This is a genomic window from Ensifer aridi, from assembly GCF_002078505.1.
In the GTDB taxonomy this organism is placed as follows: Bacteria; Pseudomonadota; Alphaproteobacteria; order Rhizobiales; family Rhizobiaceae; genus Sinorhizobium; species Sinorhizobium aridi.
This window is the reverse complement of sequence record NZ_LUAV01000002.1, coordinates 619098-676516: the sequence shown is the minus strand read 5'-3', so window position 1 is coordinate 676516 and position 57419 is coordinate 619098. Positions and strand designations below refer to the sequence as shown.

Sequence of the window (57419 nt, the reverse complement as noted above, 5' to 3'; positions counted from 1 at the left end):
GCCTCGGCGATCGTACTGATGCCGATCCTTGCCATCGCCTGGCTTGCCGTTTCCGGCGGGAGCGCGGACTGGCCGCACCTCGTAGAAAACGTCATCCCCCGTGCTACCGGCCGAACCCTGCTGCTCGTGACGCTGACGGGCGCGGCCACCGCCGTTATCGGCGTTCTCACCGCATGGCTGGTGGCAACCTGCGAATTTCCACTGCGCCGTTTTCTCTCCGCGGCGCTGGTGTTGCCGCTCGCCATACCCGCCTATCTGTCGGCCTACGCCTTCGGCGAACTTCTTACCTTCACCGGCCCGGTGCAGGGCCTCGTCCGGGCACTGTTCGGATTTCAGACGAGCCGGGATTACTGGTTTCCCGATATACGATCGCTCGGCGGCGCGGTGCTGGTGCTGAGTTCGGTGCTCTACCCCTATATCTACCTTGCCTGCCGATCGATGTTCCTGATGCAGGGCCGGGCGGCAGCAGATGTGGCACGGACGCTCGGCGCGGGGCCGCTGAAGGTGTTTTTCCGCATTCAGCTTCCGATGGCGCGGCCGGCGATCATGATCGGACTCACCCTCGTTGCGATGGAGACGCTGAACGATATCGGCGCGGTCGAGTTTCTGGGTGTTCAGACCCTGACCTTCTCGATTTTCGACACCTGGCTCAACCGCGGCAGCCTCGGCGGCGCGGCGCAGATCGCCTGCATCATGCTGGTCTTCGTCATCGCTCTGATGATGGTCGAGCGCGCCGCCCGCCGCCGCCAGCGTTTCTCCAGTCAGAAGACCACCGCCGCCGTCCACGACATCGCCAGGCTGCCGCTTTCCGGTTGGAAGAAATGGGCAGCGACGGCCGCCTGCATGCTGCCGACCCTGTCGGGCTTTGCGGTTCCCTTCTTCATCCTCGGAAACTATGCGATGAAGCGCCTCGATCTGTTCGTCGAACCGCGCCTCTTGAGCGCGCTCCTGCACAGCATCATCGTCTCGAGCCTCACGGCACTTGCCAGCGTGCTGCTCGGCTTCGTGCTCGCCTATGCCGCCCGCACTGGCCGTTCGCGGGTAACCGATGTCGCCGGCCGGCTCGCCTCCTTCGGTTACGGCGTACCCGGCACGGTGCTCGCGATCGGCGTGCTCTTTCCGCTCGCAGCGCTCGACAATGCCGTCGATGCCGAGCTGCGGAGCCTGTTCGGCATATCAACAGGTCTTCTCATGAGTGGCACCGGCTTTGCGATCGTCTACGCTTGCACCGTCCGCTTCCTGACGATGGCGGAAGGCACGCTCGAGGCCGGATTCCAGAAATTGTCGCCACATCTCGACATGGCCGCGCGCGCGCTCGGACGCACCAGCGGCCAGACGCTGCGCTCGGTGCTCCTGCCGATGATGCGGCCGGCAGTGCTGACGGCTGCCCTGCTCGTTTTCATCGAGACGATGAAGGAGCTCTCTGCCACTATCATGCTGCGCCCCTTCAACTTCAACACGCTCGCGACATTGGTCTACGAGGACGCCTCCCGCGCCAAGGTGGAGGATGCGTCCGTCGCCGCGATGATCATCGTCATCGCCGGGATGATCCCGGTCGTGCTGGTGTCGCGGTCGCTCGAGCGCCGCCCCTGACGGCCTTGGCCGGAGGCGGGCGGGGGCGGCAGGGCGCAAAAAAGAGGCGGCTCAAAGGCCGCCTTACAAGTCGATGCTAACCAACAAATACGGGAGAACTGGCGACGTCATGTCCGGCACCGGTATCGCTCCTGCGCACCGCCCCTTGACCGGCGTCAAGTTGGCTTGACCATGCCCGCCCAAACGTAAACAAGACCTTACCTCGCACTCCAATAATCTTAGCGAACGCCCCACAACTCGGCGGTCGTGGTTAATTTCGCAAGCGCGAAGAGGTTAACCGCCTCCTCCCGCGCCGCAATCAAGTCTTCAGCGCATCGAGCTCCGCAAAGAGGTCGAGCGCCTCGGGATTCGCGAGCGCCTCCTTGTTCTTGACCGGGCGGCCGTGCACGACGTCGCGGACTGCGAGCTCGACGATCTTGCCGGATTTGGTGCGCGGAATGTCGGCAACGGCGATGACCTTCGCCGGCACATGCCGCGGCGATGCGCCGATGCGGATGCGGTTCTTGATCGCCTTCGTCAGTTCCTCCGTCAGCTCGACGCCCGGCGCCAGCCGCACGAAGAGGATGACGCGCACGTCATCTTCCCAATCCTGGCCGATACAGAGCGCTTCGAGGACCTCCGGCATCTGCTCGACCTGGTTATAGATCTCGGCGGTGCCGATGCGCACACCGCCGGGGTTCAGCGTCGCGTCGGAGCGGCCGTGAATGATGATGCCGCCATGCGCCGTCCACTCGGCGAAATCGCCATGGCACCAGACATTGTCGAAACGCTCGAAATAGGCGGCGCGATATTTGGCGCCGTGGGGATCGTTCCAGAACATCACCGGCATCGACGGAAACGCCTTCGTGCAGACGAGTTCGCCCTTCTCGCCGCGCACCGGTTGGCCCTCATCGTTCCAGACATCGACCGCAAGACCGAGACCCGGCCCCTGGATTTCACCGCGCCAGACGGGCTTCAGCGGATTGCCGAGCACGAAGCAGGAGACGATATCGGTGCCGCCGGAGATGGAGGCGAGCTGGACGTCCGATTTGATGCCTTCATAAACGAAGGAGAAGCCCTCCGGCGACAGAGGCGAGCCGGTAGAGGTGATGAGCCTGAGGGACGCGAGGTCATGGGTCTTCGCCGGCGTGAGGCCACTCTTGCGCACCGCATCGATATATTTCGCCGAGGTGCCGAAGACGGCGAAGCGCTCAGCGGCGGCATAGTCGAAGAGGACGTTGCCGTCGGGAGCGAAGGGCGAGCCGTCATAGAGGCAGAGCGTTGCGCCGGCCGCCAAGCCGGAAGCCAGCCAGTTCCACATCATCCAGCCGCAGGTGGTGAAGTAGAACAGCCGCTCGCCTTCCTTCAGACCGCAATGGAAACGGTGTTCCTTGAGGTGCTGCAAGAGCGTTCCGCCGGCCGAATGGACGATGCATTTCGGCACGCCCGTCGTGCCTGACGAGAAGAGAATATAAAGCGGCTGGCCGAACGGCAGCCGTTCGAAGGCAAGCGGCTTCGCATCGAAGCCGGCAATGAAATCGGGAAGTGTCACGCCGCCCTCGATGGCCGCCGCGAGCGCCGCGCTGTCGCCGGCATAGGGCACGATGACAGTCGGCACGCCGAGGGTCCTGGCCACCGCGCGCACCTTCGCATCCACGTCTTGCCGCTTGCCGTTGTACCAGTAGCCGTCGCAGGCGATGAACAGTTTGGGACCGATCTGGCCGAAGCGGTCGAGCACGCCCTGCTCGCCGAAATCCGGCGAACAGGACGACCAGATGGCGCCGAGTGATGCCGTCGCCAGCATCAGCGCGATTGTCTCGGGCATGTTCGGCATCATCGCGGCGACGCGGTCGCCGACGCCGACGCCTTGCGCTTTCAATGCCTGCTGCAGGCGCGATACGAGCGCGCGGAGCTCGTCCCAGGAAAGCCGATAGCTCACCTTGTCCTCGCCGCGGAAGATCAGCGCATCGCCACCACCACTCTTGCGCAGCAGGTTTTCGGCGAAATTGAGCTTTGCATCCGGGAAGAACCGCGCGTCCAGCATCCGTTCGCCGTTGATCAGCGCCCTCTCCCCGCGCTCGCCGATAACGCCGCAATGCTCCCATAAGCCGGTCCAGAAATCGCCGCGATCGGCCACCGACCAATCGTGAAAGGCGTCATAGTCGGCGAATGTCCGTCCGAAGCGCTGCCCGCACCGCGCCATGAACTGCGCCATCGGGCTTCGCTCGAGAATAGCACTGTCCGGAACCCACAAAGGTCGATCTGCTTGCATGCTGTCCTCCACTCCTCTGCCCTCTCTATATCATGCTGCAACGCAAGATAAACAGCATGCGCACCAATCCACGGCATCGTAGCGGCGACATTTCCATGTCAGCCGCATTTGCGTTATGCAAGCTGAAGCCCTATCCAGACGGCTTCACCGAGGCGATGGCAATCCGATCGAAATGAAGAGAGAGTTCCTGCAGATATTGCGCGGTTCGCGCCTATGGTCGCGGCTCGGCCGTCGCCATTTTGTCTGGTCGGCCGTCACCGGCATCGGCCTTGCCGTCGCCTATAATGCGGTGCTGCCGCTGCTTGTCCCGACGACCGACGCTCGCGTGACGATGGAACAGATGCTCGATGCCTGGTCGGGAGGCAAAAGCAGGATCAGGGGAGAGCCGGAAATCCGATTCTGGCCCGATCCGGAACTGACGCTCCCGGCAGCCACGATCGTGTCGACCGGCCCCGATCCGCGTCCGCTTGCGGAGATCGGCCGCATCACTGCTTCGTTCAGCTTGCTCTCTGCCCTTCGCGGCGAACAGGCGTTTGACGAGATCACGCTCGTCGATCCGGTGATCACGATCGAACGCAGGGCGGATGGTGCCGTCAACTGGCAAAAGCCGCGCTGGCTCGTGGCGCCCGAAACGGCAAGGCCGAACCAGGAGCGCCCGTTCGGCGACATTACGATCGAGAACGGACGGCTTCGCGTGCTCGACAGCATGGCGAGCGACGGCGGCGGCATCGACATCGCCGGAATCTCCGGTACCGTCAAATGGCCTTCCTTCGAAGAGCGATTGAGCGCGCAGTTCTCGACGACCGTCAGCGGTGAGGAAGTGGCCTGGGCGTTCGTCTGCGAGAATCCGCTCGCCCTCTTTGCCAGGCGCGACGCCGGCCTCAAGACGTCGCTGACGTCGGCTCCCCTCACCTTCTCCTTCGAGGGCGTCGGCAACCTTTCGATGCAGCCGTTCGCCTCCGGTCATCTGCAGATGTCCGCTTCCTCGCTTGCCAGCCTCGTTGCATGGTATCGAGGGGCATCGGACGCGACGCTCCCGGCCGGCGGCTTCAGCATCGATACCAGAGTGACGACCGGCGAAAAGGCGCTGAAGCTGGAGGAGCTGCAGCTTACGCTCGGCGGTGCGACCGCGACCGGCCTCCTGGACATCGCGCTGCCGGCCGGCGGAACGCCGCAGATCGAGGGAACGCTCGCCTTCGATCGCATCGACCTCAACGGCCTGCCGCCTGCAGCACTGATGCCCGTTGAAGGCGACGACCGGCTGTTGCGAACGGCGCGAGCCCTTGTCGGCGCCTGGCGCACGGATCTCCGGCTTTCATCCGAGGAGGTCCTTGTGGGCCCCTTGCATCTGACCGACGTCGCCGCGGGCGTCATGATCGACGGCAACCGCGCCTCGCTCGACATAGGCGACAGCACCTATGCGAACGGTACCTTGAGCGGTCGCGCGGTGTTGTCGGAGAAGGGGTTGGAGCAAGGTGGCAAGCTGCAGATCAGCCTGAAGAATGCCGATTTCGCGGCCGTGCTAGACAGCTTCGGGCTCCGGGGCCCGGTCCCGACGGGCAGAGGCATGCTCAACATCGATATTGCCACCGGCCGCGCCTTCTGGGAGGCCGGCATTGCCGATGTCTTCGGCCATATCACCTATTCGCTCACGAATGGCAGCCTCGGCGGCTTCGACGTCCACGCCTTCACGGACCTTATCCGCAAGGGCGAATTCTTCTCGCTTTCGGAAGCAAGCGAGGGCACCTTCGAATTCCAGTCGGCCGATATCGAGGCAAGCTTCGGCAGCGGCACAGCCCGGCTCGACCGGGCGGACTTCGTCGGCCCTTCCGGTATCATGTCTGTCACCGGCGTCATCCCTTATCGCAACGGCAGCCTGGCGCTCGCCGGAACGCTTGGAAGCTCCGATGCGGCGAGCCCGCCGCTGCAGTTCTTCGTCGGCGGCTCCTGGCCGAATGCGGTGATCTCTCCGCTTTCCGTTCTCGTCAGCCCGAAGTGAAGGCGCAACAGCGCCATCACCCAATCGCGGCAAAGGCCGCGCGCTCATCCCTCTCGCGCTGGACTTCCCGCCGCTTGGTAACGATCGACGCGATGACCACGCCGAGCGCGACGATGCCGATCAGGATCGTGCAGATCGCATTGATTTCCGGCGTCACACCCAATCGAACCTGGCTGTAGATCTTCATCGGCAGCGTGGTGGCCCCCGGCCCGGTCGTGAAGCTCGAGATGACGAGGTCGTCGAGCGACAGCGTGAAGGCAAGCACCCAGCCGGAAAAGACCGCGGGCGCGATCACCGGCAGGGTGATTGCGAAGAAGGTCCTGACGGGCGTCGCGCCGAGGTCGAGCGCCGCCTCCTCGATCGATTGGTCGAAGCTCAAGAGCCGCGACTGCACGACGACCGCGACGAAACACATGGTGAAGGTGATGTGAGCGAGCGTGATCGTCCAGAAGCCGCGGTCAAACCCGATCGCCACGAAGAGCAGGAGCAGCGACAGACCGGTGATCACCTCCGGCATCACCAGCGGCGCATAGACCATGCCGGAAAAGAGGACGCGGCCGCGAAAGCGCGTGTAGCGCACCAGCGCGAGCGCCGCCAAAGTGCCGAGAACCGTCGCGCAGGTCGCCGAAATCAGCGCCACCCGAATGGTCACCCAGGCCGCGTCAAGGAGGCTCTGGTTATGCCAGAGCTGAGCGTACCACTTGGTGGAAAAGCCGGCCCAGACCGTCACCAGTTTCGACTCGTTGAACGAGAAGATCACCAGGAGCACGATCGGCAGATAGAGAAAGCCGAAGCCGAGGACGACGGAAGCGATATTGAATCGAGACCACCTTTCCATATCTCACCTCCCCTCGCTATCGGCCTTGGCCTGGACGTTCTGGAAATAGACGATCGGGATAACCAGGATGAGCAAGAGGATGATCGCCACCGCCGACGATACCGGCCAGTCGCGGTTGGAGTTGAATTCGTTCCACAACGTCTTGCCGATCATCAGCGTTTCCGAGCCTCCAAGGAGATCGGGGATGACGAATTCGCCGACGGCCGGGATGAAGACGAGCAGACAGCCCGCGACGACGCCGGGAAGCGACAACGGGAAAGTCACGCGCCAGAAGGCCGCAATGGGCGTACAGCCGAGGTCCTGAGCCGCCTCGATCAGCGAATGATCCATCTTCTCGAGCGCCGAGTAGATCGGCAGCACCATGAAGGGCAGATAGGAATAAACGATGCCGATATAGATCGCCGTGTTCGTGTTGAGAATGATGAGCGGCTGATCGATGATGCCGGCGGATATAAGGAACTGATTCAGCAGTCCCTCGGGCTTGAGGATGGCGATCCAGGCATAGACGCGGATGAGAAAGCTCGTCCAAAAGGGCAGTATCACCATCATCAGGAGCATCGGCCGGAGCGAGCGCGGCGCCTTCGCCATGCCATAGGCGATCGGATAGCCGATGAGGAGCGTCAGGAAGGTCGAGACGGCGGCGATGACGACACTCGAAACATAGGCGTTGAAATAGAGAACGTCCTCCGTCAGCCAAACGTAATTGTCCATGGAGAACTCGCGCACCTTCTCCAGTATACCGGCAAAGCCGCCCGCCAGATCGAATACTGGCGTATAGGGCGGCATGGCCACGGTCGTTTGCGACAGCGAGATGCGGAAGACGATGAAGAAGGGGATCAAAAAGAAGAACAAAAGCCAGGCATAGGGAATGATGATGACGAGCCGACTGACAAAGGCTGAGGCAAGTTTCGCCATGGCTTCAATCCTTCAGCACGACGCCGGCGTCCTCGCCGAACGAGATCCACACCTGCTGGTCATAACCGAGCGGATCTTCGACCGCTCGCACGGCGTTGAGCGATGATGCCTTGATGACTTTGCCGTCCTTCAGCCGAATGTGGAAAACGGTCATATCGCCGAGATAGCCGATATCCCAAATTTCCCCCTCTGCCGCATTGGTGGGTGCGTGCGCCGGCGCCTGGCGGCTGATCCGGATCTTTTCCGGACGGATGGCGACTGCCGCCTTGGCGCCGTTTGCGAATTTCTCCGGCGACGCCAAGCGGACCGAAATGCCGCCCGTCGTTTCGATCTGAACACGGCCCTCCTCGGTCGAGGTCACGGCGCCGTCGAAGATGTTCACGTCGCCGATGAAGTCGGCGACGAAGCGCGAGTTCGGCGCCTCATAGATTTCGGCCGGCGTCGCCACCTGGACGACCTGGCCGTGGCTCATGACGGCGATGCGGTCGGCCATGGTCATTGCCTCTTCCTGGTCATGCGTGACGACGACGAAGGTGAGGCCGAGTTGCTGCTGCAGGTCCATCAGTTCGAACTGGGTTTCCTCACGCAACTTCTTGTCCAGCGCTCCGAGCGGCTCGTCGAGCAGCAGCACCTTCGGCCGCTTAGCGAGCGAACGGGCGAGGGCGACACGCTGCCGCTGGCCGCCGGAAAGCTGGTGCGGCTTGCGCTTGGCGAACTTCTCGAGCTTGACGAGCTTCAGCATCTGCGCGACCCGCCCGGCGATATCTGCCTTCGCCATGCCGTCCTGCTTGAGCCCGAAGGCGACGTTGTTCTCGACCGTCATGTGCGGGAACAGCGCGTAGGACTGGAACATCATGTTGACGGGGCGCCGGTAGGGCGGAATTCCCGCCAAATTCTGGCCGTCGAGAATGATTTCGCCGGAGGTCGGCTGCTCGAAACCCGCAAGCATGCGCAAGAGGGTGGACTTGCCGCAGCCCGAGGCCCCGAGTAGCGCGAAGAATTCGCGCGTGTAAATGTTCAGCGACAGGTCGTCAACGGCCGTGAAGTCCCCGAATTTCTTGGTTACGTTCTTGACGGAAATGAAAGGTTTGGAGGCCGGGTCCGCCCATGGGGCGAAGGAACGCCGGATACTGCCGAGAGACTTCATCATCTATCCCCGAATGACACAGCCGAAAGGGGCCCGTCCGGCGCCTCTCGTCAGGAATTAGAGCAGGACGGCGAAGGCTTCACATTTTTGCTCGTCCCACTCAAAAAATTGCCCGGACTTGAGATCCGGGCAATTCGTCTGGCTCACTGGCCGGTGACGATCTTTGTCCACAGCCGAGTCAACACCCTCTGCTCTTTGGCCGCGAACGGCGTGACCGTGAAGAGTTTCTGCATCACCTCGTCAGTCGGGTAGATCGCGGTGTCTTCGAGCACTTCCTTGTCCAGGAACTGCTGGGAAGCTTTATTGCCGTTGGCGTAGAAGACATAGTTCGAGGCCTTGGCAATGACCTCGGGCTTCATCATGTAGTTGATAAACTCGTGCGCCTCGGCAACATGCGGCGCATCGGCCGGAATCGCCAGCATGTCGAACCACATCTGCGCTCCTTGCGCGGGGATCGAATAGTCGACCGTCACGCCGGCCTTCGCCTCCGCCGCCCGGTCGCGCGCCTGGAAGATATCGCCGGAGAATCCAACCGCCAGGCAGATGTCGCCGTTGGCCAGCGCATTGATATATTCGGACGAGTGGAACTTGCGGATATTGGGCCTGACCTTCATCAGCAGGTCGGCGGCCTTTTCGAGATCGGCCTGCTCGTGGCTGTCGGGATTGAGCCCTAGATAGGCGAGCGCCGAGGGCATGATGTCCGTCGGCGAGTCGAGGAGATGAATGCCGCAATCCTTGAATTTCGCAGCGATCTCGGGATTGAAGACGACGTCCCAGTTCGGCTTCTCGTCCGTGCCGAGAATTTCCTTCATCTTTTCGACATTGTAGCCGATGCCAGTGGTGCCCCACATATAGTCGACGGCATATTCGTTGCCCGGGTCATACTGGGCCGTGCGGTCCATGATCACGTCCCACATGTTCTTCAGGTTCGGCAACTTCGATTTGTCGAGTTTCTGGAACACGCCCGCCGCGATCTGACGCTGCAAGAAGTATGCGGTCGGAACCACGACATCGTAACCGGAGCCGCCGGCAAGCAGCTTGGTTTCGAGAATCTCGTTCGAATCGAAGACGTCATAGACAACCTTGATGCCGGTCTCCTTGGTGAAGTCCTCGAGGATGCTGTCGTCGATATAGTCGGACCAGTTGTAGACGTTGACGACCCGCTCCTGGGCGGAAGCGAGCGTGGCCGCTCCCGCCAGCAGTGCGGCTGCCAAGGTTGCGACGATGAGTTTGGACATACAACTCCCCTCTTTTTATCGGTTCGAGACGGGCCGCTGTTCCCGCAGTGGCGCCCTGTCTGTTGATCGTTGCCAAGCCGAAGTTAGGCATGTTTCTCGCTAACCTCAAGCGCTTTCGCGCTCGGAGCAAAGCACCGTCCCGGATCGGATGTGTTTTACCAAGCGCAAGTAAAAACGGACACTTATCGGACCGGGCTCCCGCCCGGCCGTACTCGCGCACGAGCGGTCAGCCGGCTACTGGAAGTCGAATACACTCAAACCCGTCGCCATCTCATCGAGGCCGAGGGGACGGGTGACGGGCGGCTCGGCGCGCGCCAGACAGCCCTGGCGCTCGCAGAGGCGGCAAGCGGGACCGACGGCAATCGCCGGCATCCGCGCGGCTCCATAGATCGTATCGTCCGCGAAACCGGCATCACAGCCGATCATCAGCGCGGTTCGCCTGACCCGCTCCTCGAAACCCGCCTGTGGGCCATCGACCGTCCGGGCGACGACGAGGAAGGCGCCGCCATCCGGCGTTTCGACGCGGTCGACGAGAACCTGGCCGGGGACCGCGAAGGCGGCATGGACGTTGAGCTTCGGACAGGCGCCGCCGAAGCGGGCATGAGGAAAGCCCTGCGCCCCGGCCCGACGCAGCCGGTTGCCGGCACTGTCGATCTCCATCAGGAAGAACGGAATCCCGACGGCACCGGGACGCTGCAACATCGTCAGGCGAATGGCGGCCTGTTCGAACGACACCTGGAAGCGCGCCCTCAGGAGATCGACATCGTATCTCGCGCGCTGCGCGGCCGCGAGAAACGCCGCATAGGGCATCATCAGCGCATGGGCGGCATAGCGCGCAAGCTCGAAACGGGCGATGCGTCGCGCTTCGGCGGTGGAAAAACGCAACTGCTCGAGCTCGGCCGTAATCGCCTCGTTGCAGGCGATCGAAGCCACTTCCATGGCGATCTCGCGCATCTGGTCGAAAGGCGACAGGCGCTCCGAGATGAAGAGGCGCATCGAATGTCGGTCGAAGCGACGGCGCAAGTTCGGCATCACGTGCACCGGCAGCGTCCGGACGACAAGGCCGTGCTCCTTCTTGAGCCAGACTTTCAGCGCCCCCGCAAGGTCATCGCCGGGCGCCAGACTGGCGTGGAATGCCTCCATCGCCTCCTCGATCCGGGCGAAGTGATTGGGCCGCGCCTCGAAGGCCTCACGCACTTCGTCGATCGGCAATCGCGTATCGGAAAGCGCCGCCATGTGCCCCTCGCCCGCCAGCAGATCCGCAAGATCCTTCAGGCGCGACGCCTGCTCGCGATAGGCGCGATAGAGCTTGACGATGCCCCCCGCGACATTGGGCGCCGCTTCGGCGACCTCGATCAGCTCCTGATCCCCCGGCAGCTCTCCGGCAAGCAGCGGATCGGCGAAGACCTCGCGTAGCCGCGCGAGACCGCCGCCCGCCTCGCCCTGCAGTTCGTCGAGGTCGACCTTGTAGACGGAAGCGAGTTTCAGGAGCAGCTGCACCGTCAATGGCCGCTGGTTGCGCTCGATCAGGTTGAGATAGGAGGGCGAGATGCCGAGCGCCTCGGCCATCGCCGTCTGCGTCAGTTGCAGGCCGTTGCGGATTCGCCTGACGCGCGGCCCGGCAAAGATCTTGTTCTCGGCCATTTTTGTAAGTCCCTTTACAAACTTGTCGCGCGAGCGTCTTTGACATCTTTTACATCTTTACTTCTCCGCGCTGTCAAACACAAGACAAGATAACCCTTTTGATTTGGCGGAAACAGCGATTTTCTGTGGTGCTGTTCTGCGCTGCAATGTAAAAAATGTCACATGAACTTGCGGCCGAAGCACGCCGTAAGACGAAGGTCGAAGAACCAGTCGCGTTTCACGAGGAGGCAAGAATGACTGATTTTTACAAGCTCGTTCCGAGCGCACCGGAAGGCCGTTTCGACGGCGTCGAGCGGCCCTATTCCGCCGAGGACGTGAAGCGGCTCAGGGGCTCGGTCGAGATCCGTTATTCCCTTGCCGAAATGGGCGCGAACCGCCTCTGGAAGCTCATTCACGAGGAAGATTTCGTCAACGCGCTTGGGGCGCTTTCGGGCAATCAGGCGATGCAGATGGTCCGCGCCGGCCTGAAGGCGATCTATCTCTCCGGCTGGCAGGTCGCGGCCGATGCGAACACGGCCTCCGCCATGTATCCGGATCAGTCGCTCTATCCGGCCAACGCGGCACCGGAACTCGCAAAGCGGATCAACCGAACCTTGCAGCGCGCCGATCAGATCGAGACCGCGGAAGGCAAGGGCCTCTCCGTCGAGACGTGGTTTGCACCGATCGTCGCCGACGCCGAAGCGGGCTTCGGCGGTCCGCTCAATGCCTTCGAAATCATGAAGGCCTTCATCGAGGCGGGTGCCGCGGGCGTCCACTACGAAGACCAGCTCGCTTCTGAAAAGAAGTGCGGCCATCTCGGCGGCAAGGTGCTGATCCCGACCGCGGCGCATATCCGCAACCTGAATGCCGCGCGGCTTGCCGCCGATGTCATGGGTGTACCGACACTGGTGATTGCCCGCACCGATGCGGAAGCCGCGAAGCTCTTGACCTCGGATATCGACGAGCGCGACCGGCCTTTCGTGGACCACGATGCCGGCCGCACGGTGGAGGGCTTCTACCAGGTGAAGAACGGGCTCGAACCCTGCATCGCCCGCGCCATCGCCTATGCGCCCCATTGCGACCTTATCTGGTGCGAGACCTCGAAGCCGGATCTGGAGCAGGCGCGTAAATTCGCCGAGGGCGTGCACAAGGCGCATCCGGGCAAGCTGCTCGCCTATAATTGCTCGCCTTCATTCAACTGGAAGAAGAACCTCGACGACGCGACGATCGCCAAGTTCCAACGTGAGCTCGGCGCCATGGGCTACAAGTTCCAGTTCATCACGCTCGCAGGCTTCCATCAGTTGAACTACGGCATGTTCGAGCTGGCACGCGGCTACAAGGCGCGGCAGATGGCTGCCTATTCGGAGCTGCAGGAAGCGGAATTCGCGGCCGAGGTCAACGGCTACACCGCGACCAAGCACCAGCGCGAAGTGGGCACCGGCTATTTCGACGCGGTGTCGATGGCGATCACCGGCGGCCAGTCGTCGACCACCGCCATGAAGGAGTCGACCGAGCACGATCAGTTCAAGCCGGCGGCAGAATGAAAGAACCGGGGCGCGGCATCCCTGCCCCGCCGTGCGCCCCGGTAGCAACGAACAAAGCGGGAGAAGAATTGGTTCGTCCCGCCTCCGATTCTAACACTTGGAAGGAGCTTTCCGATGACAGTACAGACACGCGTCAAGGAACGGGCCGAAGAACAATCGTCGGCCATGACACCGGAACAGCAGGCGGCGATCCGCATGGTCGCCAACGACCTGCATCGCCTCAACCAGGCGGTCATGAAGGCCGTCGATGCCGGCGTTTCCGTCGAACTGGTGCGCTCGGCGCGCCACCACGGCGGCGACGGCAACTGGGGCGATCTGCTGATCCCGGTCATCGTCACCCAGGGGCGGAAGTGATGGTCCCTTTGGCCTGGACAACGGCTATGCTCACGCTCTTCGTCGCGAGCTGGTACGAATTCCGCCAGCGAAGGCCGATCCGCGCGGTCCGGGCCAGCAGCCCGCGCCAGCGACGCTGAGAACATGTAAGATGAGATGAGATGAGATGAGATGAGATCGGCCGGCGTCAGCGTCGGCCATCTGCGTTCAGAGCCTACGCAGAATTCCGCCGCGGGCGCTTGCCGGCAAAGAGATCCGCATGGCTGCGCAAGAGACGCGTCATCCGGTCGACAACGGTGCGGATATCGCGCCGGTGACGGTCCTCGTTATTCATGACGATCCATTGGCGGTGGCCGAGCGGCTCGATTTCGTCGCTTACGCGCTCGAGCATCGGATCGAGATCGCCGACGAAACACGGCAGGACCGCCGAACCTGCGCCCGCCCGCGCAAGATCGAGCAGCGATCGGGGGCGTGTGACGGTCGCGACGATCCGCCCCGACGCGTGCTCGTGCGGCCAGCGCAGATAGGCGGATATCGCCTGATCCTCGGAGACCGCGACCCAGCGTTCCGATCCGCCGCTCGCGTTCTTTTGGCGGTAGGCGGCATAGGCGAGCTCGCCGACGGGCCGCGAGGCGAGATATGTCTCTTCCGGTTCGAAGGCGCGAATGCCGATGTCGCTCTCGCGATAGGCAAGGTTCGCCCGCACTTCGCCGATCGACAGCGAGATGCCGAATGCATCCCGCTCCGTGCAGATCGCGGGGAAGTTCTCGGCGATCAGCCAGGAAATCCAGGTACCGGCGGCGATGCGCACGATCGTGGTCCCCTCGCCTTCCTGCTGCCAGCTCTCGACCTTGCGGGCCGAGGCCTCCATCTCCTGCAATTGCTCGAACAGGAAGCGGCCATCGCCAGTCAGCGTATAACCGGTCTGGCTGCGGACGAACAGTACGCGGCCGGTGCGCTCTTCCAGTTCCAGCATGCGGCGGCCGATCGTGGCCGGGCTAAGCCCCGTCGCCTGCGCCGCTCCGGTGAGCCCGCCGGTGCGCGCAACGGTTATGAAACAGCGGTAGATATCCCAGTCCACATTTTTCATGAGTGAAAAACATAAGGGGAAACCGGCTGTATGTAAAACAATTCCGAATGCATAAAAGAGGAGATGCCCGAAAACAAAAGGAGCATCACCATGGATATGATGGCAATGGCATTGCTGTTCGATATGGCCTCGAGAAATCGCCGCTGGGACGAGCAGTTCGAGCCGCGCCGGCCGGGCCGCACGAGGACCTTCGCGAAAAGGCTGCTTGCCGCGCTTTTCAGCAAACGGCGAACGGAGGAAACCCCCGGGGATCGCACCGGAGCCTGGAGCGTTTCCTGCGTGGGCAGCGGCAAATGACTAAGCCGCGCACACCTCGATGCGCGGCTTAGTGCATGATTCCTTAAATCGGAATCGATTTAAGGACAAAATCATGCAGCAACTCAAAGTGCTACAGCGACCTTTGCGCGTCCGATTGGACGCGCGGCGCTGTAGAAGGGTTGAGGCGACAGTCGGGCCGCTACGCCGCCTGGTAAACCTGGCCGGCCCCGGTGTCCGGCTCCAGCCGGAACTGCTCAACGAGCATCATCAGCGTGTCTGCCTGGTTGGCGAGCGCGCGGCTGGTGGCAGTCGCCTCCTCCACCATGGACGCATTTTGCTGGGTCATCTGGTCCATCTGATTGACGGAACCGTTGACTTCGTGGAGCGCGGTCGCCTGGTCCCGGCTTGCGGTCGCAATCATCTCGACATGCTGGCTGACGGTGACGATCTCGGCGCTGATCGAGGCGAGCACCGCGCCGGTTTCCTTGACGAGATGCGAGCCGGAGCTGACCTCTTCCGTCGACTTGTTGATGAGGACCTTGATCTCGCGTGCCGCTTCGGCCGAGCGTTGCGCCAGTTCGCGCACCTCCTGCGCGACGACCGCGAAGCCCTTGCCCGCCTCGCCCGCGCGCGCCGCCTCGATGCCGGCATTGAGCGCGAGCAGGTTGGTCTGGAAGGCGATGTCGTCGATCACCTCGATGATCTGCTCGATCTGGCGCGAGGCCTCCTCGATGCGTCCCATTGCGGCGATCGCGTTGGTGACCACGGTCGCCGAACTGTCGGCGCTCCTCTTGGTCTGCGACACGGCCTGGTTCGCCTCATGCGCCCGCTCGGCCGAGGAGCGCACGGTTACGGTGATCTCATCGACGGCGGCCGCCGTCTGCTCGAGCGAAGCAGCCTGCGCCTCGGTGCGCTTCGACAGGGCGTCGGCGGAATGATGCATGTTGGCGCCGCTCTGCTGGATCGACTGGGCGTTCGCGCGGATCTGCGCCAGCGTATCCTGCAGGCGGATGAGCGACCCGTTGAAATCCATCCGCAACTGTTCGAGCCGGCCGTGGAACGGAACCTCGATCTGCCGCGACAGGTCGCCTTGTGCCAGCCGCCCGAGACCGGCGGCGAGTTCGCTCACGGCCAGGTCGATCTGTCTGTCGAGTTCACGCTTCTCCGCATCGTTGCGGCTACGATCCGCCTCGGCACGGGCGCGCTCCTCCGCGCTTTCCGCCTCTATGCGCACCTTGGAAAGCGCATTTTCCTTGAACACGCCGAGGGCGCGCGCCATGTCGCCGATCTCGTCGCGGCGTGTGCCGCCGTCGATCGAGGTATCGAGCACGCCGTCGGCGAGCCGCCGCATGGCCGAGGTGATCTGACCGATCGGCTTTTTGAGCGTGATCGTCAGCGCGATGCCGGCAAGAAGCGCGATCACGACGCCGGCGATGGTCGCGGCCACGGAAATCTGGTTGGCTTCCTCGCGCTCCGTACCGGCGGCGACCTTCTGCTGCTCCGCAAAGCCGGTCAGATCGCTCCATATCTCGTTGATCGAGGCGCCTGCCGCTTCGAATTCGGCGGTCCGCTTGACGGTGATCTCGACGAGCGCGACCCCATCCTTCTTCATCGCATTGATAATCGGCAGAACCGCGTCCGCTGTGGCATCAAAGAAGCTCATGTCCTTCGCGATGCCGCGTAGAGTGGTCATATTGGCCTGAACGGCGAGGAACTTGTCGAGAAGCTTCTGGCGATTTTCCTCGGTCGTTGTTCCGAGAAATGCGGCGGCGGCGATCTGGATATCGGTGATCGACACCGAGAGCCTGCGCGTTGCGGTCAGCACCGATTCGGTGCCGGCTATCTTGCCGTCGAGCTCGCTGAAGATCTGCGTCGCCTCGCGCATCTTGCTGACGGAGGCGGCCTCCAGCCGGAAGCTCGCGGTGCGGAAACGATCGACATATTTCGAAAGGCCGACGAGCGTTTCGGGGCCGGCGGGTGCCCTGATAAGTGCACCGATCGCACCAGCGGCGGAATTGACCGTCTCGGCGAGAGACTTTTCGCCCTTCGGCAGCAGAACGAAGATGTCGCGCTGCGTGCGGCCGATCAGCGGAAAGCGGTCCTGCGCGACCTTCAGCTTCTCCTCGACCGTTGCGACCTTGCTCACCTCGGTCGCGAATTCCGTATAGAAGCGGCTGGCGCGCATCAGCTTTTCGGCGTTGCGCAGCATCGTCTTGGCCGCGTTCTCGTCCTTGCGTACGGCATATTGCAGCCGGTTCGCCTCGTCATTGATCTTGATCTGTTCGGCCGCAAGGCGCTCCAGATTCGTCTTGGTTTCCGCCCGGAGCTTCTGCTCGCCCTCGTGCAGCGTCCAGAGACCGTCTATGCGTGCCTCGATGTCGTTCGTCGCGGCGATAGCGGCGGTGAGCTCGTCTTCCCCGCTGCGGCCCGCAACCTGCGCCGCCGTCTCGGCCAGCACGTCCTTTTGCGCGGCGATCGTAGTCAGGACCGCGTTACGGCTTTCTTCGGTGGTCTTGTGCAGGAAATTGTTCATCCCGGCATAGACGTCCTTGAAGCCGCTCAGCGTCTGCAGGACGCTATTCGAGATTTCCATGCGACCCTGAAGCAGACCGGAGGCATAGAGACCGGTAATGCCGACCGCCGAAATGCTGACGACGAACGGCAGGATGAAGAAGAGAACCTTCGTCTGAATCTTGAAGCGGGCAAGAATCCTGTCAATGAACATGGAAAACACCTTGGCTCACAGCGCGCGTTTCGCCTCCCCCGGTGGCTCGAAGCGTCCGCTTCACCTCAGGACAATGCCCCCGAGGCCGGACGCTCGGGTACACCCGATGCGCAAACAGGCTGATGTCTTTTCGAAAGGTCATGCGGCGCACACCGCCAGTCCCCCGGCAATCATTGCGGGACCACGCCGCGGTTTAGGGCGGCGAGGCCCTGACGGGACTCAACTTGATGATATTCATTTCAAAGATTTAAGAATTCCATAAGCGGACTTTTGCGCCAAAGGACGACTTCAGTCGTGGAGCTGTGCATGGCGGTGCCATGCCGCTCAAGCGCCGCCGCGCCTCTCAGAGAGAGGGGAAGAGGGCGAAGGCCGTGACGGCGAAGAGGACGAGGGTCGCACCATACGCAAGCAGTTCGTATTGCGAGCGGCCCTTGTCGGAGCGGGCGATGGCGATGGCGCGGGGACGGCGACGTTGCTTGTTCATGGCTCCTGTCCTTGTCCACTACAGCGCCGCGCGTCTCATCAAACGCGCCAAGGTCGCTGCAGCACTTTGAGTTGCTGCATGTTTTTTTCCTTAAATCGGCTACGACTTAAGGAAGCATGCAGTAGCCGGCAAAGACCCTCCGCCTTTGCCCATGCGCTTCATGGTGCATCCATCCTGCGGCTGAAGAAAGTCCATGAAATGGAGACGATCTGGTTTCCATTCGTTGACGTTTCGTCAGTCCTCGCCGTTCACGCTGCCATAAAGAGCAGGTTCAATTATTTCCCTTAACAAGGGCTGAAGATGCAAATCACCATTTTTGCCGGATGGTTACACGTCTTGACCGGCGGCGAAACCGGACGCCCAGGCCCATTGGAAATTATAGCCGCCGAGCCAGCCGGTGACGTCGAGGCATTCACCGATGAAATAGAGGCCGGGAATATTCCTGGCCCGCATCGTCCGAGAGTCGATCGCGCACGTATCGACGCCGCCGAGCGTCACCTCGGCTGTCCGGTATCCCTCGGATCCCGCCGGTTTCAGCGTCCAGGCCTGGATGGAGCTCGACAAGGTGTCGATGACCTTGTCGGAAAGGTCGGCGAGCATCCGTCCCGTCAGCTTCGCCTCCTCGACGAAGAAGTGCGCAAGCCGTCGCGGCAGGATGTCGGCGAGCGCCGTCTGCACCGCCTGGCGGCCGTTCGTCCGGCGCATTCCCTTGAGAAGGGCGGCGATGTCGATGTCCGGCATCAATCGTAGCAGGATCTCCGCCCCCTCGCGCCAATAGGAGGAAATCTGCAGGATCGCCGGCCCGCTCAAGCCCCGGTGCGTGATGAGTACCGCTTCGCGGAACGCAGCCTTGCCGAAGCGGACTTCGGCGTCGGCGGCGACGCCGGCCAGCACTGCGAGTTTCGCAAGCTGCGCCTGATCGAGCGTCAGCGGCACCAGTGCCGGCCGCGTTTCCACGACCGGTAATCCGACCTCTTCCGCGATCCGGTAGGCAAGGCCGGTCGCCCCCATTTTCGGGATCGACTTGCCGCCGCTCGCCACTACGAGGGATGCGGCATCGATCGTCCCGGCGCTCGTCGCGACGCGGAAGCCCGATGCGGTCCTCTCGACGCCCGAGATCACCGTCTCGAGCCTCAGTTCCGCCCCCGCCTCCTCCATTTCGGCGACGAGCATGCGGATGATGTCCTTGGCGGAGTGATCGCAGAAAAGCTGACCGAGCGTCTTCTCATGCCAGGCGATACCGTGGCGCTCGACAAGCGCCACGAAATCCTGAGGGCGATAGCGCGCGAGCGCCGATTTGCAGAAATGCGGATTGTCGGACAGGAAATTCTTCGGCCCCGCATGGACATTGGTGAAATTGCAGCGACCGCCGCCCGAAATGCGGATCTTCTCGCCGGGCGCCTTGGCGTGGTCGAGGAGGACGACGCGGCGCCCGCGCTTGCCAGCCTCGATGGCGCACATCATGCCGGCGGCGCCCGCGCCGATAATCACCACGTCCTGTTTTTCCGCCACGGAAATCCCTCTTGCCGAACGCGCCTTCCTTTCCGGCAAGCGCTCAAAAGTCAATTGCGAAGAAGCCTAGCCAATTGTCAAACTGCGGTTATGATGCGCTATCCGAAGCCAAACCCGGTGATTTATGTCTTCCAAGAGAAGTGTTGCCCAGCAGACAGCAAAGGTCAGCAAGAGTTCGAAAATACCCATCGGCTTGCATTCCGCCCGCGGCGTCAAGACCTGGAACGAGGCGGTCGACTGGCTCAAGATCCGCGGCATCGAGGACATCGAGTGCATCACTCCGGACCTTGCCGGCGTGCCGCGCGGCAAGATGATGCCAACCTCGAAATTCACCTCCAACACTTCGCTCGCCTTGCCTTCGGCGATCTACCGCCACACGATTTCCGGGGAATACCCCGAGGAGACCGGCCAGTTCCGCTACGATTCCCGCGACAGCGACATCAAGCTGGTGCCGGACCTTTCAACTCTTTCCATCGTCCCGTGGGAAACCGATCCGACGGCGCAGGTGATTTGCGACATCGTCGGCTCCCAGGGCGAAAAGATCAGCTATACCCCGCGCAACGTGTTGAAGCGCGTCGTCGAGCTTTACCGCCAGAAGGGCTGGAAGCCCGTCGTCGCCCCCGAGATCGAATTCTATCTGGTCGCCCAGAATGACGATCCTGACTATCCGCTGCGCCCGCCGAAGGGCCGCTCCGGTCGCTCGATCCTCGGCGGCCAAGGCTATTCCATCGCCGGCATCAACGAGTTCGACGAGCTGATCGACGACATCTATCATTTCTCGGAAAAACAGGGCCTCGAAATCGATACGCTGATCCACGAAGAGGGGCCGGCACAGCTTGAAATCAACTTGCGGCATGGCGATCCGATCGAGCTTGCCGACCAGGTGTTCCTGTTCAAGCGCACGATCCGCGAGGCGGCGCTGAAGCACGGCATCTATGCAACCTTCATGGCCAAGCCGATGCAGGGTCAGCCGGGGTCCGCCATGCATATTCACCAGTCGGTTGTCGACATCAACACCGGCCGCAACATCTTCTCCAATCCGGACGGATCGCCATCCAAGGAGTTTTTCTCCTTCGTTGGCGGCATGCAGCATTACGTGCCGAAGACCTTGTCGATGATGGCGCCCTACGTGAATTCCTACCGCCGCCTGACCCCGGACATGTCGGCACCGGTCAACACCGCCTGGGGCTACGACAACCGGACGACGGCATTCCGCATCCCGGTCTCCGATCCGGGCGCCCGGCGCATCGAGAACCGTCTGCCGAGCTCCGACGCCAATCCGTATCTCGCGCTCGCCGCCTCGCTGGGCTGCGGCTATCTCGGGATCGTCGAGGGCCTGCACGCAAGTCCGCCGACCGAGCACACGGCCAACGAGGGTGAGATTGAACTGCCGCGTGGCCTGCTCGAGGCCGTTTCCCTGCTCGAATCGGCGCCCTCCCTCGCCGACGTCTTCAGCGCCGAATTCATCGCCATCTATGCCGGCGTGAAGCGCGGCGAGTTCGAGACCTTCATGCAGGTCATCAGCCCGTGGGAACGCGAATTCCTGCTTCTGAATGTCTGAGACGAGACGCGTTCCGATGGCCTGGCAAAGCCCGATCTCGCCCGGAATCTCCTGGTATGAGGCAACCGTGCCCGACCGGCCGGCTTATCCGGCCCTGCCCGGCTCGCGCAAGGCCGACGTCGCCATTGTCGGTGGCGGCTATACCGGGCTTCAGGCCGCCTACAATCTCGCGAAGAACGGCACCGACGTCACCCTGATCGATGCCTGCCGCTTCGGCGACGGCGCCTCGGGGCGCAATGGCGGGCAATTCGGCACCGGCCAGCGCGCCTGGGCAGAGGACATGGAGGAGTTGCTCGGCCACGAGCGGGCGCGACCGCTCTTCGACATGGCGGAAAACGCCAAGCGCTACGTGCTAGACTTCGCCCGGGAGCACGCGATCGATATCGAATTCATGCCCGGCCAGCTCTCGGTCAGCCACAAGAAGAGCCTCGAAAGGGATTACCGCAACCACGTGGAGGCGATGACGGAGCGCTTCGGCTATCCGCATCTTTCCTTCATGGATCGCGAGGAGACGGTGAGCCGGCTCGGCTCGAGCCACTACCACTTCGGCATCCGTGACACCGGAACGGGCCATATCCACCCGTTGAAGCTGCTCGTCGGGCTCGCCAATCAGGCGGCCCTCGCCGGCGCCAATCTCTACGAGCAGACGAAGGCCCTCAAGATCGAAAAGAAAGGGGGCGCCGTCGTCATCGAGACGAACCGCGGGGTCGTCACGGCCGATCGTGCGCTGATCGCCTGCAACGCCTATATCGGCAACTTGGAACCGATGACGGCGAGCCACGTCATGCCGATCCGCTCCTTCATCGGCGCGACAACGATGCTGCGCGACCATCCGGAAGTCTTGCCCGGCGGTGAATCGGTCGATGATTCGCGCTTCGTCGTCCGGTATTTCCGCAAATCGAGGGACGGACGGCTGCTTTTCGGCGGCCGCGAAGCCTATACGGCCGATAATCCGCGCGACATTTCCGCCCACATCCGTCGGCAGATCAGCGAAATCTATCCGGCGCTCGCCAATATCGAAATCACCCATGCCTGGGGCGGATCGGTCGGCATCACTCTGCCGCGTCAGCCGTTCTACCGCGAAGTCATGCCGGGCGTCACCACGATCGGCGGCTATTCCGGCCACGGCGTCATGCTGTCCAATTATTGCGGCAAGCTCTATGCCGACGTCGCGCTTGGCAAAACGACCGAGCTCGACCTTCTCAAGGACCTGAACATACCAGCCTTTCCAGGGGGAACGCGGTTTCGCTCGGCACTTCTGTTCCTCGCGCTGAGCTGGTATGCACTACGCGACCGGTTCTAGCGCGGCGGGAAAGCGCTCGCCCGGCTTTCCCTCCGGCAACCCTTTGGAAGGGGCCTTTTTTGATTTTGGGTGAATTCACCCCCAAAATCTCACGATCGAGAAAATGCTGCGTGGCGCTATTTTGTTGCGTCGCACCCTAGCGTTTTTAAATCGATTAGATTATACCTGCCCAGACCTCAACGAGATCGAGACATCCCATGAGCAGCCAGATCATTCCCGTCGAACCGTTTGACTACGTCGTGTTCGGGGGCACCGGCGATCTTGCGGAGCGCAAGCTGCTGCCGGCGCTTTACCACCGGCAGATGGAAGGTCAGTTCTCGGAACCGACGCGGATTATCGGCGCCTCGCGCGCGAGCCTCACACATGACGACTATCGCAAGTTCGCGACCGATGCCCTAAGGGAGCATCTGAAGCCGGGCGAGTTCAACGAGATGGAAGTCGAGAAGTTCACTTCGAGGCTTTACTATGTCTCTGTCGACGCCAAATCCGAGCAGGGCTGGGATGATCTGAAGAAGATTCTGGAGGAAGGCAAGGATCGCATCCGCGCCTTCTATCTCGCCGTCGGACCAGCGATCTTCGGCGACATTTCGGAAAAAATCCGCGACCACAAGCTGATCACCAAGAATACCCGCATCGTCGTCGAGAAGCCGATCGGCCGTGACCTCGCCTCGGCGACAGAACTCAACGACACGATCGGCAAGGTGTTCCGCGAAGAGCAGATCTTCCGCATCGATCATTATCTCGGCAAAGAGACGGTGCAGAACCTGATGGCGCTGCGCTTCGCCAATGCGCTCTATGAGCCGCTCTGGAATTCCGCCCATATCGATCACGTGCAGATCACCGTTTCGGAGGCCGTCGGGCTGGAGAACCGCGCCGGCTATTACGACAAGGCCGGTGCGCTGCGCGACATGGTGCAGAACCACATCCTCCAGCTCGTCTGCTTCGTCGCCATGGAGGCGCCGACATCGATGGACGCGGAAGCGGTGCGCGACGAGAAGCTCAAGGTCCTTCGTGCGCTGAAGCCGATCACCGCCGCCAATGTCGAGCAGGTGACGGTCCGTGGCCAGTATCGCGCCGGTGCGTCCGCCGGCGGGCCGGTCAAGGGCTACCTGGAGGAACTCGAGGGTGGCGTTTCCAACACGGAAACCTTCGTCGCACTCAAAGCGGAAATCAGCAACTGGCGTTGGGCGGGCGTGCCGTTTTATCTGCGCACCGGCAAGCGCATGGCGGGCCGCATGTCGGAGATCGTCATCACCTTCAAGCAGATCCCGCACTCGATCTTCGACCAGAGCGCCGGCCGTATTTCAGCCAACCAGCTGATGATCCGCCTGCAGCCGAACGAGGGCGTCAAGCAGTCGCTGATGATCAAGGACCCCGGACCGGGCGGCATGCGTCTCAGGAACGTGCCCCTGGACATGAGCTTCGCCGAAGCCTTTGGCGTACGCAATGCCGACGCCTATGAACGGCTGCTGCTCGACGTCATCCGCAACAACCAGACGCTGTTCGTGCGCCGCGACGAAGTGGAGGCCGCCTGGCAATGGATCGACCCGATCCTCAAGGCCTGGGAAACGGCAGGACAGCAGGTGCAGGGCTACACCGCCGGCACCTGGGGGCCGAGCCAAGCGATCGCGCTCATCGAACGCGACGGCCGCACCTGGAACGATGCGATCTAAGGCCGATCCATGAGCGCAACCATGCACATATTCGAGAACGGCGCCGCACTGGCGGAGGCCCTTGCAGATGCCGTTGGCGCAAGACTCGCCGCCGCGATCGCGGCGAGAGGCATGGCGAGCCTCGCGGTATCGGGGGGCTCCACCCCGAAGGCCTTTTTCCAGTCTCTCTCGCGACGCGAGCTCGATTGGGCGAAGGTGACCGTCACCCTCGTCGACGAACGTTTCGTACCGCCGGAAAGCGAGCGCTCCAACCATGGACTCGTCGCGGCTAATCTCCTGCAGAACAAGGCGGCGGCGGCCGGTTTCGTGCCGCTCTACCATGCCGCGGAGACGGCTGAGGCGGCGGCCGTGATTGCGAGCGAGGCGACGGCAGACTTCAGCGCACCCTTCGATGTCGTGGTGCTCGGGATGGGAACGGACGGGCACACCGCCTCGTTCTTTCCCGGAGGGACACGCCTCGAGGAGGCGCTCGATCCCGCGACGCCGCGCGGCGTGATCACCATGGAAGCGGAGGGTGCGGGCGAAACTCGCCTCACCTTTACCTTCTCGAGCCTGCAGGATGCAGGGTACCTGGTGCTGCATATCGAAGGGAACGGCAAGAGGGAGGTGCTCGCTCGGGCGGAGGCGCCCGGCAACGAGCTCGAGATGCCGATCCGCGCCATGCTCCGGCGCGCGGCCTCGCCGCTGCAGATATACTGGGCGCCTTGAGGCGCCTCGACGGGTGCCGCCGCTTCGAGGCAGGTCGCCGGAAGCGGAGCGCGCTCCCTAGCAGAGGAGTGATCCGCGCGAAGGCGCGGCGCTCGGTAGCACAATGGCTTAATTCGAGTTCGAATTCGGCGTAAAATTGTGCAGCAATTCAAGGCGTTACAGCGTCACTTGCACGCCATGCCGCTGTAACCCAATGACAGGTTGAAAAAGGAGTCCGGAGACTCCGGAAGAGGATGTGCCATGTCCGCCGATTCCCGTATTGCCGCCGTTACCGCCCGGATAGTCGAGCGCTCGAAGCCCTACCGCGAACGCTATCTCGATCGCATCCGCGGCGCCGCGGCGAACGGACCGCACCGGACCGTGCTCGGCTGCGGCAATCTCGCCCATGGATTTGCGGCCTGTTCCCCCGCCGAGAAGGAGGCGCTCGCCGGCGACCGCATCGCCAACCTCGGCATCATCACCTCCTATAACGACATGCTCTCGGCGCATCAGCCCTACGAGACCTACCCAGCGCTGATCCGGGAAGCCGCGCGTGAGGCGGGCGGCGTGGCGCAGGTCGCCGGCGGCGTGCCGGCCATGTGCGACGGCGTGACTCAGGGGCAGCCCGGCATGGAACTGTCGCTGTTCTCGCGCGATATCATCGCCATGGCGGCCGGTATCGGGCTCTCGCACAACATGTTCGATGCGGCGGTCTATCTCGGCATCTGCGACAAGATCGTTCCCGGCCTCGCCATCGCGGCACTGACCTTCGGTCACTTGCCCGCGGTCTTCATCCCGGCGGGGCCGATGACCACGGGCCTGCCGAACGACGAAAAGGCCCATGTCCGGCAGCTCTTCGCCGAAGGCAAGGTCGGCCGTGACGAATTGCTCGAAGCCGAGTCCAAATCCTATCACGGCCCCGGCACCTGCACGTTCTACGGCACCGCCAACTCCAACCAGATGCTGATGGAAATCATGGGCTTCCACCTGCCCGGCGCCTCCTTCATCAATCCGGGCACGCCGCTCCGCGACGCGCTGACCAAGGAGGCGGCGAAACGGGCGCTGGCGATCACCGCGCTCGGCAACGAATTCACGCCCGCCGGCGAGATGATCGACGAGCGCTCGATCGTCAACGGCGTCGTCGGCCTGCATGCGACCGGCGGCTCGACCAATCACACCATGCACCTCGTCGCCATGGCGCGGGCGGCCGGCATCGTGCTCACCTGGCAGGATATCTCGGAGCTCTCCGACATTGTGCCGCTGCTCGCGCGTGTCTACCCGAACGGGCTTGCAGACGTGAACCACTTCCACGCCGCCGGCGGCATGGGCTTCCTGATCAGCCAGCTCTTGAAGAAAGGCCTGCTGCACGACGATGTTCGCACCGTCTTCGGCCAGGGGCTCGCGGCCTATGCGATCGACGTGAAGCTCGGCGAGAACGGCAGCGTCAAGCGCGAACCGGCGCCGGAGGCCAGCGGTGATCCGAAGGTGCTCGCGACCGTCGATCAGCCGTTCCAGCATACCGGCGGCCTCAAGATGCTGACCGGCAATCTCGGCAAGGCGGTCATCAAGATTTCGGCCGTCAAGCCCGAACGCCATGTCATCGAGGCCCCGGCCAAGATCTTCAACGATCAGGCCGAGCTCAACGCCGCCTTCAAGGCGGGCAAGCTCGAGGGCGATTTCGTCGCAGTCGTACGCTTCCAGGGCCCGAAGGCCAACGGCATGCCGGAACTGCACAAACTGACGACGGTTCTCGGCATTCTGCAGGACCGCGGACAGAAGGTGGCGATCGTCACCGACGGCCGCATGTCCGGCGCTTCCGGTAAGGTGCCCGCGGCGATCCATGTGACGCCGGAAGCAAAGGACGGCGGCCCCATCGCCCGCGTTCAGGAGGGTGACATCATCCGCATCGACGCAGTCAAGGGCACGATCGAGGTGCTCGTCGAAGACATCGCTCTGAAGACGCGCGTACCGGCGCATATCGATCTGTCGGACAATGATTTCGGCATGGGTCGCGAACTCTTCGCTCCGTTCCGCCAGATCGCCGGTCCGGCCGACAGCGGCGCGAGCGTGCTGTTCCACTGAACGGAAGGCGAGATCGCCCGTCAGCGGCGGCCTTCAACCACCCGGTTCAGCGATAGATGTCGAGCGTGCGGTTGCGGTGGTTCGGATGGGTGCTGTAGACGAAGATGCGATTCAAGTCGCGGTCGCTCAGGAGCCGCAGGAACCGCGCCTCGATGACGTTGTTGGCGTGCACGCGCTTCAGGAGGCAGCCGATCAAGGGAATTCGGGCGCTCGGGATATCGAGATAGAAGGTTTGCGGCAAGTGAAACTTCGTCAGGATGCCGATCACGGCGCTGCTTTTCGAGAGCTTGATGATCTCGCAGCGGCGCGACGCCAGGTGCTGGATCCCCTTCTCGGTGAATTCGATCCTTGCGTCGTTCCGGGTGTCCTCCATCGGGAAATTCGTTTCCCGATCGTACATGAAGGACTCTTCCTTGTTGAGAAAATGCCGGAACATGACGGGGGCTGCACTGCGCATGAATTCGCCTTTCGCATTTCATTCTGCGATCACGCTAACCCATGATATTTAACAGAGAGTTTGGTTCGACGCGGGGGTGAGTAGGCATCCACGCGAAAACGCTGGTCTCTCTCATCCGCCTGCCGCCTTCTCCCCGCAAGCGGCGAGAAGGCTGGTCCTCGGGTTAAACCCGAGGAGAGGAGTAAATCGCTGTTGTCGCAGGCCTAAGCCCGATAGCTGCGCCCTTCGGCATCGAAAAGGTGAAGCTTCGCCTTGTCGGCGGTGAAGCGCACCTTGTCGCCGCGGCCGACCCGCGGGATTCCCGGCATCTTTGCAATGATCGGCTCGCCCTCCACGAGTCCCTCTATATAGAGCAGCGTGACCTCACCGAGCGCTTCGACGATCGAAACCGTTCCCTCGAACAGGAAATCCTCGGACTCGGTCACCTCAAGGTCTTCCGGCCGAACCCCGAAACTTGCCTTCCTGCCGTTTTCGGAAGCCTCGGTCGGAATGTCGAGCGTCACGGACTTTCCACGCACGAGCGTCACGGTCGTCTGCGCGCCGGCGGCCGTGATCGTTGCGGGAATGACGTTCATCGCCGGAGAGCCGATGAAGCGGGCGACGAAGAGGTTTGCTGGTCGCTCGTAGAGTTCCAGCGGGGCACCGACCTGCTCGATATGGCCGGCGGAAAGGACGACGATCCGGTCGGCGAGCGTCATCGCCTCCACCTGGTCATGGGTGACATAGATCATCGTCGTATCGGACATCCGCTCGCTGAGCTTGGCGATCTCGATGCGGGTTGCGACGCGCAGCGCGGCGTCGAGATTGGAGAGAGGCTCGTCGAAGAGGAAGACCTTGGGATTACGGCAGATCGCCCGCCCGATCGCCACACGCTGGCGCTGGCCACCCGAGAGCGCCTTCGGCAGACGATCCAGATATTGGGTGAGTTGGAGCATTTCCGCCGCCGCACGGACGCGACGGTCGATCTCCTCCTTCGATTCCCTCGCGATCCGCATGCCGAAGGCCATGTTGTCATAGACCGTCATGTGCGGATAAAGCGCGTAGGACTGGAACACCATGGCAATGCCGCGCTTCGACGGCGGTACGTCGTTGACCCGCTCGCCGTCGATGAACATGTCACCGCCGGTAATTTCCTCCAGACCCGCGATCATCCGCAGCAAGGTCGATTTGCCACAGCCGGACGGGCCGACGAAGACGACGAATTCGCCCTGCTTGATATCGAGATTGATACCGTGAATGACATCGACCGCCCCGTAGGACTTGCGGATATCTTTTAGCAGCAGGCCCGTCATTGCACCCTCCCCTCGCTTCTCAGACCAGGCGCGCGAAAAACGCGCCCCAGGCCGGTAGATTGACCTCGTTGTCCATAATCTCAAAGACGAAGCCGTGGCCTTCGAGCACTTCCAGCCGCGCGCGCGGCAATTCCTTCGTGACCGGTTCACCGCTCATGTTGAAGAGGCAGAAGAGTTTCTCGTTGCCAAAGCTGCGCAGGAAGGCGAGCACGGATCCCTTGGTCTCGACGAACTCGATCTCGCCTTTGGCAAAAGCCGGATACGCCTTCCTGAACTGCAGGAAGCGGCGGTAGTGCTGCAGGACCGACTTCGGATCGCCCTCCTGCACGGCGACGGCCTGCGACAGGTGGCTCTCCGAAATCGGCAGCCAGGGCTTCGCGTCGCTGAAGCCTCCATCCGGCAGGCTCTCCCATACCATCGGCGTGCGGCAGCCGTCCCGCCCCTTGAAGTCGGGCCAGAACTGAATGCCGTAAGGGTCGCGAAGATCCTCGTAGGCGAGTTCCGCTTCGGTCAGCGCCAGTTCCTCGCCCTGATAGATGCAGACGGAACCACGCAAGGACATCAAGAGGCTTGCGAGCAGCTTGGCATGCGCATCGTGATCGGCGATGCGGTGACCCCAGCGGCTGACGTGGCGGACGACGTCGTGGTTCGAAAAAGCCCAGCAGGCCCAGCCCTCCGGCGCCGCCTTCTGAAAGTCCAGCAGCACCTCGGCGACGCCATGGGGCGTCAGCGTATCCGGCGCCAGGAACTCGAAGGCGTAGCACATATGCACCTTGTCGCCGCCGGACGTGTATTCGCCGGCGATCTCAAGACCGCGTTGGCTATCGCCGACCTCGCCGACCGCGGCGATCGCGGGAAATTCGTCCATTACCGCCCGGAAGCGCTTCAGGAATTCCAGATTCTCCGGCCGGTTCTTGTCGTAGATATGTTCTTGGTAGTTGTATGGGTTGACCGCCGGCGCCGTCGAGGCATTGCGCCGCTCCGGCGCCAACGCCGGATTGTCGCGCAATTGCTTGTCGTGAAAATAGAAGTTGATGGTGTCGAGGCGGAAACCGTCGACGCCCCGTTCCAGCCAGAATCGTTCGACGGCAAGGAGTGCTTCCTGAACCTCGGGGTTGTGCAGGTTCAGGTCCGGCTGCGAGGTCAGGAAATTGTGCAGGTAATATTGCAGTCGGGTCGGGTCCCAGGCCCAGGCAGAGCCGCCGAAGATCGACAGCCAGTTGTTGGGCGGCGTGCCGTCGGGCTTCGAATCCGCCCAGACATACCAGTCCGCCTTGGCGTTGCTGCGGCTCGAGCGGCTTTCGACGAACCAGGGATGCTGGTCCGACGTGTGCGACAGGACGAGGTCGATCATCACGCGGAGGCCGAGCCGGTGCGCCTCGGCGATCAGCGCGTCGAAATCCTCAAGCGTGCCGAAGATCGGATCGACATCCTTGTAGTTCGAGACGTCGTAACCGAAGTCCCTCATCGGCGAGGTGAAAAAGGGCGAGATCCAGATCGCGTCTGCGCCGAGCGACGCGACATGCGGCAGGCGGGCGGTGATGCCCTTCAGATCGCCGATCCCGTCGCCATTCGTGTCCTGAAAGGAACGCGGATAGATCTGGTAGATCACCGCTCCGCGCCACCAATCCTTGTCGGGCCGCAGAAGAGAGCTCGTCGTTTCTGTCGTGTTCATATGTTCTGGTGGTCCTTGTCGTGAATGGGATCAGCCGCCCTTGACCGATCCCGCCAGCAGGCCGCGAACGAGATAGCGCTGCAGGGCGAAGAAGACGATCAACGGAACGATGATGGTAATGAAGGCGGAGGCGGTGAGGATTTCCCAATTGCCGCCGCGCGAGCCGAGAAGGTTGACGAGCCGCCCGGTCAGCACCAACTCGTCGTCGCCCGCGCCGAGGAAGACCAGAGCGACGAGAAGATCGTTCCAGGTCCACAGGAACTGGAAAATGGCAAAGGAGGCGAGCGCCGGGAAAGACAGAGGCAGGACGATCTTGACGAAGATCTCGAAATCGCTGGCACCATCCACCCGCGCGGATTCCATGATCTCGCGCGGCAGCCCGGCCATGTAGTTGCGCAGCAGATAGATCGCCAGCGGCAGACCGAAGCCGGTATGGGCAAGCCAGATGCCCATATAGGTCTTGGCCGGGACGCCGAAGAAAGCGCCGACCCCGTTGTAAAGCTGCAGCAGCGGAATAAGCGACATTTGCAGAGGCACTACGAGCAGGCCGACGACGACGGCGAGCAGCAGTGCGCGCCCCGGAAAGGGCATCCAGGCAAGCGCATAGGCGGCGAAGGCGGCGATCAGGATAGGGATAACCGTGGACGGGACGGCAACGGTCAACGAATTGAGGAAGGACCTGCCGATGCCTGCCGCGCTCAGAACCTCGGCGTAGTTGTCGAGCGTGAAGCGCGGCGGCGTCGAGGCCGTGAAGAAGATTCGCTGGCCGCGCGATCCCTCCATCCGCTGATCCGAGACGATCTCGAAGCTGCCGTCAGCCTGTACCGTCAGCCTTTCGCCGTCATTGAGCTCGGCCGTCTCGCCAGGTTTGAATTTGGCGGGCTCGCGGCTGGAAAAGCCGAAGGCGGAAATCTGGCCGCCCTGGCCTTCGAGCACGTTGCCGGAAATCACGAACTTGCCGTCGCGCTCGACCTGGCTTTCGGGCGACGGTGCGCGTGCGACCGCATTGCGTGAGGAGGTGGCAAGCGCCGTCCACCAGCCGGACACGGCGAGCTGATCCTTGTCGCGCAGGGATGAAATCAAAAGGCCCGCCGTCGGCATGGTCCAGAGCAGGACCAGAAGCAGGACGGACAGATGAACCGCGCACATGAGCGGCGAACGGGTGGACGGATTCATTTCAGCGGCCCCCCGCTTCCTTGGCAGCATTGCGGATATTCCAGATCATGATCGGGATGACGAGGACCATGATGACCACGGCGATCGATGCGCCGCGACCGAAATCGCCGCCGCCGCGGAACATCCAATCGAACATCAGGTTGGCGAGCACCTGGCTCTGCCACTGACCGTTCGTCATCGCCAGCACAATATCGAAGACCTTGAGAACGAGGATGGTGATGGTGGTCCAGACGACCGCGATCGTGCCCCAGATCTGCGGCACCATGATTTTGAAGAAGATCTGCCAGCCATTGGCGCCATCGATCACCGCCGCCTCGATCGTCTCCTCCGGGATGCCGCGCAGCGCCGCCGAAAGGATGACCATGGCAAAGCCGGTCTGGATCCAGACGAGGATGGCCATCAGGAAGAAGTTGTTCCAGAAGGGCAGCGTGATCCAGGCCTGCGGCTCACCGCCGAAGGCGACGACGATCGCGTTCAGAAGGCCGATCTGCTCCGTACCTGCGGCGCGATAGTCGTAAATGAATTTCCATATCACGGCCGCGCCGACGAAGGAGATCGCCATCGGCATGAAGATCAGCGTCTTGGCAATGTTGCCCCACCAGATCCGATCAGTCAGCGCAGCGATGATAAGCCCGAAGAAGGTAGAGAGCGCCGGAACCACCAGGAGCCAGAGGAAGTTGTTGAAGATCGACTGCCGGAATTCGCCGTCGTTGACCATCCATTGATAGTTGCTGATCCCGACGAAGTTCTGGCCGCCCCTGTCGTGCAGGCTCAGCCAGACCGATTGGGCGACGGGGTAGACGAGATAGAGCGTCAGCGCCAGCAGTGCCGGCGCAAGGAACAGCCAGGGGCGGATGCTGTTCGCGATACGCAGATTGCGGGACGCGACGGCACCGAACTTCCCTTTGGAAGGGAAGATCCGGTCGAGAATCAAATTCGTGCCCCAGAAATAGGCCGCGCAGACCAGAACACCGGCCACCATCGTGAGAATGGCAGCAACCAATTGCTCCATGACACATTCCTCCCCTCTCACGCCTTCGGAGACGCCTCATCGGGCGCCTCGTGTGACGGCTGCTACCGTTTTGGTTGGGACCGCCCGCATGTCCGAAGGCCGTCCGAAATGAGGAACAGGCGGACGATGGCCCCATCGTCCGCCTCAACTGGCTTTACTTGATCGCGTCCCACGCTTTCTGCACGCCGGCCGCCACATCGGCGGAGGACTTGCCGCCCACGAAATCGACCATGCCGGTCCAGAAGGCGCCCGCACCGATCTTGCCGGGCATCAGGTCGGAGCCGTCGAAACGGAAGGTCGTGGCGCTCAGCAGGATCTCGCCCTGCTTCTTGAGCGGCGGGTTGCCGTAGACGTCGACATTGACGCTCTTGTAGGGCGTCAGGAAGCTGGTCTGCGCCATCCAGACCTCGTGCGCGATCGGGGTCTTCAGAAACTCGATGAAGGCGCGCGCGGCCGGCGTATCCTTTGTGATCATCGCGAGCGTGCCTGCGCCGAGCACCGGATTGCCGAGCTCCTTCTTGCTCTCGTAAGGCGGCATGTAGAAGAAGTCGGCATCTTCCCCGACGACCGTTCCCTCTGGGAAGAAGGACGGAATGAACGAGGCCTGGTGATGCAGGTAGCACTTCGGCGGAGAGGCGAAGAGGCCCTTGGGACTGTCGCGGAAATCGGTCGAGGCGACAGCCGCCGCGCCGCCGTCGACGAACTTGTCGTTGCGCGCGAACCAACCGAACTCATCGAGCGCCGCGGTGATCGCCGGATCGGTGAACGGGATCTCATTCTTGACCCACTTGTCATAGACGTCGGCGGGCTGCGTGCGCAGCATCAGATCCTCGACCCAGTCGGTCGCGGGCCAGCCCGTTGCACCACCGGAGCCGAGCCCAATGCACCAGGGCTTCTCGCCGTCCTCGGCGATTTGCTCCGTCAGCGCCTTCAATTCCTCCATAGTCTTCGGGACTTCGTAGCCGGCATCCTCGAAGTTTTCCGGCACGTACCAGACGAGCGACTTCACATCAATCTTGTAGGGGAAGGCGTAGAGCGCCGGCTGGCCGTCCTTGCCGTTATAGGTGGAAAGGTCCACCCAGGACTGACCGGCGGCATAATTGTCGAGGAGCCATTGCTTGGTTTCGTCGCCGAGCGGCGTCAGAAGGCCCTTGGCGGCGAGGTCGGCAATCAGACCCGGCTGCGGTAGAATCGCCACATCCGGCGGGCTGCCTGCCTGCGTGTCGATGACGATCTGCTGCTCGTAGTTCTCGGAGGACGAGTACTTGACCTCCACCCCCGTCGCCTCGGCGAAATACGCATAAACGCTCTTGAACAGGGCTTCGTCCTCGCCGCGCCAAGGCCCGAATATCGTGAGCGTCTGGCCCTTCAGATCATGGCCCTTCTTGAACTCCTCGAAGCTCGCCCAGTTGAACTTGGAATCTTCGCCCGGCTTGAACTTCAGGTCGGCAGCGCCGGCGCTGCCCGCAAGCAATGCGAGCGCAGCAGCGCCCCACAGCAATGATCTCTTCACGTCTAGTCCTCCCCAAAAGAAAACCCGGGACGTAGCGTCGCGGGTGGATCGTCAGGCACGAATTCAAAGGCAAATTCAAAGCGCTTTGAGCTCGCTAACACTCCCTTGCCGCGGGGGAAGAGTCAAGAGCTTTCCTCTGACGCCTCCAGGCGCCGCATTTTTGCTCTGCGGTAGCATTTTTGCGGCGCCAAACGCGGGTTTTCGCTTTTTCCAGGCAAGCACGAGTGATAGAGGACGTAAAAGGCGCTTGCTGAAACGGGAAAAATGAAAAGGATACCCAAAGCGCTTTGGGAGGAATAATGAGCATGGCGGTCAATCTCAAGCAGCTCGCGCAGCAGCTCGGCCTGTCGCAGACGACCGTCAGCCGGGCGCTCAACGGCTACCCGGAAGTCAATGCCGAAACGCGGAAGCGCGTTTTGCAGGCGGTACGCGAGACGGGCTATCGGCCCAACCGCGCTGCGCAGCGGCTCGCGACCGGCAAGGCCTATTCCATAGGTCTCGTCATGCCGATCGCTTCCGGCATCGATTCCGATATCCATTTCGGCGAATTCCTAGCCGGGCTCGCCGAGGAGGCAGTGAAGCACGACTTCCACTTCGTGCTGAACCCGAGTGCGCCTGACGACGAGGAGGCGACGTTCCGGCGGCTGGCGGCGAGCGGCAATGTCGATGCGGTCTTTATTGCCTACATGCGCGCGAACGATCCCCGCATCGCCATATTGAAGTCGCTCTCGATTCCCTTCGTCGTGCACGGCCGCTCGATCGGCGGCCCGCGGGATTATCCGTTTCTCGATATCGACAATACGGGCGCGTTCTATGATGCGACGAAGCTTCTCATCCAGCTCGGCCATCATCGGATCGCGCTCATCAACGGGCCGGACTATCTGAGCTTCTCCATCCGCCGGAAAAAGGGCGTGGTACGCGCTCTCGAGGAAAAGGGGCTGCGACTGGACGAGGCGCTGGTCCATCATTCGGCTATGACGGACGAATACGGTTATCGCAGCATGCGGCGTTTCCTCGGGCGGCCGGATCCGCCGACCGCGGTTCTCTGCTCGAGTACGGTGCTGGCGCTCGGGGCCGTGCGCGCGATCAACCAGGCAGGTCTCGCAATCGGCAGCGACATCTCCGTCATCGCTCATGACGACGTCCTGCCGATGCTGAAACCAGAAAACTTCAGCGTGCCGCTGACGACGACGCGCTCTTCGCTCAGGGCCGCAGGCGCGCGCATCGCCAAGCGGCTGATCGGCGGCATCCTCAACCGCGGAGACTATCCCGAGCAGGAGCTTTGGCGCGCCGAGCTGATCGTGCGGGCCTCGACGGGACCGGTACCCGGCCGATAAGCGGGATCGAATGCGCCCCCCCGTGTTCTCAGAACTTCGGCGGCTTGCGGCCGGCCTTGCGGCAGGCGGCGATGATCGTGTTCGCCATCAGCATGGCGATCGTCATCGGTCCGACGCCCCCCGGCACAGGCGTAATCACGCTTGCGACCTTGGCGCATTCCTCGAAAGCGACGTCGCCAACGAGCTTCGTCTTGCCTTCGCCGCGCTCCGGCGCCGGGACGCGATTGATCCCGACATCGATGACCATGGCACCGGGCTTGACCCAATCGGCCTTGACCATCTCCGGACGGCCGACCGCGGCGACAAGGATGTCGGCGTTGCGGCAGACGCCGGCAAGGTCCTTGGTGCGAGAATGCGCCGTCGTGACCGTCGCGTTCGCCGCGAGAAGCAACGCCGACATCGGCTTGCCGAAGAGGTTTGAGCGACCGATGACGACGGCATTGAGGCCGGAAAGATCCTCTCCGTAGTTGCGGCGCACGAAGACCATGGCGCCGGCCGGCGTGCAGGAGACGAGGCCGCCTTCGAGATCGCCGGTCGCGACCTTGCCGGCATTGACGACGTGCAGCCCGTCGACATCCTTCTCCGGCTGGATCGACTGGATGATCGGTTCGGACTGGAGATGTTTCGGTAGGGGCAGTTGCACGAGAATGCCGTGGATGGACGGGTCGGCATTGAGCTCCGCGACCAGTGCGGCCAGTTCCTCCTGCGAGGTCTCTTCGGGCAGCGTATGCTGGACCGACAGGAAGCCGCACTCCTTAGCCATCTTGCTCTTCGCCGACACATAGGCGTGGCTTGCCGGATCGTCGCCGACGATGACCACCGCGAGTCCCGCCCGCACGCCCGTTTCGCTTTCCAGCGCCCTGGTGGCGGATTTCACGATTTCGATGACCGAAGCGGCAACGTTCTTGCCATCAATCACAGTCGTCACGGCATGTCTCCCGGCTGGTCCTGAATGCGGCACACTTTAAATTACGCGGCCTCAAGCGATTGCCTGCATGCGCCCTATGCTGTTCCAAACGCATAAATGCAAGAGCCTAAAGACGCCGACGCGGCTTCCGGCAGGCCGCCAACCCCATTTCCTTGCATTGATGAAAGACCCGTCCTGTCACGCAAGATTCGCTGAGGCACCGCTGCGCCGGCGCAGGCAGCGCTGAGTGGTACCCCCAAGCCATCAATTCGGCTTTTGCAATGTGCTCACGCGCGGCGTAAACTTCTCATCTGAAAGCCGTTTTCGGCTCATCTCTTCAGGAAGATTTTGTTGCAGTGATTGCCTAACTCTGTACGCGGATTTTGACGATGACGTCGAACGTCGAGGGTGTTTCCATCCATTTCCAGACCAGGCTGGAAGACGCGGCAGATATCGAACTCGTCATCGTCGTGCCGACGTTCCGCCGACCGGACCACCTCCTCAAGACGCTGAAAACCATCGTCTCGCAGCGGCCGGACGTACCTTTGGCGACCATCGTCGTCGAAAACGACGCGGACGGTCTGGCAGGGGCGCGAGCGGCGAAGGATTTCCTCGTCCGGCACGCGTTGGATTCCGCCATTATCGTCGTTCGAAGCCGCGGGCTCGCCCATGCATGTAACGCCGGTTGGGCGGCCGCCCTCAATCTCTACCCCAACCTCGCCGTGCTCGCCGCCATCTATGATGACGAGGTCGCTGCTCCCGAATGGCTGGATTGTCTTGTCGCGGTCCGGGACGCCCATGGGGCGGACATCGTCGGTGGTCCGCAACTGCCCGTCTTTCAGCACCCGCGGGACCAGAAATGGAAGCGGCATCCCGTTTTCAAGCCCCCTTATGACGAGACCGGGCCGGTACCCATTCTCTATTCCGCAGGCAACGTCCTGATCACACGACGGGTGCTCGACGGGATGCCTCAGCCGTTTCTCAATCCGGCGCTCAACATCGTCGGTGTCGGCGACGCGGACTTCTTCGATCGGTGCAGGGCGAAAGGGTTCTCGCTTGCTTGGGCAGCGGAGGCCTGGGTGGCGGAAACAGTCCCGGTCCATCACACGACGACGTCGTGGGTTCGCGCCCGCTGCCTCGAAAAAGGTGCGATCTCGACAATTCTGGAGCATCAGCGCGATGCAACGCTCGCCGGTCGTTTGCGGACGCTCGGTAAATCCCTCGGCCTGCTCGTCATGGCTCTGCCGGTCGGCCTCAGACTGTGGGCGGAGACCGGTCTTGCCGCCGCGAGCCTCTATCCCCTCTATGTTGCGATCGGCCGCCTGACGGCCAAGGTCGGCTCAAACCACGCGCAGGATTAATGCGCGCTGGCGGTCGCGGACACGGCGCCTTCCGGTATCTTGTCAGCCGCAACCTTCCCATTTTTGTCGATGACCGGGACCGGCTTCTGGTACGGCCTGTTCTGGCTGTTCGCCACACGTTCGACGTCGTCCTTGGTCAGATATTCGAGCTGCTCGACCAGGACCTCGGTGATGACTTCACTCCCGAGCTTCTTGTTGAGGCCGTCCTTGACCGCACCTTTGAAGCCCGGCAGGTCGAAGGTCTCGGTGTCGGCGATATCGATGTACGTCGAGCCGACAAGCATGTCATAGAGCTCGTCGGTGACGAGCTGCCGAAGCGGCGCATGCAGCTTCGCAATGCCTTCTCTCGTCGCCGAGAAGGAGAGCTTTGCAAGGAAATAGCCTTGCACGGCCCCATCCTTGATGGCGGGAACGGTTATGATTTCCCCCGGCACATATTCCTCCGATGCGCGACGGTCGGCCTCGGCGTCCGAAATCGCAGGCGCCGACGCGTGCTGCATCGAAAAATACACGGATCCGAGCGTGACGGCGCAGACCCAGACACCGGTAAGAACGAGCTTCAGCATCAGAAATCGCTATAGCGGAATTGCGCTTCGGTATAGATGCCGTCCGCATCCGCATCCTGGGCCGCCGTCTTCAGGATATCGACGACGGAACGTACGGCCTCCAGATGCGCGGCGACTTTCTGGGCATTGATCTGCAGCTTGTTGCGGAGATGACGCGTCTGCGAGACGAAGGCGGGCGAGATTTCGCCGGGCGCGGCATCGCGATGAAGCATCGTCAACTCGTAAAGGCAACGGCTCTTATGAGCGTTCGACGTCTTGATGTCGAAATCGGGGTCCACGCCGATGCGGCTGTTCTCGTTGTCGATGATCATCTCCAACCGGCCGAGAACATTCTGTATCCGCAGGTCATTGGATGCCACAGCTTCCATAAATCAACTCCCCATATGCATTGTCGCAGGACGCTGGCGGGACGATGCCCGCGCACTCCCACGCGATTTAAGTCGTTCAGACGCGGGATGGAAAACCGCGTACGCTTGCCCGCCCTAGAGCGGGATGCGCTTAGGCCTGCTTCTTCTTTTCGTCACTGCTCAAAAAGGTCGAGAGCGCTTTGCGCTCGTATTCCTGAACCATGCTCGCGGCGAGGTTCAGGCTGTTGCCGTCGACCGAGGCGTTGACGCGGTCGCTGGCATCGTCGCCGACCATTTGCTCGGCAATGCCGATGCCGCCGCCCTTGGCGAGAACGTCGCCGATCTGCTCGGCCATCATGCTCTTCCAGATGTCGCCGGAAGTGCCTTTGCCGAAGACGTTCTCGCTTTCGCTCGGCAGCATGGATTTGACGAAGTTCTGCAAGACCATCGCCTCGAACTTGCGGTAGGTCTCGGGAATCTTCTTCTGCTCGACGTGGTTGTTGATGTCGCCGAGCCCGCTCGATCCGTCGGAGGGATTAAGGACCGAAACGGCAGCAGCAAAGCCTTTGCCGTTCTCTGCAAGGCTTGTCGCCTGGAAGGCCGCGCGATTGGCCTTGAGCCGCGCCTGGGCCTCCTGCACTTCCGCCGGATCCGCTGCACGGACGACATCCATCACGAGATCGCTGGGCGGGGAAATAGCCATGTCAAATCCTCTCAAAACCGGAAGCCGGCGTCTTCGCGACGCCATCCATGTCCCGAACCGGAAGGCCAGGTGCGCCACCGGATGACGTACTATCGCCCGTCAACCTTACGGGAAGCTGGCGCATCGACCGAGACATGCTGGTCGATGAGATCGAGGATCGAATTGTCGGCCGCCTCTCGCTCCTCCGACACGCGTGCATCCTTCATGCTCTCCTCGAGTCGGTCGCCCTTGGCGCGTTCCTTCAGCATGCGGGATTCGTGCACCTGCTGGATGCCGAGCAACATCTGATCCTTCTGCACGAGCCGTCCGAGCTGCGAGGCGTAATGGCCCGAAAACATGCGATGCATCGGATGGGCCGATCCCATCGCGTCGACGACGACGTCGATCGTCTCGGCAAGCGCCGCGCGTTGGCGGGTGGTCTCGACGAGTTCGCTTTCGGCCATTCGCTCCAGGTGCCGTTGAACGGCGACCAGGCGTTTCAGCTTCTCCGAACGCGGCTTCATCGTCTCTAGCCGCCCTGCATGACCGGCCCGAAGCCATCGGCGAAGAGGCGCAGCATCGCCGCGATGCCGAGATAGAGGAGAAACATACCGCCCATGATGAGGTAGGGTTGGGAGATGAAGTAGATCGGGATCTGCGGCGCCAGCTTGTTGACCATGCCGATCGCGACGTTGAACAGGAGGCCGTAGATCAGGAAGGGGCTTGCGAGCCTCAGCATGATCATGAAGGTCTGCCCAAGCGAATCCGTGAGCGTAATCAGCATGCCGTGCGCATCGAAGCCGACACCGATCGGCATGACGCGGTAGGATTGGGCGATCGCTTCGAAGATGACGTGGTGGAAATCCAGCATGAAGAGAATGAGCAAGCCGGTAAAGCTGATCATGCTGGTGAGCTGGTTTTCCGCCGTATCTTCAAGCACGTCGGCCGTCGGCGGTGGGCTGAAGCCGATCAGCATGGTCATCGCTGTGCCGGCGAACTGCAGCCCGAGCACGTAATAGCGCGCGACGAGCCCGATGACCGCGCCAACGACGGTCTCGGTGGCGATGAGGTAAATGTAGGTATGGTCCTTCCCCGTCACCTGCGGATAGATGTCCGTCCACATGATGGGCAGGATAGCCATCGAGAGAGCCACGGCGATGAAGAGCCTCACCTGCATCGGAACGCGTGCCGCCGAAAAGCCCGGCATGATCATGACGCAGCCGCCTATCCGGCAGAAGGCTGCGAACAGCGCCAGCACCGTGCCCTCGGGGTCGTTGATCATGAAATCGAGCCGATGATCTTGATCTCAAGCCCCTTGGCAAGCTCGACATGGGAAAGCACTGGCAATGTGGCGAAGAGGCGTTCGATGATCATGCGCACATATGAGCGGGATTCGGGCGAACTTACCAGCACGAAGGGCATGCCGCGATCGAGATGTTCACGGATAACCTTCGTTGCCTGTTCACTGAATTCTTCGAGATGACGCGGATCGATGTCGAACTCGACGATCTCGCCCTTGGCGTCGCGCTTCAGCGCCTGATGGAAGACCATGTCCCACTTGTTGCCGAGCCGAAGCACGCGCAGCACGCCGTTGTCGGCGAGATCGCCGCAAAGCTGTTGCGACATGCGCACGCGCACATGCTCGACGATTTGCTCGGTCTTGCGCACATGCGGCGCCAGTTCGGCGACGGCTTCGAGGATGAGGTGCAAGTTGCGGATCGAAACGCGTTCGGCAAGCAACAGCTTCAACACCGCCTGCAGGCCGGAATAGGACATGTGCGAGGTGCAGATCTCGTCCGCGAGCTTGCGGTATTCCGGGTCGAGCCGCTCGATCAACACCTTCACGTCCTTGTAGGAGAGAAGCTGCGGCAAGTTGTTGCGGATCACCTCGCTCAGATGCGTCAGAACCACCGAGACGTTGTCGATCGGGTGGAAACCCTCGCGCTTCAGGTCTTCGGTGAAGGTCTCGAGGATCGACACCGCCGGCATGCCGAAAGCCGGCTCGCGGATGTCGTCGCCCGGCACGCTCGGCCGCCGCCCGCCGCCGGTCACCACCAGCACCTCGCCGACGCGAACCGTATTGGACGCGATCGTCGTTCCGTGGATGCGGACATGGTAGGCCTTGTCCGGAATGGTGATGTCGTCGGAAACCTTGATCTCCGGAACGACGAGGCCGTATTGGAGGGCGAATTTCCGGCGCATCTTGCCGACCCGGAAGGCGAGTTCCTGGTGCGCCCCGAGAAGCCGCGTCGAAACCTGCTTGCCGAGGAGCAGTTCGATCTCCGCCGTCTTCAAGACCGACTTGACGGAGTCCTTGTCGCTCTCCTTGGTCTGCTGCGCCTTCGCCGCCTCCTCAGCCCGCTTCTCGGCATTCGCGGCCTCGATCTGCCTCGGAATGATCCAACCCAGGAAGGCCATGCCGCCGCCAAGCGCAGCGAAGGGCAGGAAGGGCAGCCCCGGCATGACCGAAAGCAGCACGACGAGACCGGCGGCGACCATGAGCGCCCGCGGATAGCCGCTGAGCTGGCCGATGACGGCCTGATCGGTGGAGCCGGCGGTGCCGCCGCGCGAGACCAAAAGGCCCGCGGCAAGCGAGACGATGAGCGCCGGGATCTGCGAGACCAGGCCGTCGCCGACGGAAAGCTTGACGAAGACGTCGGCCGCCTCGCCGATCGGCATGCCGTGCCGCAGATAGCCGATGATGATGCCGCCGAAGATGTTGATGGCCGTGATGATCAGGCCGGCGATCGCATCGCCGCGGACGAACTTCGACGCGCCGTCCATCGCGCCGTAGAAGGAGCTCTCCTCCTCGAGCTCGCGGCGGCGCCGCTGCGCCTCCTTCTCATCGATCAACCCGGCCGAGAGATCGGCGTCGATCGACATCTGCTTGCCCGGGATCGCATCCAGCGTGAAGCGGGCGCCGACTTCGGCGATGCGCGTGGCGCCCTTGGTGATGACGATGAAATTCACCGTGATCAGGATCAGGAAGACGATGAGACCGATGACGAAGTCGCCGGACATGACGAGGCTTGCGAAACCGGAAATGACGCCGCCGGCGGCACCATGGCCCTCATGCCCATGGGAGAGGATGACGCGCGTCGTGGCGATATTCAGAGCCAGGCGCGTCATGGTGGAGATCAGGAGGATTGTCGGGAAGGACGAGAAATCGAGCGGCCGCTGGATCCAGAGCGCGACCATGAGGATCAGGACCGAGAAGGAGATCGAGAAGGCAAGCCCGAGATCGATCAGGAAGGGAGGAATCGGCAGGAACAGGATCGACAGGATCATTACGATCCCGAGCGCAAAGCCGATGTCCCGGCTCTTGGGTGCAAGTTTCGGGATGGTCAGCGTCGCCTGTTGTGCCATGTCTCTTCCGTCTCTTCATGAGAGGCGGGCAGCGATCACGAAGCTGCCCAACGTATGACGGAAGACCTAAAGGTCCAAGCTTGCGCGAAGGTGGTATGCGAAAGGTGTGCTTCGCTCTAGAACCCGGACTGTATCCGAGAAAAGACGATGTCGGTGAAGATTGATATCTGTGCGCCGACGAAGGGCGCCGAAATGGCTGCCGTAATCATCACGGCGAGGATCTTCGGGACGAAGGTCAGCGTCATTTCCTGAACCTGCGTCAGGGCCTGAATGAAGGCGATGACGACGCCGACCACCATTGCGGCCAGAACGGCAGGCCCCGAGGCCACGATCACGGTCCAGATCGCGGCCTGTACGATGTCGAGGGCATCTGCCTCATTCATGGGAGCTCACTTCACTTTGACACCCGGGCCGATGACGAGCTCCTTGCCCGTATCCAGCACGGCGATGATTCCATCGGAGTATAGTTTCACCTCCTTGACGACACCAGTCGTCTTGCCGTCAGCACTGGTAACCGTTTTGCCGATCACCGCGTCCGCTTCGCTGAGCGAAGTGCGCTGCAGCAGGCTTTCGAGGTTCTTGTTGGTCTTGATCGTCTGCTCCACCTGCGAGAAGGTCGCAAGCTGCGCGATCTGCTCCGACGCGTCCATCGGCTCCGTCGGATCCTGGTTCTTCATCTGCGCTACGAGCAGCTTCAGGAAGTTCTCGTAGTTGAGCGTCGCCGCGCTCGCATCGCTCGTCGATTCCGTGCCGGAAACGGTCGGTGTGTAGCTGGTCGAAGTCGTGCTGACGCCGCTTACCGCCATGGTGCGATCTCCTTGCGAATCTGTTCCACCGTTGACGGTGTCAATTCCTGCGCATTGAGGATGCGATCCTCGATCGGGTAAAGTCCGCGGATCGCTTTCAGCGCCTCGAAGGCGCGCCCTTGTGTGACGAGGCCGTCGATGCGCTTCAATTCCGCCAGCACCTCTTCGTTCTTGAAGCAGGCGAGCAGCATGACGATCGACTTGCGGAACATGGCGGTCGACTGCTCGGCGCCTTCCGGATTGATGAGGATCATCTGGGCGATGAAATAGAGCTGTCTCAGCGGCGTCGTCGCATCTTCGGGCTGCAGGACGTGATTTTCCAAAAGGAAGGTGACATCGTTCAGGAATTCGATGGCGACCTTACGGTCAACGCGAAGCACCGCGCCGTTTACAAAGATTCTTTCGCCCGATTTCAGCGAGATACGCAAAGTGCTCTTCATTTCAGTCCATCCCTGATGATGGTGGTAATGTCTATGATGCCCTGGAAGTTGGAAGACTCGCGTTTGCGAATCTTCTCCGTCTCGTTCAGGATCCAGATCCCGATCGAGATGAGATTGGCGCGCAGTTCGTCGTTGAGCTGGTTGTCCGGCGCGCGCAGATCTTCGATGAACCGAATCCAGAGACGTCGGGTGAAATAGACCGCCTCGATCGCCTCGCGCGAATAGCCGTTCTTTTCCTTCGCCGCCTCTAGGAGCGCGATGGAACGATCGAGGACCTGCCGCTCTCGATCCTTGGAAACGACTACGCCTTCCTCCATGATCTCGGCGTAAGCAAACTGATACATTCAGACATCCCTCATGCTTGTCCTCATCCTCTAATCATTAGAGGAAGTCTATCAAACTCAACTGCTGGATCCGCGCCGTCAGCGTGTAGGACGTCTCCACCTGCGTAAGCAGTGTGTTCATCCGGGTCGAAGCCGCATAGGTGTCGACGCCTTCGAGATCCGTGATATGCGTGTTGATCAGCTTGATCTGGGCCTCTAGCGAGGTGTTCGCCTTTTTCACCCGCGCCTCGGAAATGCCGAGAGTGCTGCGTTCTCCGGTGATTTTGGTATTGGCCTGCTCGACATAGCCAAGCGCCGCCTCGCCGATATAGGCGCGGACTTCGGAGCTCACGTTCTCATCCATCAGCTCGGACGCGATCACGCTGGCAAGGGCAAACTTCCGGAAGCCGTCGGTCGTCGCATTCGTCGAGCTTTGCACGACCTCGGTCGTGCTGATGCGGCTGGTCATGTTCTGGCTCGAAGCCTTAGACCAATCCGCCGCCCATTGCGCGTCGCTGGCATAGAGCGGCTCGAGTGTGTTGGTGATGAAATCCTCCATCTGCGTCACGGTGAAGTCGCTCATGGAAGCGATGCCGTTTGCCGTCATGAAGGTGGCCAGCTCATTGTCGAAGGTCGTTTTCGCAGCCGAACCGGCGGCATAGTCCTCGAAGGGCCTTACGTCGGTATTGATGCCGGCGAAGAGGAACTCTCCGTTGAAGGACAGGTTCGCCGCCGAAGAGAAGGCCGACATGGCACTTTCTATTTGCGTCTTCTGGGTGGCGAGCTGATCCGCGGCATCGTTACCCTTGAAGGTGACGAGCGCGTTGCGCACCTCCTGGGCCGCGTCGGCCATCATCGACAGGGCCTGTTGCGAGGCCGAGAGCCTCTGGGTAACGACCGAGTTCGTGTCAACCAGCGTCTCCAGCCGAGCGAGCTCCCGCCGCAGGCTGACCGAGCGGGAGGTCGAGGAACCGAGCTCCACACCGACATCCGCCAGCCGGCCGGTCGTGACCTCCGTCTGGAGCTTGAGCAGCTCCGCCTGACCCTGCTGAATGGTCAGGCGCATGGCATTCTGCACGGCCAGGTTAGAAACGAAGGATGTCTTCATGATTACCTCACGGCTTCCAGAAGCGACGCCATCATGGCGTCGACGGTGCTGATCAATTTGGCCGAAGCCTTGTAGGATTGCTCCAGATCGAGGAGCAGCGACAGTTCCTCGTCGATGCTCACCCCCGTCACATTGCCGAGCGCCTCTTGCGTCCGGGCGAGTAGCGCCGTCTTGTTGTCGTCGGCGGTCGAAGCGCCGCTGCGGATCTGCTCGAACCAGCCGATCGAGGAGGCGCCGAATTCCATGATCGAGCTCGTGCCGTCCAGCCCGGTCGTGGCGTCGAACGCCATGTCGGCGTCCATCGCCGTGATGAAGCCGTCGAGCAAATCGGTGAAGCCGGCTTCCGGAGTTGCTGCGCCGCCCGGATTGGAAACGACGCCATTGAACCCGCCGTCGCGAAGCAGGAAGGGATTGGCCTTTGCCGCAGGATTGACTGAAAGCGTAGAGGCGATTCCGGGCACGACCGTGCCGGCGGCGGGAACGGTACCGCCAGACCAGGTGAAGAGACCGGGCAGACCGCCCTCCTCGAACAGCGTGACCAGCCCGCGTGCCATTTCGTCGAGTTGCGACTGAAACGTCGGAGCGATGTCGTCGCGAAGCTGCAGGAGGCTCGCGAGCTTGCCTTGTGCCGTCGTATCGGCGCCGGTCCCCGCCGCGATCGGCACGCCGTCGACCAGGATGGCATTGCCGGTAATGGTGGCGTCATAGGCCGCCGTCGGCGTGAAGGTGACCTGCCTCGGCATGGTCTCGAAGAGGACCGTGCCGTCGGACGTATAGATCACGGTGTCGTTGTTTGCGCGCGTCACGGTCGAGATGCCGACCAGTTCCGATATCTGCTTTAGGATCTTGTCGCGGTCGTCGAGTGCCGCGGTCGCGTCCGTGCCTGCGGCCGTCGCCGTTTTCACCGCATTGTTCGCCGTCTCGAACTGCGCAAGCAACGCGTTCAGGTTGGCGACCTCCTCGGCAATCTGCTTGTCGGTATCGAGGCGCAGGTCCTGAATGGCGGCCGCGGTCTCGTTGATCGAGTTCGCAAGATCCCAGGCGTCCGACACTACCGTCGCGGCGATCGTAGAATTGCCGGGCGTCGAGGCGAAGGTCTGCAGGCTGCCGTGGAACGCTGAGAGGTAGGTTGACGGCGACGATTCGTAATCGTTGCCGCCGAGTGCGGATTTCAGGATCTCCAAGCCGGAAAGCAGACTGCTCTGCGCGGAGGATTGCGAGATGCTCACCAGATTCTGCTTGAGCAACGCCTCGTTCTGCGCCCGGTAGATCGAAACGATCTGGGCGCCGCCCGACGTGGTCCCGAGCATGGCCATGCGCCGGGAGTAGTCGGCGTTACCGGCATTCGCAACGTTCTTCGACACGGTGGCGGTTTGCAGCGCCGTGGTAGAGAATGCGGATTGCGCAATTGCGATTGCAGAAGACAGCGACATGCCGGGACCGTTTCTTCAGGGATTAGCGCTTCAGGTTCACGAGAACTTCAAGCAACTCCGAACCGGTCTGAAAGACCTTGGAATTGGCCGTGTAATTGCGCTGCGACTCGATCATGGCCGTCAGTTCCTCGGCGATGTCGACGTTAGAGCTTTCGAGCGCTCCGGAGAGGATTTCGCCGAAATCGCCGGAGCCCGCGAAGCCGGTGATGATCACGCCCGAATCGACGCCCTGCGAATAAACGTTGCCCGATTCCGGGCGCAACTTGTCCGGGCTCTGCACATTGGCGAGTGCGATACGATAGCGCGGGTCGAGCTCGCCATTCTCGTATTTCACGTAGACGATCCCGTCGGAATCGATCTGATAACCGGCCACCTTGCTCGGCGCATTGCCGTCGATGGTGCCGCCGTCAGCACTGAAGGCGTAACCTAGCTGAGTGGTCTTGGAGAGATCGATGGTTAATACCCCGAGATTGGCGCCCGTGACCGGCAAACCCGTCATTGCCGCGGTGGTCAATGTGACTGGGGTTGCTGTCAAGTCGCCGGCCGCGGTGAAGTTCAACGTCTGGGTGCCCAGCACCGTTGCCGAGGTCCGGTCGACAACCTCCACGCTCCAGGTGTTGGCGGCCGTCTTCTCGTAGTTGAAGTCGAGAATGCGGGTGTTTCCCTGGCTGTCATAGACGACGAGCGACGTCGTGGAGATGTCGCCCACTGCCGCGCCTGACGGCAAGTTCGCGCCCATGGAACCGGTGGTCGACCCCGCCGCGATGAGGCCCTCGGAAGCGAGGTTCACCTTCGTCAGACCGTCGAAGCCGTTGACCACGACTGTCGGATCGACGCCGGCCTCGTATTCGTAGCCCATAAGCGTGAAGCCGGCGGCGTTCACCAAGTTGCCTTCGCTGTCCGGGACGAAAGCTCCGGCGCGCGTCAGATATTCTTGCCCGTTGGCGGCTTCGACGATGAAGAAGCCGCCGCCGTCGATCGCCAGATCGCTGGCGGATGTCGTGAAGGTCGTCGCGCCCTGTTCGGAGATGCTGTAACGGACCTGCGTCTGTACGCCGCCGGAATTATAGGCGCCATTGCTCGACGGCAGGATCATCGATGAGAATTCCGTCGAAGCGCGCTTGTAGCCGGTCGTGTTGGCATTCGCGATGTTCTCGGCGACTGTGCTGAGCCGGTTCGACTGGGCGTTCATGCCGGATACGCCCGTTCTCATGGTACCGTAGAGACTCATATCGGATCCTCGTTTCCTTGTTGCGGCGACACTAGGAGCCGGGCCTTGCGTGAACCTGTCTTGGGCTGGCCCCGCCCGCCCGGCCCAAACTCAACTCCAGTCGATGCAGTAGCCAAGGAAGCGCTTGGAATCGATCGGATCGACGCCGAGTTTCTTGCGGAGTTTCTTGCGCAGCTTGCTGATGTGGCTTTCGACGACGTTCTCTTCGACGTCCTCATCGAAGATGCCGTAGATCGCGTTGAATATCTGCGCCTTGGATACCCGGCGGCCGCGATTGGCGACGAGATATTCGAGGATGCGCCGCTCGCGCCGTGGCAACGCGAACACTTCGCCGTTGATCTCCGGATCGCGGCCATCGGCGAAAACACGAATCGCGCCAATGTCGGTGTAATTCGCGATCGCCTTCAAACGCCGGCGGATCGCCGCGACACGCGCGAGGATCTCCCTCGGATGCACCGGCTTGCGCACGACGTCGTCGACCCCGCAGTCGAAGAGCGCCAGCGTGTTTTCGAGCGACGGGGTGTCGCTCATCGCGATGACCGGCGCCTGGGAACGGTCGCGGATCGCGCGCGGCAGGCTGAAAGCGCTCTCGCCCTGCCCGATCAGGAAGGCCTCGACTGCGTCGATATCGGAATCGGCGGCGGTGCTCACCCACTCGCCGAACTCCCTTGGATCAAACCCCGTCGAGGGAATGCCCTCGCGCCCGAACAGGGACGCGTAGCCGTCCTTTACAAGCTCTCTCTCATCAACCACCACGATCATTCGTCCGCCTCCGAATCAATATGGGTGCCTCGTTGAAACAGAGGTACGAATCCAGGGATTCACGAACAACTAGAGGAAGTTAATGGGAGATTTTAATAGTTGATTAAGGATTGCGTGCCGATTTGATCTATATCTAGTAGGTAGCTGTTAATCATGCCACTAAGATCGTGTGGAAAAGTTAACGCGCGGTGACGAAATCGCTTGCGATCACAATCTCTCCGCATTGTCGCCACAATGCAGGACTGCCGCCCTAAAGGCAATCAAAGGTTGATTATCGACAAAACTGCAGCGCGTTCGGCGTCCACTTGCCGTAGCCGGTCGCGACGAGATTCGCGATCACCCGGCAGACATATTTCTTCTGCGCCGGATCGTTGTTGGGACCGGCATGGTAGCGAGCGACGGCCATGGTCCAGCTCTCGTGCCTGGCGCGCAGGTTGGAGAGAAAGCGCGCGGCATATTCGACATTCCTGCGGGGATCAAGCATTTCTTGCGGAGAGCTGAAGTGCTCGCTGTGGAAGTGGTAGTTGATCTGCATGCAGCCGAGATCGATAAGTTTCGCGCCCTCAGCGCGCGCCGCACCGAAGCGCGCCAGAACATCCTCTATGCTGGTCCCGAAATAGGCCTTGCCCTCAATGTTCATCGCATAGGGCTGAAGCGATCCCTTGCGGCCGGTCTCCGTCAACCCGACAGAATAGAGGATGCCGGCGGGAATGCCGTATTTCGAGGCGGCGGAGAGGATTTCACGCTCGCATACGCCGGCGCTCGCGAAAGCGCTACATGTAGACGTGGCCAGTGCGAGGGCGCTCAGCGCCAATCGGCGCGTCATCCATTGCATCATTGCCGGTCCACCTTTCCATCGCCGCCTGGCCGCCATCCTGCCGTTGACGCCGCTCGCCACCATCGTCTCCTGCCCGCTCGCGGCCCTGCCCCCCGAAGTGGGTCTGCGCCTGCGGCTGCGAGCCGTTGCCGCTCGATGCATCGCCACCGGCATTGAAGACGACGTTCACCTGGTCGACCGCGAATCCTTGCGCACGCAGCGCCTTCACCATCTCGCCCTGGTCGTCCTGCAATTGGCGGAAGGCCTCACCCGTTTCCACCTTCAAGTCGACCTGGAGTTCGTCGTCCTTGAGCCTCAGCGTGGCGGTCACGACACCGAGCTCGATCGGATGCATCTGGATCTTCAGCGTGTTCAGCGTCTTGCCTGCCTGGCTCCAGGCTTCAGGTTGCGCCGCGGTCGCGCTGGATTGCAGCGCCGCTGCCCACTCGCCATCGCCCGCGATCGCATTGGTCACGGATGTTGCGTTGGTGTTCATCGCCAGACCGAGATAGCGGCGCGCCTCCAGAACGGTGACGGTTTCGCCCTTGGCGCCGGCCGACGACTTGCTGTTCTCGACGGCGACCCTCTCGCCATCCTGCGAGATGCTCATGGACACGGCCTGCCCCTTGCCATCGGCGCGGGCGAAGCGGAAGAGCTGATCCGATCCGCCGTCCAGCGTGGGCTCTCCAGCTTGCGACTGCCCTCCATCCGCTGCACCCGCCAGGATGCCGTCTGCCGTTCTCTCTGACACGCCGGCAGCGGCATGACTCTTCGAGCTGAGCTCTGCCCCGTTCTCCGGAGGAACGCCAACGGATACCGGCGTGGCACCGCCGAGCATCGTCAGCAGATCGCTGACGGTACCGCTTGCCGTCCCCGCTTCAGCGGTACCCCCACTGCCGTCCGGCGTATCGGCGCCGACCGGCTCCTCCGCGACACCGCTCACCGTCCGCACGTCTCGACGCGAGGAACCTGTCGCCTCTTCGGTCGGCGCCGCCTTTTCCTCTGCGCCGACGCTCCGTTCGCCCTTGGACGACGCCTGCGCCGAAGCCATCGCTGGGCTTCGGCGGAGTGGTTTCGCCGTAGCTTCGCGACCTGCGTTGGAGGCGGACGGCAAAGCTTCGCCCTCGGGAGGCGCACCGACCGCTATCGACCCCGGGAAGCTTTCGCCGCGGCCGTTCCTCGCGATCGAGAGATTCGCGCCGCGCCCGCCGCTCGCAACGTCATCCGCAGGAATTTGTGAACCGTTTGCCGCCTGGCCCGCCACCTGACCCTGCGCCTTCTGGCGACCGGCGTCGGCCACCGCCTCGCCAAAGGCGCCGGGCTCGGCCTCGGCCTGCCCACGGCCCTGCCGCGGGCCCGGCCTGCCGGTCGAGGCCGCGGCCGCCGCACCCAAACTCTGGTCAAGAGGTCTCATTGTCCCTCCTCCTTCAGGAGCGCGTCGATCTGCTCGATCTTCGAACGCCCGCTCGCAAGAAAGCCGTCGAGGACCGGGTCGCCGGATCGAGCTGCATCGGCGGCGATTGCGTCGCCATCACTCGCTCCGGGCGACGGCGCATCGACCGTTTGCCCGAAGGGACTGATGCCGCTTCCGGTTTCCTCGGCGGCCGCCTGGCTTTCCTCCCCGGCGGGTCTGTCGTCTTTAGACGCGGGCGCTTGCGCGGAGCTTTCATCGAGCGGCGGCCGCACGACCGCATCGGCAATCGCCTTCGCCGCCTCGCGCAAGGCGCGATCGCGCGGGGAAAGCTTTTCATCGGGGATCGCGCTCAGGGTTTGCGTCGCGGCGAAGACATCATCCGAAGGCACCGCAACGAGCCCCTCATAGAAGCTCGCGAGCACCTGCGATTGCGAGCCGCTCTCCTCCGCCAGGTCTTCGGCGCGCTTCGACGCAAGACGCGCGAGCGCCTGCTTTCCGGCAATGGCGGCGCGCCGCGCAACGCGCAGATAGACCTCACGCTGGCGCGCATCGTCCATGAAGGCGAGGATTTCCGACACCCTCTTCTCGGCTTTCTCGTCGAAATGCACGACCGCGAGTTCGACGAAGAGGTCTGCAAACTGGCTCGCATAGGGAGAGGTCAGATAGCGGCGCGCATAGTTCAGCGCGTAGCGAAAGCCCTTTTCCGGATCGTTGGCCCGCGCCGCAAGCGATACGGAACGACGAAGCGCTGCCTCCTCGATAATGGTGCCCGGCGCCGTCAGGCGCGCCCAGTCGTAATATTTCATCGCAGCGACGGGATCCTGCTGCGACGTGGCATTGCCGAGGATCAGGAAGAGATAGGGGCCGATGCGGGCGTTCTTGTATTCCGGCGCCGCCTTGGAGAGATTTTCGACGATCAGCGGGCCTTTGCCGTTGAGGTACTGCCTGAGCGCATCGGTCACGCGGGAATCGAAATTGCCCTCGACATCGCGGTCGGCAAGAAAATCGAGCGTCGCCGGATTGCCGCCGCTCATGACATAGACGAGGGCTGCATCGACGTTGCGCGGATCGCGAAAGGCCGATGGATCGGCGGCGCGCAGACGCTCGTCGATCGCGCCCAGCATGAAGCGCTGCATCTCGATCGCCGAGTGGTCTCCGAGGACTACCGAATCCTGCACATATTGCAGCGACCTTATCATCTTGAAGGGCGCGAGCTCTTCCGACCCGTTCGCGCGGGCGAGACCGGTAGCCAACGGAACCGCCAGTGCTGATGCCGCAAGAATGACGCCGAGCCGCTTCAGCATCCCGCTCACCCTTGCTCCGACTGCAGCAGGATCTCGATCCGCCGGTTGGCCGGCGCGTAGGGATCGTTCGGCACCTGCAACCGCCGATCCGCAAAGCCGCTGATCTGTTTGACGCGCTCTTCCTTCAGGCCGCCGCGGACCAGCATGTAATAGGCGCTCTGGGCGCGCGCCGCCGAAAGGCGCCAGTTGTCATAGGTGCCGTCCTTGAAGGGACGCCCGTCGGTATGACCTCGCACGACCACCGCCCCCTGGCGCTCGGAAAGCAGCTTGCCGATCTTCTCCATGGCGAGCACCAGTTCCTTCTGCGGGACAGCGGAACCGACGGCGAACATCGGCTGATCCGTCTGTTCGCTGATCGTCACCAGAAGGCCGCCTTCGGAGGGTGTCACCACCAGCCCCTCGAGAAGGCGCCCCGCCTCGCCGCCGACCTCCTTCTCGATCTCGGCCTTGAGGGCTTCGGCTTCCTTCCGGTCTTTCGCTTCTGCTTCGCTTTCGGCTACGTCCGGGCTTTTCGCCGTTTCGCCTTCGGCCTTCGCCGGATTTTCTGCTTCGGGCTTCTGCCCGACGGCGCTATCCAGGGCGGCGTTCGCCGCTGCCGCGACATCGCTCTCCGCCGTGTTGCCGCCGTCCTTCACTTCGACCTGCTTGGTCCAGAAGTCCGGATCGAATGGGTCGCGATAAGCCTCGCCGCCGGAGGCGCCTGTCGCGGGTCCCGATTGCCCGGCACCGCCATCGCCCTTGACGCTGATATTGGCCTCATGGCCCACTTCGCGCGCGATCTCGGAAAGAACCGAGTATGGATTCTCGAAGAAGTCAGCGTCGGAATATTTGGTTTCCTCTCCCGAGGTCGCCGTCAGTTGATCGCCGGACTTGGCGGAGCCGCCGGACTTCGTCTGTTCGCCGTCGACCTTGGAACGCTCCTGCGTTTCTTCGCCCTGGGCGTCTTTGGCCGGATCCTTGAGCCCCTTCTCCGACGGCTTCTGATCGGTAAGCTGCACCGGATTGAAATAGGCTGCGATCGCCGCCTTCGTCTCTTCATTGGCGGCGTTGATCAGCCACATGACCAGGAAGAAGGCCATCATCGCCGTCATGAAATCGGCATAGGCGATCTTCCACGAGCCGCCGTGATGGCCGTCATGACCATCCGCGGAGCGCTTGACGATGATGATGTCGTTCTTGCCGTTGTGATGGCTCTCGTCGCTCATGCCAGAACCTTCCGGACGGTATCGGACCAGGCGGCCATGCGGGTCACCAATATGGCTTCGCCCATTTCAACGGTGAGATCGAGATCGCTACCCTCGATGTGGCGAAACGCCGTCGCCTCGGGCAGTTGCGCTTTGAGCGCTTCGAAAAGCGCAAGTCGCCCGTGGACCGTTATCGCAAGCCCCTCGCCGGCGGCGAGACCCTGCCGGATCATGCCGGCGAGATTCTCGATCGTCCGTTTGACGAGCGCCTCGTCCATCACCGGCGCCAGCACAAGCGCCGCCTGGTCGCCGAGCGTGAGCGCCAGTCGCTCCGTCATGTCGCTGAAAGCGGCAGCCAGTTTCCGGGCGACGTCATCTTCCAGACGCCGCCTCAGCGTTTCGAGTTCCTCGGCATGTCGGGCTTTGAGCTCGGCTATTTCTTTCTGGTGCTCGAAGGCGAGTTCAGCACTCGCCTCGGCGCGACCTTGCGCAAAAGCCTCTCGACGTTCGGCGTCGATGTCGGTATCGGGCATGGCCGGCCTCGCGCCCACACGATTATTGTCGGGAAGATCGGCATCGAGGTCCGGGAAATATTTCGGCGGCATCCGCGCGAGTTCGATCTTCGGCGGGCTGAAATCCTTGAGGTAGCGGGAAAGCGACGCGCTCATCGGCACGCCCCCGGCCGGCACGCCACCAGCGTCGATGCTCCCTGCCTTGCCGGCAAAGGCTGCCTCATGGCCCGGAAATCCATAGAGCCTGACACGTCTTAAATGTCTCCTTCGGCCCCCTCGCCCGAGACAGCGATAGGACCAGCATTCTCGATGCGCACCGGTTCGCGAAAAGGCGGAGCCCAAGCGACGACCGCTGCAAGCGGCGGCCAAAACCATCTTGGCCGGCAGTCGGACTACAGCGCCGCGCGCCTGATCGGACGCGCAAAGGTCGCTGTAGCGCTCTGAATTGCTGCGGAAGGGAGGCTACCCGGTCAAACTTGTGCGAAAATGAAGGTGTTGGACCGCGCCAGGGCAACAGCGCGGTCCAATCTTTTTCCTCCGATGCCGATGACCGGCGGCACGGCGGAAAGAAGTGCTTGAAATCTGCTTGGGGATTCTGGGGGCATGTCCATGAACCCCTCCTCCCTCACGCGTCCGAACCTGCCCTTACTCCTGGAACAGGCGGAGGATGTTCTCGGACGTCGTGTTCGCGATCGACAGCGACTGGATGCCGAGCTGCTGCTGCGTCTGCAGTGCCTTCAGCCGCGTCGATTCCTCGTTCATGTCGGCATCGACGAGACGGCCGACACCCTTGTCGATCACATCCATCAGATTGGCGACGAAGCCTTCCTGCATCTCGATGCGGCTGGTGATTGCGCCGAGCGTCGAAGCGGAGTCGGTCAATTGGCTGATGAGCTCGTCGACGACGCTGATCATATCGTCGAGTTGCGCATCGGTGGTCGTGTCGTCGATCTCGATCTCGGTGGCACCAGCGGGAGCAGCACCGGCGTCGATGAGAAAAAAGTTGCGCGGCACGCCTGTCGGAGTGGGCTGCAGGACGTCCGCATTGACCGCCTTGGTGAGCATGCCGCGCGCCGGGTCCACGACGTCGACCAATATGGACGTGGAGGTGTCATAGTCGAGCGTCGTGACCGAAACGCTGCCATCAGCGCTGCGATTGAACGACGCAACAACCGATTTCACGCCGACCGCTGCGGTAGCATTGTTATAGAGCCAGTTCTCGCCGGAGAAGGACGCGGATTGTGCGGCCGACACCAACTGTTCCTTCAGCTGGGTAAGCTCCTTGTTGATCTTGTCCTTGTCGACGCCGGGTTCTCGGGCAGCAACCAGCTTGGCCTTAACCTCGCTCATGAGATCAATGACCGTGTCCATTGCGGCATAGGCGGTATCGACCTTTGCCGCGCCCAGACCCAGGGCGTCCTGAACGGTGGAAAGAGCCGTATTGTCCGAGCGCATCGTGGTCGCGATGGACCAATAGGCCGCATTGTCAGCAGCAGTCTCTACCCGATAGCCGGAGGAAATACGATTTTGCGTTTCTTCCAAGTTTCGGTTGATGGAACGCAAGGTCTGCAATGCCGCCATAGCGGCGGCGTTGGTCATGATGCTGGTCATTTGCTGTCGCCCTAACTGGGGAGAATGGGAACATTCCGGAAGGGGCCGGCGACGACGGTGAGGCGTCATGCACGCTGGCACCTTATTTGCCCTGGGTGACCAGACCATCGCTTTTAACGAACGGTTAACGCGAAATGGTTAACAAACAGTTAACGCTTAACGAGTCATTAATATGCGTAAATGTTTCGTAAAGCTTCGAAGCCTGAGCGTAGCGCTCTTGCCGCACCACTCACACGAAATTTCTTAGAACGTTGCAATGAAGTTGCGGCCGGAAAACATTCAAGGCCGCGCGGCAAACCGCGCGACCTTGGACCGATAGCGAGCAAGCAAGCGAGTAGGCAGCCAACTACTCGTTACTGACGGAAGAGCTGGAGGATGTTTTCCGAGCTGGTATTGGCGATCGAGAGCGCTTGGATCGCGAGCTGCTGCTGTGTCTGCAACGCCTTCAGGCGCGTCGATTCCTCGTTCATATCCGCATCCACGAGACGACCGATGCCGGAGTCGATCGAGTCGGTCAGCGTCGAGACGAAATCCTCCTGCAAGCCGATGCGCATGGAGATAGAGCCGAGCTCCGAGGCAGCACTGGTCATCGCCTGGAGGGCGCCTTCAACCAGCGTCAGAGCTTCGGCCATCTCCGCGGTATCGAAGCCCGTGATATTAAGAGCGTAGACTGAAACGTTGATCGTGGCGCCGCCAGCGGTCCCGAGAATACCGTTTGTGGTTGAAATGGCGCCGGCGCCGTTACCGCCGAAGAGAAGGTTCCCCGTCGCGGTGTCAACCAAGGTATAGGTCGTCGTCTTAACCGACACCGTGCCATCGGCAGCCCGGACGAAGCCCGACACGACGCTCTTGGCGCCGGCGTCGCCGGCGACCCAATTCTCACCGCTGAACGAAGCCGATTGGGCAATCGACATCAACTGCTCCTGCAGCTGGTCGATTTCTTCCTGAATCTTGGTCTCGTCGACACCCTCTTCCGTAGCGGCAACGATCTTGGCCTTGATTTCCTTCACGACGTCGATGGCGCTTTCCATCGCCGCATAAGCGGTGTCCACCTTCGCGGCACCAAGGCCGAGCGCATCCTGCACGGCGGAAAGCGCCATGTTATCCGAGCGCATGGTGGTGGCGATCGACCAGTAGGCGGCGTTGTCGGCGGCTTGGCCGACGCGCAATCCGGAGGAAACGCGGCCCTGGGTCGTCTCCATGCTGTCGTCGATCGCGCGAAGAGTCTGGAGCGCGGCCATTGCCGCCGTGTTCGTCAAGATACTGGTCATCGTCTAAGTGCCTCTCAATGGCATGGAATGAAAGGAACATTCCGGATCACCACCGGGAACAATGATCAGCCTCATGCCTGTTAACCGGTTGGTCACTTCGGTTAACTCATCGTTTCGACGCGGGCAGCTAACGGGAATATGGTTAATAAAATCTAAATACCTGTTAACAAAGTTAAGAAATGCCAAACTTCTGTCTCTTCGACGACAATCGCGGCAGCGAACAATGCCGCTAGTCGGAGAGGCGGTGCGCGGAACTCTACTAACGGTGGAACAGCCAAGCGCTGAAGCTATCTCCTGCGCTGCAACGCAAAAACACAATGGTGAAATTTAAGATTGGTCATTGATTCCGACTCAGTCTACGCAATCATTGCGCGAGAACTGGTGAACAGGATTCTGCGCCAGAACACTGTGCCTCGGTACGCGCATCGCTGTCTGGCGACGCGGAATTTTAGCTCGCGAACTAACATCGAGAGGGTCAATGGCAACTATAACTGGAACGTCCGGCGCGGACACGCTAACAGGCACGACAAGCAATGACACAATATCGGGCCTGGGTGGCAACGATACACTGAATGGTAGCGCTGGCGACGACATACTGACTGGCGGCGCCGGCGCGGACGTGCTCAATGGCGGCGACGGCACCGACACCGCCGGCT

The 57419-nt window shown here is 62.1% G+C and carries 52 protein-coding genes (1 of these 52 only partly in view); 13 read left to right on the top strand and 39 right to left on the bottom strand.

Translation table 11 applies throughout. The features are described from left to right. Positions 1-1593 carry the 3' portion of an ABC transporter permease gene (locus AYK65_RS03500; RefSeq protein ID WP_046119767.1) on the top strand. It extends 90 nt beyond the left edge of the window, so only the last 1593 of its 1683 coding nucleotides appear in the window; its start codon lies off the left edge, out of view; the stop codon is at positions 1591-1593. A gap of 298 nt (positions 1594-1891) precedes the next feature. Here AYK65_RS03500 and AYK65_RS03495 read toward each other — a convergent pair whose 3' ends face one another. Next, complete coding sequence (locus tag AYK65_RS03495; protein WP_046119768.1) at positions 1892-3844, bottom strand: acetoacetate--CoA ligase; 1953 nt, start codon at positions 3842-3844, stop codon at positions 1892-1894. 172 nt (positions 3845-4016) lie between these two features. On the opposite strand from AYK65_RS03495, the gene AYK65_RS03490 reads away from it, so the two are divergent. Beyond that, on the top strand, positions 4017-5843 hold the full coding sequence (locus AYK65_RS03490) for an AsmA family protein (RefSeq protein WP_081157913.1): 1827 nt from the start codon (positions 4017-4019) through the stop codon (positions 5841-5843). 16 nt (positions 5844-5859) lie between these two features. Here AYK65_RS03490 and AYK65_RS03485 read toward each other — a convergent pair whose 3' ends face one another. The 5 genes from AYK65_RS03485 to AYK65_RS03465 all read right to left on the bottom strand — a co-directional run bounded on the left by AYK65_RS03485 (position 5860) and on the right by AYK65_RS03465 (position 11625). Then, positions 5860-6681 (bottom strand): ABC transporter permease, encoded by an 822-nt coding sequence (locus AYK65_RS03485; protein WP_026613167.1) that lies wholly within the window; start codon positions 6679-6681, stop codon positions 5860-5862. A gap of 3 nt (positions 6682-6684) precedes the next feature. Then, positions 6685-7596 carry an ABC transporter permease subunit gene (locus tag AYK65_RS03480; protein WP_026613168.1) on the bottom strand — a complete coding sequence of 304 codons (912 nt, stop codon included), beginning with the start codon at positions 7594-7596 and terminating at the stop codon, positions 6685-6687. A gap of 4 nt (positions 7597-7600) precedes the next feature. After that, entirely contained in the window at positions 7601-8743 is a 1143-nt protein-coding gene (locus AYK65_RS03475; RefSeq protein WP_026613169.1) for an ABC transporter ATP-binding protein, read from the bottom strand. A gap of 143 nt (positions 8744-8886) precedes the next feature. Next, complete coding sequence (locus AYK65_RS03470; RefSeq protein ID WP_046119769.1) at positions 8887-9981, bottom strand: polyamine ABC transporter substrate-binding protein; 1095 nt, start codon at positions 9979-9981, stop codon at positions 8887-8889. Between the two features lie 234 nt (positions 9982-10215). Further along, positions 10216-11625, bottom strand: coding sequence for a helix-turn-helix domain-containing protein (locus AYK65_RS03465; RefSeq protein WP_026613171.1), 1410 nt, complete (start codon positions 11623-11625; stop codon positions 10216-10218). 233 nt (positions 11626-11858) lie between these two features. On the opposite strand from AYK65_RS03465, the gene aceA reads away from it, so the two are divergent. Continuing rightward, positions 11859-13148: an isocitrate lyase gene (gene aceA / locus AYK65_RS03460; protein WP_026613172.1), complete on the top strand. Its 1290-nt coding sequence runs from the start codon at positions 11859-11861 to the stop codon at positions 13146-13148. A gap of 114 nt (positions 13149-13262) precedes the next feature. Beyond that, positions 13263-13502, top strand: coding sequence for an SMc00767 family acetate metabolism repressor (locus AYK65_RS03455; RefSeq protein WP_026613173.1), 240 nt, complete (start codon positions 13263-13265; stop codon positions 13500-13502). A 193-nt stretch (positions 13503-13695) separates the two neighbouring features. On the opposite strand, the gene AYK65_RS03450 is transcribed toward AYK65_RS03455, so the two are convergent. Continuing rightward, entirely contained in the window at positions 13696-14571 is an 876-nt protein-coding gene (locus tag AYK65_RS03450; RefSeq protein WP_026613174.1) for a LysR family transcriptional regulator, read from the bottom strand. A 90-nt stretch (positions 14572-14661) separates the two neighbouring features. On the opposite strand from AYK65_RS03450, the gene AYK65_RS03445 reads away from it, so the two are divergent. Next, on the top strand, positions 14662-14868 hold the full coding sequence (locus tag AYK65_RS03445; RefSeq protein ID WP_026613175.1) for a hypothetical protein: 207 nt from the start codon (positions 14662-14664) through the stop codon (positions 14866-14868). 160 nt (positions 14869-15028) lie between these two features. On the opposite strand, the gene AYK65_RS03435 is transcribed toward AYK65_RS03445, so the two are convergent. From AYK65_RS03435 to AYK65_RS03425, 3 genes are all read right to left on the bottom strand, one after another. Next, complete coding sequence (locus tag AYK65_RS03435; RefSeq protein WP_081157911.1) at positions 15029-17554, bottom strand: methyl-accepting chemotaxis protein; 2526 nt, start codon at positions 17552-17554, stop codon at positions 15029-15031. A gap of 343 nt (positions 17555-17897) precedes the next feature. Then, entirely contained in the window at positions 17898-18038 is a 141-nt protein-coding gene (locus AYK65_RS32320) for a hypothetical protein (protein ID WP_167549652.1), read from the bottom strand. A 327-nt stretch (positions 18039-18365) separates the two neighbouring features. Then, on the bottom strand, positions 18366-19550 hold the full coding sequence (locus AYK65_RS03425) for a BaiN/RdsA family NAD(P)/FAD-dependent oxidoreductase (protein WP_046119771.1): 1185 nt from the start codon (positions 19548-19550) through the stop codon (positions 18366-18368). A 124-nt stretch (positions 19551-19674) separates the two neighbouring features. Here AYK65_RS03425 and AYK65_RS03420 point away from each other — a divergent pair, with 124 nt between their 5' ends. The 5 genes from AYK65_RS03420 (at position 19675) to edd (ending at position 26856) form a co-directional block, all read left to right on the top strand. Further along, entirely contained in the window at positions 19675-21111 is a 1437-nt protein-coding gene (locus AYK65_RS03420) for a glutamine synthetase family protein (protein ID WP_046119772.1), read from the top strand. 16 nt (positions 21112-21127) lie between these two features. Continuing rightward, the gene (locus tag AYK65_RS03415; RefSeq protein WP_026613179.1) at positions 21128-22414 is read left to right on the top strand and encodes an NAD(P)/FAD-dependent oxidoreductase; all 1287 of its coding nucleotides are present in this window, start codon (positions 21128-21130) and stop codon (positions 22412-22414) included. A gap of 197 nt (positions 22415-22611) precedes the next feature. Continuing rightward, positions 22612-24087 carry a glucose-6-phosphate dehydrogenase gene (gene zwf / locus AYK65_RS03410; protein ID WP_026613180.1) on the top strand — a complete coding sequence of 492 codons (1476 nt, stop codon included), beginning with the start codon at positions 22612-22614 and terminating at the stop codon, positions 24085-24087. A 9-nt stretch (positions 24088-24096) separates the two neighbouring features. Continuing rightward, positions 24097-24795 (top strand): 6-phosphogluconolactonase, encoded by a 699-nt coding sequence (gene pgl, locus AYK65_RS03405; protein WP_026613181.1) that lies wholly within the window; start codon positions 24097-24099, stop codon positions 24793-24795. 240 nt (positions 24796-25035) lie between these two features. Then, the gene (gene edd, locus AYK65_RS03400) at positions 25036-26856 is read left to right on the top strand and encodes a phosphogluconate dehydratase (protein ID WP_026613182.1); all 1821 of its coding nucleotides are present in this window, start codon (positions 25036-25038) and stop codon (positions 26854-26856) included. 46 nt (positions 26857-26902) lie between these two features. Here the strand turns inward: edd and AYK65_RS03395 are convergent, their stop codons facing one another. The 6 genes from AYK65_RS03395 to AYK65_RS03370 form a co-directional block, all read right to left on the bottom strand. Beyond that, positions 26903-27313 (bottom strand): hypothetical protein, encoded by a 411-nt coding sequence (locus AYK65_RS03395; RefSeq protein ID WP_026613183.1) that lies wholly within the window; start codon positions 27311-27313, stop codon positions 26903-26905. A gap of 203 nt (positions 27314-27516) precedes the next feature. Further along, entirely contained in the window at positions 27517-28605 is a 1089-nt protein-coding gene (locus tag AYK65_RS03390) for an ABC transporter ATP-binding protein (protein ID WP_026613184.1), read from the bottom strand. Between the two features lie 19 nt (positions 28606-28624). Continuing rightward, positions 28625-30280, bottom strand: a complete 1656-nt coding sequence (gene bglA, locus AYK65_RS03385; protein WP_046119774.1) for a beta-galactosidase BglA — start codon at positions 30278-30280, stop codon at positions 28625-28627. Between the two features lie 30 nt (positions 30281-30310). Then, positions 30311-31456 (bottom strand): carbohydrate ABC transporter permease, encoded by a 1146-nt coding sequence (locus AYK65_RS03380; protein WP_081157909.1) that lies wholly within the window; start codon positions 31454-31456, stop codon positions 30311-30313. Position 31457: 1 nt separating this feature from the next. After that, positions 31458-32468 carry a carbohydrate ABC transporter permease gene (locus AYK65_RS03375; RefSeq protein ID WP_081157908.1) on the bottom strand — a complete coding sequence of 337 codons (1011 nt, stop codon included), beginning with the start codon at positions 32466-32468 and terminating at the stop codon, positions 31458-31460. Between the two features lie 154 nt (positions 32469-32622). Beyond that, the gene (locus AYK65_RS03370; RefSeq protein ID WP_081157907.1) at positions 32623-33981 is read right to left on the bottom strand and encodes an ABC transporter substrate-binding protein; all 1359 of its coding nucleotides are present in this window, start codon (positions 33979-33981) and stop codon (positions 32623-32625) included. 305 nt (positions 33982-34286) lie between these two features. On the opposite strand from AYK65_RS03370, the gene AYK65_RS03365 reads away from it, so the two are divergent. Further along, complete coding sequence (locus AYK65_RS03365; protein WP_081157941.1) at positions 34287-35318, top strand: substrate-binding domain-containing protein; 1032 nt, start codon at positions 34287-34289, stop codon at positions 35316-35318. Positions 35319-35346: 28 nt separating this feature from the next. Here AYK65_RS03365 and folD read toward each other — a convergent pair whose 3' ends face one another. Beyond that, a complete protein-coding gene (gene folD / locus AYK65_RS03360; protein ID WP_046119776.1) occupies positions 35347-36246 on the bottom strand; it encodes a bifunctional methylenetetrahydrofolate dehydrogenase/methenyltetrahydrofolate cyclohydrolase FolD in 900 nt (299 codons plus the stop codon). A 368-nt stretch (positions 36247-36614) separates the two neighbouring features. Between folD and AYK65_RS03355 the strand changes: the two genes are divergently transcribed. Further along, a complete protein-coding gene (locus tag AYK65_RS03355; protein ID WP_046119777.1) occupies positions 36615-37586 on the top strand; it encodes a glycosyltransferase family 2 protein in 972 nt (323 codons plus the stop codon). Here the strand turns inward: AYK65_RS03355 and AYK65_RS03350 are convergent. The 22 genes from AYK65_RS03350 to AYK65_RS03250 all read right to left on the bottom strand — a co-directional run bounded on the left by AYK65_RS03350 (position 37583) and on the right by AYK65_RS03250 (position 56763). After that, entirely contained in the window at positions 37583-38152 is a 570-nt protein-coding gene (locus AYK65_RS03350; RefSeq protein WP_046119778.1) for a hypothetical protein, read from the bottom strand. The genes AYK65_RS03355 and AYK65_RS03350 overlap by 4 nt on opposite strands. Next, complete coding sequence (locus AYK65_RS03345; RefSeq protein ID WP_026613193.1) at positions 38152-38520, bottom strand: hypothetical protein; 369 nt, start codon at positions 38518-38520, stop codon at positions 38152-38154. Before AYK65_RS03345 ends, AYK65_RS03350 begins: the two co-directional genes overlap by 1 nt. Positions 38521-38650: 130 nt before the next feature. After that, a complete protein-coding gene (locus AYK65_RS03340; protein WP_026613194.1) occupies positions 38651-39202 on the bottom strand; it encodes a rod-binding protein in 552 nt (183 codons plus the stop codon). A gap of 89 nt (positions 39203-39291) precedes the next feature. Further along, positions 39292-39705: a hypothetical protein gene (locus tag AYK65_RS03335; protein ID WP_046119779.1), complete on the bottom strand. Its 414-nt coding sequence runs from the start codon at positions 39703-39705 to the stop codon at positions 39292-39294. Between the two features lie 5 nt (positions 39706-39710). Next, positions 39711-40463, bottom strand: coding sequence for a flagellar biosynthetic protein FliR (fliR, locus tag AYK65_RS03330; RefSeq protein WP_026613196.1), 753 nt, complete (start codon positions 40461-40463; stop codon positions 39711-39713). Continuing rightward, complete coding sequence (flhA, locus tag AYK65_RS03325) at positions 40460-42547, bottom strand: flagellar biosynthesis protein FlhA (protein ID WP_026613197.1); 2088 nt, start codon at positions 42545-42547, stop codon at positions 40460-40462. The genes fliR and flhA overlap by 4 nt, the downstream gene beginning before the upstream one ends. 116 nt (positions 42548-42663) lie before the next feature. Further along, positions 42664-42930, bottom strand: a complete 267-nt coding sequence (gene fliQ, locus AYK65_RS03320) for a flagellar biosynthesis protein FliQ (protein ID WP_026613198.1) — start codon at positions 42928-42930, stop codon at positions 42664-42666. Between the two features lie 6 nt (positions 42931-42936). Further along, positions 42937-43353 carry a flagellar hook assembly protein FlgD gene (gene flgD, locus AYK65_RS03315; RefSeq protein WP_026613199.1) on the bottom strand — a complete coding sequence of 139 codons (417 nt, stop codon included), beginning with the start codon at positions 43351-43353 and terminating at the stop codon, positions 42937-42939. After that, positions 43344-43793: a flagellar biosynthesis repressor FlbT gene (gene flbT / locus AYK65_RS03310; protein WP_026613200.1), complete on the bottom strand. Its 450-nt coding sequence runs from the start codon at positions 43791-43793 to the stop codon at positions 43344-43346. Before flbT ends, flgD begins: the two co-directional genes overlap by 10 nt. Then, a complete protein-coding gene (flaF, locus tag AYK65_RS03305) occupies positions 43790-44137 on the bottom strand; it encodes a flagellar biosynthesis regulator FlaF (RefSeq protein WP_026613201.1) in 348 nt (115 codons plus the stop codon). The genes flbT and flaF overlap by 4 nt, the downstream gene beginning before the upstream one ends. Positions 44138-44174: 37 nt before the next feature. After that, on the bottom strand, positions 44175-45224 hold the full coding sequence (locus AYK65_RS03300) for a flagellar hook-associated family protein (RefSeq protein ID WP_081157906.1): 1050 nt from the start codon (positions 45222-45224) through the stop codon (positions 44175-44177). 2 nt (positions 45225-45226) lie between these two features. Further along, a complete protein-coding gene (gene flgK, locus AYK65_RS03295; RefSeq protein WP_081157905.1) occupies positions 45227-46657 on the bottom strand; it encodes a flagellar hook-associated protein FlgK in 1431 nt (476 codons plus the stop codon). Positions 46658-46679: 22 nt separating this feature from the next. Then, positions 46680-47888 (bottom strand): flagellar hook protein FlgE, encoded by a 1209-nt coding sequence (locus AYK65_RS03290; protein ID WP_081157904.1) that lies wholly within the window; start codon positions 47886-47888, stop codon positions 46680-46682. Between the two features lie 90 nt (positions 47889-47978). Next, positions 47979-48650 (bottom strand): transcriptional activator Rem, encoded by a 672-nt coding sequence (gene rem / locus AYK65_RS03285; RefSeq protein WP_081157903.1) that lies wholly within the window; start codon positions 48648-48650, stop codon positions 47979-47981. A 271-nt stretch (positions 48651-48921) separates the two neighbouring features. Then, positions 48922-49476 (bottom strand): transglycosylase SLT domain-containing protein, encoded by a 555-nt coding sequence (locus AYK65_RS03280; RefSeq protein WP_046119782.1) that lies wholly within the window; start codon positions 49474-49476, stop codon positions 48922-48924. Further along, on the bottom strand, positions 49424-50881 hold the full coding sequence (locus AYK65_RS03275; protein ID WP_046119783.1) for a flagellar hook-length control protein FliK: 1458 nt from the start codon (positions 50879-50881) through the stop codon (positions 49424-49426). Before AYK65_RS03275 ends, AYK65_RS03280 begins: the two co-directional genes overlap by 53 nt. Continuing rightward, complete coding sequence (motC, locus tag AYK65_RS03270; protein ID WP_046119784.1) at positions 50878-52185, bottom strand: chemotaxis protein MotC; 1308 nt, start codon at positions 52183-52185, stop codon at positions 50878-50880. The genes AYK65_RS03275 and motC overlap by 4 nt, the downstream gene beginning before the upstream one ends. Positions 52186-52190: 5 nt before the next feature. Next, positions 52191-53390: a MotB family protein gene (locus tag AYK65_RS03265; RefSeq protein ID WP_046119785.1), complete on the bottom strand. Its 1200-nt coding sequence runs from the start codon at positions 53388-53390 to the stop codon at positions 52191-52193. Further along, entirely contained in the window at positions 53387-54037 is a 651-nt protein-coding gene (locus AYK65_RS03260) for a hypothetical protein (RefSeq protein ID WP_081157940.1), read from the bottom strand. Before AYK65_RS03260 ends, AYK65_RS03265 begins: the two co-directional genes overlap by 4 nt. Positions 54038-54351: 314 nt before the next feature. Then, complete coding sequence (locus AYK65_RS32315; protein WP_172401976.1) at positions 54352-54492, bottom strand: hypothetical protein; 141 nt, start codon at positions 54490-54492, stop codon at positions 54352-54354. A gap of 34 nt (positions 54493-54526) precedes the next feature. Beyond that, positions 54527-55492 carry a flagellin N-terminal helical domain-containing protein gene (locus AYK65_RS03255; RefSeq protein ID WP_046119786.1) on the bottom strand — a complete coding sequence of 322 codons (966 nt, stop codon included), beginning with the start codon at positions 55490-55492 and terminating at the stop codon, positions 54527-54529. Between the two features lie 353 nt (positions 55493-55845). Next, positions 55846-56763: a flagellin N-terminal helical domain-containing protein gene (locus AYK65_RS03250; protein WP_046119787.1), complete on the bottom strand. Its 918-nt coding sequence runs from the start codon at positions 56761-56763 to the stop codon at positions 55846-55848. Positions 56764-57241: 478 nt separating this feature from the next. Here AYK65_RS03250 and AYK65_RS31440 point away from each other — a divergent pair. Further along, positions 57242-57419: calcium-binding protein (locus tag AYK65_RS31440; protein ID WP_139793121.1), on the top strand; the 178-nt coding region annotated here is incomplete at its 3' end.

Coding starts and splice junctions, on each gene's coding strand:
- AYK65_RS03495 (WP_046119768.1), bottom strand. CDS start 3,844: ATGCAAGCAGATCGACCTTTGTGGGTTCCGGACAGTGCTATTCTCGAG.
- AYK65_RS03490 (WP_081157913.1), top strand. CDS start 4,017: ATGAAGAGAGAGTTCCTGCAGATATTGCGCGGTTCGCGCCTATGGTCG.
- AYK65_RS03485 (WP_026613167.1), bottom strand. CDS start 6,681: ATGGAAAGGTGGTCTCGATTCAATATCGCTTCCGTCGTCCTCGGCTTC.
- AYK65_RS03480 (WP_026613168.1), bottom strand. CDS start 7,596: ATGGCGAAACTTGCCTCAGCCTTTGTCAGTCGGCTCGTCATCATCATT.
- AYK65_RS03475 (WP_026613169.1), bottom strand. CDS start 8,743: ATGAAGTCTCTCGGCAGTATCCGGCGTTCCTTCGCCCCATGGGCGGAC.
- AYK65_RS03470 (WP_046119769.1), bottom strand. CDS start 9,981: ATGTCCAAACTCATCGTCGCAACCTTGGCAGCCGCACTGCTGGCGGGA.
- AYK65_RS03465 (WP_026613171.1), bottom strand. CDS start 11,625: ATGGCCGAGAACAAGATCTTTGCCGGGCCGCGCGTCAGGCGAATCCGC.
- aceA (WP_026613172.1), top strand. CDS start 11,859: ATGACTGATTTTTACAAGCTCGTTCCGAGCGCACCGGAAGGCCGTTTC.
- AYK65_RS03455 (WP_026613173.1), top strand. CDS start 13,263: ATGACAGTACAGACACGCGTCAAGGAACGGGCCGAAGAACAATCGTCG.
- AYK65_RS03450 (WP_026613174.1), bottom strand. CDS start 14,571: ATGAAAAATGTGGACTGGGATATCTACCGCTGTTTCATAACCGTTGCG.
- AYK65_RS03445 (WP_026613175.1), top strand. CDS start 14,662: ATGGATATGATGGCAATGGCATTGCTGTTCGATATGGCCTCGAGAAAT.
- AYK65_RS03435 (WP_081157911.1), bottom strand. CDS start 17,554: ATGTTCATTGACAGGATTCTTGCCCGCTTCAAGATTCAGACGAAGGTT.
- AYK65_RS32320 (WP_167549652.1), bottom strand. CDS start 18,038: ATGAACAAGCAACGTCGCCGTCCCCGCGCCATCGCCATCGCCCGCTCC.
- AYK65_RS03420 (WP_046119772.1), top strand. CDS start 19,675: ATGTCTTCCAAGAGAAGTGTTGCCCAGCAGACAGCAAAGGTCAGCAAG.
- AYK65_RS03415 (WP_026613179.1), top strand. CDS start 21,128: ATGGCCTGGCAAAGCCCGATCTCGCCCGGAATCTCCTGGTATGAGGCA.
- zwf (WP_026613180.1), top strand. CDS start 22,612: ATGAGCAGCCAGATCATTCCCGTCGAACCGTTTGACTACGTCGTGTTC.
- pgl (WP_026613181.1), top strand. CDS start 24,097: ATGAGCGCAACCATGCACATATTCGAGAACGGCGCCGCACTGGCGGAG.
- edd (WP_026613182.1), top strand. CDS start 25,036: ATGTCCGCCGATTCCCGTATTGCCGCCGTTACCGCCCGGATAGTCGAG.
- AYK65_RS03395 (WP_026613183.1), bottom strand. CDS start 27,313: ATGCGCAGTGCAGCCCCCGTCATGTTCCGGCATTTTCTCAACAAGGAA.
- AYK65_RS03390 (WP_026613184.1), bottom strand. CDS start 28,605: ATGACGGGCCTGCTGCTAAAAGATATCCGCAAGTCCTACGGGGCGGTC.
- bglA (WP_046119774.1), bottom strand. CDS start 30,280: ATGAACACGACAGAAACGACGAGCTCTCTTCTGCGGCCCGACAAGGAT.
- AYK65_RS03380 (WP_081157909.1), bottom strand. CDS start 31,456: ATGAATCCGTCCACCCGTTCGCCGCTCATGTGCGCGGTTCATCTGTCC.
- AYK65_RS03375 (WP_081157908.1), bottom strand. CDS start 32,468: ATGGAGCAATTGGTTGCTGCCATTCTCACGATGGTGGCCGGTGTTCTG.
- AYK65_RS03365 (WP_081157941.1), top strand. CDS start 34,287: ATGGCGGTCAATCTCAAGCAGCTCGCGCAGCAGCTCGGCCTGTCGCAG.
- AYK65_RS03355 (WP_046119777.1), top strand. CDS start 36,615: ATGACGTCGAACGTCGAGGGTGTTTCCATCCATTTCCAGACCAGGCTG.
- AYK65_RS03350 (WP_046119778.1), bottom strand. CDS start 38,152: ATGCTGAAGCTCGTTCTTACCGGTGTCTGGGTCTGCGCCGTCACGCTC.
- AYK65_RS03345 (WP_026613193.1), bottom strand. CDS start 38,520: ATGGAAGCTGTGGCATCCAATGACCTGCGGATACAGAATGTTCTCGGC.
- AYK65_RS03340 (WP_026613194.1), bottom strand. CDS start 39,202: ATGGCTATTTCCCCGCCCAGCGATCTCGTGATGGATGTCGTCCGTGCA.
- AYK65_RS03335 (WP_046119779.1), bottom strand. CDS start 39,705: ATGAAGCCGCGTTCGGAGAAGCTGAAACGCCTGGTCGCCGTTCAACGG.
- fliR (WP_026613196.1), bottom strand. CDS start 40,463: ATGATCAACGACCCCGAGGGCACGGTGCTGGCGCTGTTCGCAGCCTTC.
- flhA (WP_026613197.1), bottom strand. CDS start 42,547: ATGGCACAACAGGCGACGCTGACCATCCCGAAACTTGCACCCAAGAGC.
- fliQ (WP_026613198.1), bottom strand. CDS start 42,930: ATGAATGAGGCAGATGCCCTCGACATCGTACAGGCCGCGATCTGGACC.
- flgD (WP_026613199.1), bottom strand. CDS start 43,353: ATGGCGGTAAGCGGCGTCAGCACGACTTCGACCAGCTACACACCGACC.
- flbT (WP_026613200.1), bottom strand. CDS start 43,793: ATGAAGAGCACTTTGCGTATCTCGCTGAAATCGGGCGAAAGAATCTTT.
- flaF (WP_026613201.1), bottom strand. CDS start 44,137: ATGTATCAGTTTGCTTACGCCGAGATCATGGAGGAAGGCGTAGTCGTT.
- AYK65_RS03300 (WP_081157906.1), bottom strand. CDS start 45,224: ATGAAGACATCCTTCGTTTCTAACCTGGCCGTGCAGAATGCCATGCGC.
- flgK (WP_081157905.1), bottom strand. CDS start 46,657: ATGTCGCTGTCTTCTGCAATCGCAATTGCGCAATCCGCATTCTCTACC.
- AYK65_RS03290 (WP_081157904.1), bottom strand. CDS start 47,888: ATGAGTCTCTACGGTACCATGAGAACGGGCGTATCCGGCATGAACGCC.
- rem (WP_081157903.1), bottom strand. CDS start 48,650: ATGATCGTGGTGGTTGATGAGAGAGAGCTTGTAAAGGACGGCTACGCG.
- AYK65_RS03280 (WP_046119782.1), bottom strand. CDS start 49,476: ATGACGCGCCGATTGGCGCTGAGCGCCCTCGCACTGGCCACGTCTACA.
- AYK65_RS03275 (WP_046119783.1), bottom strand. CDS start 50,881: ATGAGACCTCTTGACCAGAGTTTGGGTGCGGCGGCCGCGGCCTCGACC.
- motC (WP_046119784.1), bottom strand. CDS start 52,185: ATGCTGAAGCGGCTCGGCGTCATTCTTGCGGCATCAGCACTGGCGGTT.
- AYK65_RS03265 (WP_046119785.1), bottom strand. CDS start 53,390: ATGAGCGACGAGAGCCATCACAACGGCAAGAACGACATCATCATCGTC.
- AYK65_RS03260 (WP_081157940.1), bottom strand. CDS start 54,037: ATGAGCGCGTCGCTTTCCCGCTACCTCAAGGATTTCAGCCCGCCGAAG.
- AYK65_RS32315 (WP_172401976.1), bottom strand. CDS start 54,492: ATGGACATGCCCCCAGAATCCCCAAGCAGATTTCAAGCACTTCTTTCC.
- AYK65_RS03255 (WP_046119786.1), bottom strand. CDS start 55,492: ATGACCAGCATCATGACCAACGCCGCCGCTATGGCGGCATTGCAGACC.
- AYK65_RS03250 (WP_046119787.1), bottom strand. CDS start 56,763: ATGACCAGTATCTTGACGAACACGGCGGCAATGGCCGCGCTCCAGACT.